This is a genomic window from Robbsia betulipollinis (genome assembly GCF_026624755.1).
GTDB classification, from domain to species: domain Bacteria; phylum Pseudomonadota; class Gammaproteobacteria; order Burkholderiales; family Burkholderiaceae; genus Robbsia; species Robbsia betulipollinis.
The window spans coordinates 1,323,125-1,380,355 of sequence record NZ_JAPMXC010000001.1 but is presented as its reverse complement, the minus strand read 5'-3'; the positions used below and the strand labels follow the sequence as shown (position 1 = coordinate 1,380,355).

52 protein-coding genes and 3 pseudogenes (2 of these 55 only partly in view) are annotated in these 57,231 nt (G+C 64.4%); 33 read left to right on the top strand and 22 right to left on the bottom strand.

Annotated elements, in window-relative coordinates; all coding sequences use genetic code 11:
- The 3 genes and pseudogenes from OVY01_RS23075 to OVY01_RS06060 all read left to right on the top strand — a co-directional run.
- Positions 1-32 (top strand): annotated as a pseudogene (locus OVY01_RS23075) (dipeptide ABC transporter ATP-binding protein) (its annotated part extends 1,501 nt beyond the left edge of the window); the annotation flags it as partial.
- Between the two features lie 146 nt (positions 33-178).
- Positions 179-1,456 (top strand): metal-dependent hydrolase family protein, encoded by a 1,278-nt coding sequence (locus OVY01_RS06065; RefSeq protein ID WP_267846430.1) that lies wholly within the window; start codon positions 179-181, stop codon positions 1,454-1,456.
- 132 nt (positions 1,457-1,588) lie between these two features.
- Positions 1,589-2,965: an MFS transporter gene (locus OVY01_RS06060; RefSeq protein ID WP_267846428.1), complete on the top strand. Its 1,377-nt coding sequence runs from the start codon at positions 1,589-1,591 to the stop codon at positions 2,963-2,965.
- A 60-nt stretch (positions 2,966-3,025) separates the two neighbouring features.
- Here the strand turns inward: OVY01_RS06060 and OVY01_RS06055 are convergent, their stop codons facing one another.
- From OVY01_RS06055 to OVY01_RS06040, 4 genes are all read right to left on the bottom strand, one after another.
- Positions 3,026-4,525: an argininosuccinate lyase gene (locus tag OVY01_RS06055; RefSeq protein ID WP_267846426.1), complete on the bottom strand. Its 1,500-nt coding sequence runs from the start codon at positions 4,523-4,525 to the stop codon at positions 3,026-3,028.
- A gap of 183 nt (positions 4,526-4,708) precedes the next feature.
- Positions 4,709-5,305: a carboxymuconolactone decarboxylase family protein gene (locus OVY01_RS06050; protein ID WP_267846424.1), complete on the bottom strand. Its 597-nt coding sequence runs from the start codon at positions 5,303-5,305 to the stop codon at positions 4,709-4,711.
- 25 nt (positions 5,306-5,330) lie between these two features.
- Positions 5,331-6,485, bottom strand: a complete 1,155-nt coding sequence (locus OVY01_RS06045) for an MFS transporter (protein WP_267846423.1) — start codon at positions 6,483-6,485, stop codon at positions 5,331-5,333.
- A gap of 465 nt (positions 6,486-6,950) precedes the next feature.
- Positions 6,951-7,328, bottom strand: coding sequence for a copper resistance CopC family protein (locus tag OVY01_RS06040; protein WP_267846422.1), 378 nt, complete (start codon positions 7,326-7,328; stop codon positions 6,951-6,953).
- Between the two features lie 289 nt (positions 7,329-7,617).
- Here OVY01_RS06040 and OVY01_RS06035 point away from each other — a divergent pair, with 289 nt between their 5' ends.
- Genes OVY01_RS06035 through OVY01_RS06015 form a run of 5 tightly spaced genes read left to right on the top strand, consistent with a single transcriptional unit; the run spans position 7,618 to position 12,045 of the window.
- Entirely contained in the window at positions 7,618-9,195 is a 1,578-nt protein-coding gene (locus tag OVY01_RS06035) for a GMC oxidoreductase (RefSeq protein WP_267846420.1), read from the top strand.
- 12 nt (positions 9,196-9,207) lie between these two features.
- Positions 9,208-9,687, top strand: coding sequence for a DoxX family protein (locus OVY01_RS06030; RefSeq protein WP_267846418.1), 480 nt, complete (start codon positions 9,208-9,210; stop codon positions 9,685-9,687).
- Entirely contained in the window at positions 9,684-10,175 is a 492-nt protein-coding gene (locus tag OVY01_RS06025) for a cupin domain-containing protein (protein ID WP_267846415.1), read from the top strand. Before OVY01_RS06030 ends, OVY01_RS06025 begins: the two co-directional genes overlap by 4 nt.
- 5 nt (positions 10,176-10,180) lie before the next feature.
- On the top strand, positions 10,181-11,086 hold the full coding sequence (locus tag OVY01_RS06020; RefSeq protein ID WP_267846413.1) for an SMP-30/gluconolactonase/LRE family protein: 906 nt from the start codon (positions 10,181-10,183) through the stop codon (positions 11,084-11,086).
- On the top strand, positions 11,083-12,045 hold the full coding sequence (locus tag OVY01_RS06015; RefSeq protein ID WP_267846412.1) for a VOC family protein: 963 nt from the start codon (positions 11,083-11,085) through the stop codon (positions 12,043-12,045). Before OVY01_RS06020 ends, OVY01_RS06015 begins: the two co-directional genes overlap by 4 nt.
- On the opposite strand, the gene OVY01_RS06010 is transcribed toward OVY01_RS06015, so the two are convergent.
- Positions 11,984-13,480, bottom strand: coding sequence for an AarF/UbiB family protein (locus OVY01_RS06010; protein ID WP_267846411.1), 1,497 nt, complete (start codon positions 13,478-13,480; stop codon positions 11,984-11,986). The genes OVY01_RS06015 and OVY01_RS06010 overlap by 62 nt on opposite strands.
- 173 nt (positions 13,481-13,653) lie before the next feature.
- Entirely contained in the window at positions 13,654-13,923 is a 270-nt protein-coding gene (locus tag OVY01_RS06005; RefSeq protein WP_267846410.1) for a hypothetical protein, read from the bottom strand.
- A gap of 342 nt (positions 13,924-14,265) precedes the next feature.
- Between OVY01_RS06005 and OVY01_RS06000 the strand changes: the two genes are divergently transcribed.
- Both OVY01_RS06000 and poxB read left to right on the top strand, forming a co-directional pair.
- Positions 14,266-14,655, top strand: coding sequence for a hypothetical protein (locus OVY01_RS06000; protein WP_267846409.1), 390 nt, complete (start codon positions 14,266-14,268; stop codon positions 14,653-14,655).
- A 57-nt stretch (positions 14,656-14,712) separates the two neighbouring features.
- On the top strand, positions 14,713-16,434 hold the full coding sequence (gene poxB, locus OVY01_RS05995) for a ubiquinone-dependent pyruvate dehydrogenase (protein WP_267846408.1): 1,722 nt from the start codon (positions 14,713-14,715) through the stop codon (positions 16,432-16,434).
- A gap of 50 nt (positions 16,435-16,484) precedes the next feature.
- Here the strand turns inward: poxB and OVY01_RS05990 are convergent, their stop codons facing one another.
- The 5 genes and pseudogenes from OVY01_RS05990 to OVY01_RS05970 form a co-directional block, all read right to left on the bottom strand.
- Positions 16,485-16,631: a hypothetical protein gene (locus tag OVY01_RS05990; RefSeq protein WP_267846407.1), complete on the bottom strand. Its 147-nt coding sequence runs from the start codon at positions 16,629-16,631 to the stop codon at positions 16,485-16,487.
- A 251-nt stretch (positions 16,632-16,882) separates the two neighbouring features.
- Positions 16,883-17,890, bottom strand: coding sequence for a quinone oxidoreductase family protein (locus OVY01_RS05985; protein ID WP_267846406.1), 1,008 nt, complete (start codon positions 17,888-17,890; stop codon positions 16,883-16,885).
- 46 nt (positions 17,891-17,936) lie between these two features.
- Entirely contained in the window at positions 17,937-19,649 is a 1,713-nt protein-coding gene (locus OVY01_RS05980) for an ABC transporter transmembrane domain-containing protein (protein WP_267846405.1), read from the bottom strand.
- Positions 19,650-19,767: 118 nt separating this feature from the next.
- Positions 19,768-19,992: pseudogene (locus tag OVY01_RS05975) on the bottom strand (serine hydrolase); the annotation flags it as partial.
- Positions 19,993-20,200: 208 nt separating this feature from the next.
- Positions 20,201-20,572: a YunG family protein gene (locus OVY01_RS05970; protein WP_267846403.1), complete on the bottom strand. Its 372-nt coding sequence runs from the start codon at positions 20,570-20,572 to the stop codon at positions 20,201-20,203.
- Between OVY01_RS05970 and OVY01_RS05965 the strand changes: the two genes are divergently transcribed.
- Positions 20,571-20,960, top strand: a complete 390-nt coding sequence (locus OVY01_RS05965; protein WP_267846402.1) for a hypothetical protein — start codon at positions 20,571-20,573, stop codon at positions 20,958-20,960. The two genes, OVY01_RS05970 and OVY01_RS05965, sit on opposite strands and share 2 nt — an antisense overlap.
- A gap of 41 nt (positions 20,961-21,001) precedes the next feature.
- Here OVY01_RS05965 and OVY01_RS05960 read toward each other — a convergent pair whose 3' ends face one another.
- The 3 genes from OVY01_RS05960 to trfA all read right to left on the bottom strand — a co-directional run bounded on the left by OVY01_RS05960 (position 21,002) and on the right by trfA (position 24,652).
- A complete protein-coding gene (locus OVY01_RS05960) occupies positions 21,002-21,883 on the bottom strand; it encodes a ParB/RepB/Spo0J family partition protein (protein WP_267846400.1) in 882 nt (293 codons plus the stop codon).
- Positions 21,876-22,706 carry a ParA family protein gene (locus OVY01_RS05955; RefSeq protein WP_267846398.1) on the bottom strand — a complete coding sequence of 277 codons (831 nt, stop codon included), beginning with the start codon at positions 22,704-22,706 and terminating at the stop codon, positions 21,876-21,878. The genes OVY01_RS05960 and OVY01_RS05955 overlap by 8 nt, the downstream gene beginning before the upstream one ends.
- 1,028 nt (positions 22,707-23,734) lie before the next feature.
- Positions 23,735-24,652 (bottom strand): plasmid replication initiator TrfA, encoded by a 918-nt coding sequence (gene trfA / locus OVY01_RS05950; protein ID WP_267846397.1) that lies wholly within the window; start codon positions 24,650-24,652, stop codon positions 23,735-23,737.
- Between the two features lie 138 nt (positions 24,653-24,790).
- Here trfA and OVY01_RS05945 point away from each other — a divergent pair, with 138 nt between their 5' ends.
- The 4 genes from OVY01_RS05945 (at position 24,791) to OVY01_RS05930 (ending at position 31,917) form a co-directional block, all read left to right on the top strand.
- The gene (locus OVY01_RS05945; RefSeq protein ID WP_267846396.1) at positions 24,791-25,960 is read left to right on the top strand and encodes an AAA family ATPase; all 1,170 of its coding nucleotides are present in this window, start codon (positions 24,791-24,793) and stop codon (positions 25,958-25,960) included.
- Between the two features lie 13 nt (positions 25,961-25,973).
- Positions 25,974-26,933: a ParB/RepB/Spo0J family partition protein gene (locus tag OVY01_RS05940; protein WP_267846395.1), complete on the top strand. Its 960-nt coding sequence runs from the start codon at positions 25,974-25,976 to the stop codon at positions 26,931-26,933.
- A 1,330-nt stretch (positions 26,934-28,263) separates the two neighbouring features.
- Positions 28,264-30,108: a site-specific integrase gene (locus OVY01_RS05935; RefSeq protein ID WP_267846393.1), complete on the top strand. Its 1,845-nt coding sequence runs from the start codon at positions 28,264-28,266 to the stop codon at positions 30,106-30,108.
- Between the two features lie 315 nt (positions 30,109-30,423).
- On the top strand, positions 30,424-31,917 hold the full coding sequence (locus tag OVY01_RS05930) for an aldehyde dehydrogenase family protein (RefSeq protein WP_267846390.1): 1,494 nt from the start codon (positions 30,424-30,426) through the stop codon (positions 31,915-31,917).
- 52 nt (positions 31,918-31,969) lie between these two features.
- On the opposite strand, the gene OVY01_RS05925 is transcribed toward OVY01_RS05930, so the two are convergent.
- The 3 genes from OVY01_RS05925 to OVY01_RS23070 form a co-directional block, all read right to left on the bottom strand.
- Entirely contained in the window at positions 31,970-33,007 is a 1,038-nt protein-coding gene (locus OVY01_RS05925) for a sensor histidine kinase (RefSeq protein ID WP_267846387.1), read from the bottom strand.
- Between the two features lie 197 nt (positions 33,008-33,204).
- On the bottom strand, positions 33,205-33,687 hold the full coding sequence (locus OVY01_RS05920; RefSeq protein WP_267846385.1) for a response regulator: 483 nt from the start codon (positions 33,685-33,687) through the stop codon (positions 33,205-33,207).
- Positions 33,688-34,179: 492 nt separating this feature from the next.
- Positions 34,180-36,141, bottom strand: a complete 1,962-nt coding sequence (locus tag OVY01_RS23070; protein ID WP_284700743.1) for a methyl-accepting chemotaxis protein — start codon at positions 36,139-36,141, stop codon at positions 34,180-34,182.
- 114 nt (positions 36,142-36,255) lie between these two features.
- Here OVY01_RS23070 and OVY01_RS23240 point away from each other — a divergent pair, with 114 nt between their 5' ends.
- Both OVY01_RS23240 and OVY01_RS05905 read left to right on the top strand, forming a co-directional pair.
- On the top strand, positions 36,256-36,312 hold the full coding sequence (locus tag OVY01_RS23240; RefSeq protein ID WP_432422222.1) for a hypothetical protein: 57 nt from the start codon (positions 36,256-36,258) through the stop codon (positions 36,310-36,312).
- A gap of 31 nt (positions 36,313-36,343) precedes the next feature.
- Complete coding sequence (locus OVY01_RS05905; protein ID WP_267846383.1) at positions 36,344-37,252, top strand: LysR substrate-binding domain-containing protein; 909 nt, start codon at positions 36,344-36,346, stop codon at positions 37,250-37,252.
- 53 nt (positions 37,253-37,305) lie between these two features.
- On the opposite strand, the gene OVY01_RS05900 is transcribed toward OVY01_RS05905, so the two are convergent.
- Positions 37,306-38,661, bottom strand: a complete 1,356-nt coding sequence (locus OVY01_RS05900) for a glycoside hydrolase family 5 protein (protein WP_267846381.1) — start codon at positions 38,659-38,661, stop codon at positions 37,306-37,308.
- Positions 38,662-39,106: 445 nt separating this feature from the next.
- Between OVY01_RS05900 and OVY01_RS05895 the strand changes: the two genes are divergently transcribed.
- A complete protein-coding gene (locus tag OVY01_RS05895) occupies positions 39,107-40,006 on the top strand; it encodes a phytanoyl-CoA dioxygenase family protein (protein WP_267846379.1) in 900 nt (299 codons plus the stop codon).
- A gap of 11 nt (positions 40,007-40,017) precedes the next feature.
- On the opposite strand, the gene OVY01_RS05890 is transcribed toward OVY01_RS05895, so the two are convergent.
- The gene (locus tag OVY01_RS05890) at positions 40,018-40,230 is read right to left on the bottom strand and encodes a hypothetical protein (RefSeq protein ID WP_267846377.1); all 213 of its coding nucleotides are present in this window, start codon (positions 40,228-40,230) and stop codon (positions 40,018-40,020) included.
- Positions 40,231-40,475: 245 nt separating this feature from the next.
- Here OVY01_RS05890 and OVY01_RS05885 point away from each other — a divergent pair, with 245 nt between their 5' ends.
- The gene (locus OVY01_RS05885; RefSeq protein ID WP_267846374.1) at positions 40,476-41,198 is read left to right on the top strand and encodes a DJ-1/PfpI family protein; all 723 of its coding nucleotides are present in this window, start codon (positions 40,476-40,478) and stop codon (positions 41,196-41,198) included.
- A 59-nt stretch (positions 41,199-41,257) separates the two neighbouring features.
- On the opposite strand, the gene OVY01_RS05880 is transcribed toward OVY01_RS05885, so the two are convergent.
- Positions 41,258-43,321, bottom strand: a complete 2,064-nt coding sequence (locus OVY01_RS05880; protein WP_267846372.1) for an ATP-binding protein — start codon at positions 43,319-43,321, stop codon at positions 41,258-41,260.
- Between the two features lie 189 nt (positions 43,322-43,510).
- Between OVY01_RS05880 and OVY01_RS05875 the strand changes: the two genes are divergently transcribed.
- Positions 43,511-44,005, top strand: a complete 495-nt coding sequence (locus tag OVY01_RS05875; RefSeq protein WP_267846370.1) for a GNAT family N-acetyltransferase — start codon at positions 43,511-43,513, stop codon at positions 44,003-44,005.
- 199 nt (positions 44,006-44,204) lie between these two features.
- Positions 44,205-44,504, top strand: a complete 300-nt coding sequence (locus tag OVY01_RS05870; RefSeq protein ID WP_267846367.1) for a hypothetical protein — start codon at positions 44,205-44,207, stop codon at positions 44,502-44,504.
- 3 nt (positions 44,505-44,507) lie between these two features.
- Here OVY01_RS05870 and OVY01_RS05865 read toward each other — a convergent pair whose 3' ends face one another.
- Positions 44,508-45,455 carry an SDR family oxidoreductase gene (locus tag OVY01_RS05865; protein WP_349293491.1) on the bottom strand — a complete coding sequence of 316 codons (948 nt, stop codon included), beginning with the start codon at positions 45,453-45,455 and terminating at the stop codon, positions 44,508-44,510.
- A gap of 2 nt (positions 45,456-45,457) precedes the next feature.
- On the opposite strand from OVY01_RS05865, the gene OVY01_RS05860 reads away from it, so the two are divergent.
- From OVY01_RS05860 to OVY01_RS05835, 5 genes and pseudogenes are all read left to right on the top strand, one after another.
- Positions 45,458-46,351: a LysR family transcriptional regulator gene (locus tag OVY01_RS05860; RefSeq protein WP_267846365.1), complete on the top strand. Its 894-nt coding sequence runs from the start codon at positions 45,458-45,460 to the stop codon at positions 46,349-46,351.
- A 76-nt stretch (positions 46,352-46,427) separates the two neighbouring features.
- A pseudogene (locus OVY01_RS05855) lies at positions 46,428-46,908 on the top strand (GNAT family N-acetyltransferase).
- Positions 46,905-48,095 carry a Tar ligand binding domain-containing protein gene (locus tag OVY01_RS23065; protein ID WP_284700742.1) on the top strand — a complete coding sequence of 397 codons (1,191 nt, stop codon included), beginning with the start codon at positions 46,905-46,907 and terminating at the stop codon, positions 48,093-48,095. The pseudogene OVY01_RS05855 and the gene OVY01_RS23065 overlap by 4 nt, the downstream one beginning before the upstream one ends.
- Positions 48,092-48,697, top strand: coding sequence for a hypothetical protein (locus OVY01_RS05840; RefSeq protein ID WP_267846362.1), 606 nt, complete (start codon positions 48,092-48,094; stop codon positions 48,695-48,697). The genes OVY01_RS23065 and OVY01_RS05840 overlap by 4 nt, the downstream gene beginning before the upstream one ends.
- A 64-nt stretch (positions 48,698-48,761) precedes the next feature.
- Entirely contained in the window at positions 48,762-50,309 is a 1,548-nt protein-coding gene (locus tag OVY01_RS05835; protein ID WP_267846360.1) for a PepSY-associated TM helix domain-containing protein, read from the top strand.
- Here the strand turns inward: OVY01_RS05835 and OVY01_RS05830 are convergent.
- The gene (locus OVY01_RS05830; RefSeq protein ID WP_267846358.1) at positions 50,306-51,118 is read right to left on the bottom strand and encodes a class II aldolase/adducin family protein; all 813 of its coding nucleotides are present in this window, start codon (positions 51,116-51,118) and stop codon (positions 50,306-50,308) included. The genes OVY01_RS05835 and OVY01_RS05830 overlap by 4 nt on opposite strands.
- A 297-nt stretch (positions 51,119-51,415) precedes the next feature.
- Here OVY01_RS05830 and OVY01_RS05825 point away from each other — a divergent pair, with 297 nt between their 5' ends.
- From OVY01_RS05825 to OVY01_RS05795, 7 genes are all read left to right on the top strand, one after another.
- Positions 51,416-52,174: a GntR family transcriptional regulator gene (locus OVY01_RS05825; protein WP_267846357.1), complete on the top strand. Its 759-nt coding sequence runs from the start codon at positions 51,416-51,418 to the stop codon at positions 52,172-52,174.
- Positions 52,171-52,983, top strand: a complete 813-nt coding sequence (locus tag OVY01_RS05820) for an ABC transporter ATP-binding protein (RefSeq protein WP_267846356.1) — start codon at positions 52,171-52,173, stop codon at positions 52,981-52,983. Before OVY01_RS05825 ends, OVY01_RS05820 begins: the two co-directional genes overlap by 4 nt.
- A gap of 3 nt (positions 52,984-52,986) precedes the next feature.
- Positions 52,987-53,817 carry an ABC transporter permease gene (locus OVY01_RS05815; protein ID WP_267846355.1) on the top strand — a complete coding sequence of 277 codons (831 nt, stop codon included), beginning with the start codon at positions 52,987-52,989 and terminating at the stop codon, positions 53,815-53,817.
- Between the two features lie 50 nt (positions 53,818-53,867).
- Positions 53,868-54,863 carry an ABC transporter substrate-binding protein gene (locus OVY01_RS05810; protein ID WP_267846353.1) on the top strand — a complete coding sequence of 332 codons (996 nt, stop codon included), beginning with the start codon at positions 53,868-53,870 and terminating at the stop codon, positions 54,861-54,863.
- 78 nt (positions 54,864-54,941) lie between these two features.
- Positions 54,942-55,943, top strand: a complete 1,002-nt coding sequence (locus OVY01_RS05805; RefSeq protein ID WP_267847676.1) for a zinc-binding dehydrogenase — start codon at positions 54,942-54,944, stop codon at positions 55,941-55,943.
- Between the two features lie 55 nt (positions 55,944-55,998).
- Complete coding sequence (locus OVY01_RS05800) at positions 55,999-56,460, top strand: PaaI family thioesterase (protein ID WP_432422187.1); 462 nt, start codon at positions 55,999-56,001, stop codon at positions 56,458-56,460.
- A 79-nt stretch (positions 56,461-56,539) separates the two neighbouring features.
- A protein-coding gene (locus tag OVY01_RS05795; protein ID WP_267846350.1) for a VOC family protein crosses the window boundary here: on the top strand, positions 56,540-57,231 show its 5' portion. 139 nt of this gene lie beyond the right edge of the window; the window shows 692 of its 831 coding nt (coding positions 1-692); the start codon lies at positions 56,540-56,542; its stop codon lies off the right edge, out of view.

Below are 57,231 nucleotides of genomic sequence, written 5' to 3'. Positions count from 1 at the left end.
TGGCGCGGCATCCGGTGGGCGGCGCGTACTGAGGCCGGCAAGGCAAGCGCGGCGTCCGGATGCCCGCGCCGCGTCAAGGCGACGCATAAGCGTCAAGGCAACGCATAATCGTTCGGCTGCCCTTGATCTCAAAAACCGCGCTGTTCAGAATGGTATCCCTCATCTCCCGGAGCTTTCCATGCGACGCATCATTTTTCAGAACGCCACGCTGTTCGACAGCGCCGACGGCACGCTCAAGCCCAACGCCAGCCTGGTGATCGAAGCGGGCCGCATCGCGGCCGTCACCTTCGGCGCGAGCGACGCGGGCAAGGTAGAGGGTGCAGGCGGCGAGACCGAAATCTTCGACCTGGCGGGCCGCGTGGTGTTGCCGGGGTTGATCGACGCGCACGTCCACACCACGGCGACCACGCCCGATTTCTTCAAATTGTCGCTGATGCCGCAGTCGCTGGTGACCGCGCAGTCTAAAGGGATCCTCGAAGGCATTCTCTCCCGCGGCTATACGACCGTGCGCGATGCCGGCGGCGCGGACTCGGGACTGGTGCAGGCGGTCAACGACGGTCACTTCGCCGGGCCGCGGATGTTCATCGCGGGACGCGCGTTGACCCAGACGGGCGGCCATGGCGACACGCGTCCGGCGTTCGGTAGCGGCATGAGCTGCGTCTGCTGCGGTTCCGTCGGCATTCTCGGACACATCGCCGATGGCGTGTCCGAGGTCCGGCGCGCGGCGCGCGACGAGATCCGCAAGGGGGCGACGCAGATCAAGGTCATGGCGGGCGGCGGCATTTCCTCGCCCAACGATCCGATCGACGGCACCCAGTATTCGATCGAGGAACTGACCGCGATCGTCGAGGAAGCCACCGCCGCGAAGACCTACGTGATGGCGCATGCCTACTCGCCGGAGGCCATCAAGCGGGCGGTGCGCTGCGGCGTGCGCTCGATCGAGCACGGCAACCTGATCGACGCCGACGCCGCCCGCGTGATGGCCGAACATGGCGCCTTCCTGGTGCCGACGCTGGCGACCTACGCGGCGATCGAGCGTCATGGCAAGGAGCTGGGATGGTCGCCGGCCATGCTCGAGAAAACGGACCGCGTGAAGAACCAGGGCATCGTCGCGCTGCGGATCGCCCAGGACGCGGGGGTCAAGATCGGCCTGGGTTCCGATCTGCTCGGCGACATGCACGCGGCGCAGTACGAGGAACTGACGCTGCGCCAGGCGGTCATGAAGCCCGCGGATATCCTGCGCAGTGCGACCTCGGTGAATGCCGAGCTGATGAACCAGACCGGCCAGATCGGCGTCATCGCCCCCGGCGCCCATGCCGATCTGATCGTCGTCGACGGCAATCCGCTGGAAGACCTCGCGATCTTCCAGAAACGCGACACGCTGCTCGCCGTCATGAAGGGCGGACGTTTTCATTCGAACCGCCTGCCGTCACCGGCACCCGCCGCCGCGCGCTGATCCGCGTCCCCGCCGCCCGTCGCCGTTCACGCCTCGCCCCTTTCCCCTCGTTCGCGAGCGATGCGGCGCGCGCGGGCGCGCACGGCGTCCGTACCCGATTTCCCGGAAACATCCTTTTTCAGCGAGCGAATCTTGTCCAACCTATCCTCCCGGATCGAAAGCTGGCCGTTTTCGACCTTTCATCGCCGGCTGTTGGTGATCGGCGGTCTCGGCTATACATTCGACGCCATGGATGCCGCGGTACTGGCCTTCATCCTGCCCGTGCTGCGTGCCGTCTGGCATCTCACCAGCGTGCAGACGGGCGTGCTGGGCAGCGGCACCTACATCGGCTATTTCTTCGGCGCGCTGCTCGCCGGCGCATGCGGCGATCTGATCGGCCGGCGCCGGGTCATGATGGTCGCGCTGGCGATCTATTCGGCCGCGTCGCTCGCCAGCGCCATGACGCACGGCTGGCCGACGTTTCTCGTGTCGCGCATCGTGGCCGGTTTCGGCACGGGCGCGGAAAGCGCCATCATCGCGCCCTATCTCGCCGAATTCGTGTCGCGCCGTTATCGCGGCACGTTCGTCGGCTCGCTCGCCGGATTCTTTTCCTTCGGCTTCGTGGCGGCCGCCTTGCTGGGCTACCTGGTCGTGCCCGCGACACCGCAAGGCTGGCGCATCGTCCTGGTGCTCACCGCGCTGCCGGTCCTGATGCTGCTGTGGTGGCGCCGCGCCCTGCCCGAGTCGCCACGCTGGCTGGAAAGCCGGGGCCGGCACGCCGAGGCGGCGGCCACGGTGCAACGTATCGAACAGCAACTGCTCGCGGCCGGTGCCGTACTGGAAACACCCGCTCCGGAAACCGGGCATGCGACGCATGCGGCCGATGCCCCGGCAGCGATGTCGCTGGCGGCCAATTTCAAGGCCTTGTGGGCCGGCAGACAGGCCAGGGTCACCGCGATGACCTGGACGATGTGGCTGGCGATCACCTTCAGCTATTACTCGTTCTTCACCTGGATTCCCGGTCTGCTGATCCAGCACGGCATGAGCATCACCAAGAGTTTCGGCTATTCGCTGGTGATCTACGTCGCGCAGATCCCGGGGTATTTCTCCGCGGCCTGGCTGAATGAAAAACTCGGACGTCAGGCGACGATCGCCACGTACATGGTGCTCGGCGGCGTGGCCGCGCTGGCGATGACGATGATGCGCTCCAACGAGGCCATCATGGCCGCGGGCATCTGCCTGTCGTTCTTCATGAATGGCACCTATGCCGGCGTCTATGCCTACACGGCGGAGGTGTTCCCGACGGCGATCCGCACGACCGGCGTCGGCACGGCCTCGGCGGTGGGACGCATCGGTGCGATCGTGTCGCCCATTCTGGTGGGCTATATCTTTCCCGCATTCGGCTTTGGCGGCGTCTTCGGCATCACCACTGCCGTCCTGGTCGCCGGCGCGCTCGTGGTGCTGGTGATGGGCATCAACACCAGGGGGCGGTCGCTGGAAAACATCGCGGTTCAAGACCTCGACGCTTGAGCGCGGCTGCGGTGGCGGATCACCCGGAGACGGCGGTCCGCCGGGCAATCCGCTCCCCGCTCAACGCCTGGCGAGCAGCGTGTCGAAGTCCCCGTCGAGCTTCGCCAGCGAGCCGTCGATCGCGGCGCGGCGTGCCGCGATCCAGTCGCTCTGTTGCGCGATGCGCTGGCGGGCGTTCTTCAACATTCGCGCCATTTCGGCAGGCTGCGGGCCGCCGCTGGTCTCGCGGTGATCGACGATGGCGACCGGATCCAGCGTCGAGCGGAATTCCGTCTCGCTCATCGGCAGATTCCCCGCGTACGGGGTGTTCGCCACCGTCTGCGCGTAGATTCGCCGCGCGTCGGCATACGGGAAATCCAGCGGCTTGATGTCGTTCTGCCGCGCGTATTCCACGACGTTCGACGCGAAGTGATGACCGACGCGGAACGGCAGCTTGTACTTGCGCATCAGTACATCGGCGAGTTCCTGCGACGCGGTCCAGTCGCTGTTCAGTTCCTCCAGCGCGCGGTCGGGATTGATGACCAGCGCGTTCAACACCGTATTCCAGCCCTTGAGCACGCTGATCGCGCTGCCGACCATCGCGTTATTGGTCTCGACATCCTTCGCGTCGCTCATGCCCGGCGGCAGGTTGTGCGCCTGCATGACGACGCCCATCGCCAGGGTGATCGCCGTCGACGCCTCGACGCGCGTGCGGATCAGCAGACCCGGATTGCGCTTCTGCGGCATCGCGCTCGACACATAGGTGTTCACGCCGCCTTCCTGCAGCAGGATCCACGGGCGCGACTCCGCATACTGCGTCATCACATCCTGGATGAAGCTGCCCGTGTGCAGCGCCACGCTGGTGACGATGGCACCCACCTCCACCGGTTCGTCCACCGACGAGAGCTGCGACGCGTCGTACGCATTGTCGACGATCGCCGAAAAACCGAGATAACGGGCCATCCGCTCCCGGTCCAGCGGCCAGCTGGTGCCGTTGAGCACCGTGGTGCCCATCGAGGAACGGTCGACCCGCGCATACGTTTCGCGGATGCGCTGGGCGTCGCGGTCGAGTGCCGCCGCATAGCCGAGCAGGTAATGACCATAGCTGTTCGGCTGGGCGGCGACGCCGTTGGTATAGTTCGGCACGACCGTCGCTGCGTATTTCTGCGCCAGCGCGACCAGCGTGCCGGATGTGCGGTTCAACTGATCGGCCAGGTTCAGCAGGTCGTCGCGCAGGATCGCCGAACGCAGGGTCGCCAGCATGTCCTGGCTCGAACGTCCCGCATGCAGCAATGTGACGTCCTCGCCGGCCGCCTTGATCAGCAACGGTTCGAAGGTGATGACGTTGCGCGGGCGCTTGGCGCCGGGCTGGTTGCCGTCGGCGATCACCTGCGCCACGCCCGCGGCGAGCCGGGGCGCCAGCGACTTGTCCAGCAGACCTTCGTCGGTATTGATCACCGCGCTCGCCTTGTTGATCTCCCCGAGCCAGAAGAATTCGTCGCGGCCGGGGGCCTGCTGGGCCAGTGCGGCAACGGCGTGCAGCGCAACGACAAGGGGAAGCGTGCGGATGAGCAGTTTCATGGCGGTGTCATGGGATGGTTGCGGCAAGCGCGATTCTAGCAAGCCGAGCGCCGGCGCGGCACGCCAGTATTCCGACAAACAACGCTGCCGGGCGCGCTTTGGCACACCGCCCGGCGGGCGCCGGGTTCCATGATCCAACCCGTGTCGCGAATCCGCGCAGCCGGCGCGCGGCCGCACAACCGGTCAATGCGGTTCGAAGATCCGTGCGAGACCCAGGGTGTGTGCGTACACCACGCCCGTCCTGATCACGGCGGCCACCGCGTACGCTTCCTCCAGCGCGGCGGGAACGACGCCGCTATCGAGCGCGAAGGCATGAAACGCGGCTTGCCATGGCCCGTTTCCCTTGGCGTAGGCGATGGCGGCGGCCAGTACGCCGCGCAATGACAGCGGCAACGTCGCGTCCTGCAGGACGTCGCGCACGAAGTCATGCCGCGACCGGGCGATCGGGCCGTCGGCGAGGCGCGCATCCGACGCCGTCACCGCGAGATCCGCGCCGACGCGAATCTCGCTGTCGCCGAGCGATTCCAGCGCGGCGGTGACATAGGATGCCGCCAGCAGTTCCGCCAGCGAGGCACCCAGGTCCCGCGCCAGCAACGCGTGGTGCGCGATGCAATACCCGCACCGCGTCACCTGCGCGACCGCTACCGCGATCAGGTGTTTGTCCCGGCTGCTCAGGGCGCCATCGGCCCAATGGGATCGGGAAAACCGGCGGAAGGCTTGCGCGGGCGGGTACTGTCTTTCCAGATTCGCCAGAACGCGGGCGTCGGCTTCGTGTGTCATGCAGGGCTCCTGTGGAAAAATAGGATCACGCGAGGTCCCCGATTTCCCGCTCCCGCGCGGGTGATGCCGCGCGCGGGAGCCTGTCGGTGCGTACCGGGTCCTGCGCGGCAAGCGCCGCGGCGAGGCTGAGGACGGCGTAGAAGGAAATGAAGCCGCAGATCAGCCAGGGCGCGCCGCCGCCCACCGCATACAGGTAGGTCGCGATGAACGGCGTCAGCCCCCCGGATATCAGCGTACCGACCTGATAGCCGAGCGACACGCCGCTATACCGCACCTCGACCGGAAACTGCTCCGCGAACCACGCCGCGCCGGGCGCGTAGATTGCCGCGTCGAAGACGCCCAACGCGACGGCGACGACCAGCGGCAGGTAGGCGAGATTGCCGCCGTCGAGAAACGCAAAGAACGGCCACACCAGAATGCCCATGCCGATGATCGCGAACAGCGCCGGGCCGCGGCGGCCGATCCGGTCGGACAGCCAGGCCCAGCATGGCGTGGCGACGATTGCAACGGCCGAGCCCACCAGCACGGCGCCCAGCGCGAAACGCGTGTCGCCGCGCCTGAGATGCAGATAGCTGATCGAATAGGTCGTCAGGATCGCGTACATCGCGGGCTGCACGAGCCGCAGTCCGATCGTGACGAACACGGCGCGCGCATGGTGCCGCAGCACCTCGGCCACCGGATGGGCGACGATTCGTTCCTGCGCCTGGACGTCGAGAAAAACCGTCGGCTCCTCGAGTTTCAGCCGCACGAAGACGCCGATGCCTACCAGCACGATACTTAGCAGAAACGGCATGCGCCAGCCCCAGGCGTCGAAGACCGACGGATCGAGCACGGACCGGACCGTGAGAAAGGTCGCGGAGGCGAGCAGCATGCCCGCGGCGGAGCCCACTTGCGTGAACGATCCCAACAAGCCCCGATGCCTCGCACCGGCGTGCTCGACGGCAAGAAGGGACGCCCCGCCCCATTCCGCGCCGGTCGCGATGCCCTGCAGCAGCCGCAGTCCCACCAGCAGCGCCGTCGCCCACAGGCCGATCGATGCATACGTCGGCAACAGTCCGGTCAGCAAGGTGGCGACGCCCATCGCCATCAGCGAATACACCAGCACCCGTTTTCTGCCGATACGGTCGCCGAAATGCCCGGCGATGATGCCGCCGAGCGGACGCGAAGAAGCCGACGCCATACGCGGCGAACGCGCCGAGCAGGCCGGAGACGGGATCCCGCGCCGGCGGAAAGAACGTATGACCGAAGATCAGTGCCGATGCGGTACTGTAGATGTAGAAGTCGTACCATTCGATCGTCGTGCCGATGAACGCGGCGAATCCGATACGACGGCTGTTGTCGCGGTGTTTTCGGGAGGGCTGAGCAGGCGCCGGCACGTTTTTCCTGGCATCGATGAGGCGGATGCCACGCCGCCGCCCCATGCCGGCCGCGTGCGCATCGCGGGCTCATACTATGCTTTTTCCCGGCCGAAACACCAAACAAGGAAACATGCTTTGCAAAGCGGGGGAACAGGATTGGTGCCGGGCAGGTGCGCCCTGGCGCATCGCCCGCCGGTTCACGCTTCGGTCGCCAACGGCGGGCGCAGGACGCAAGTGGGCGAATGCCCGCACCGCCGTTCGACGGAAACGATGGCGCGGGTCCGCGTTTACTTCACGGTAAATACGTAATTGCCCTTGGTACGCTGGCCGTCCACGGCGACCGCGACCCATGCGACCGAATATGTGCCGGGACCGAATTTCCGTGCACCGACCGTCATGGTCTTGCTGTCGGTAGGACTCAGATGGGATTTGCCGTTGGCCAGCGATTTGCCCTGGGCATCGGTCAAGGTCAGCGAGCTGCCGCGCGGCTTGAGTTCCTTGTTGAAGCCCATCTCGATTTCATTCGGCGCGGCGGCGATCGTCGAATCCGGCGAAGGAATCTGCGTGATCGGCTTGGCTTGCGCGTGCGCCAGCTGGGCGCCGGCCAGCAACAGCAAGGCGGCGGCACCGCGTGTGAAGGCGGCGGTGGATGGCAGGATCGTCATAGATATTTCCGTTGTGGCAGAGAACAGCGCAGCAGGGGTCCGGTATGCGTCCGCGCCAGAGCGCGGGCATCTGCTACCCGCCTGATGCCTGTGCATCGATTATATGACGGGCGGCACGCTTCCCGCAGGACATGGACCGGGCATTACGTTCGCCATACAGGTATGCGCCTTGCGTGGGTCGCTCTTCGCATGGTGATGCAATTCCCGCGCTTGGCTGGACGAACCGGCCGCAGCGCGCGACAGCGCCGCCGACCACTTCCCTCGTTACCTGGCACCTACCTCCTCATATATGACTCGTTACGATGTGATTGTCATCGGCAGCGGCCCCGGGGGCGCCTCGCTCGCGCACCGCCTGGCCGGCACCGGAAAGTCGATCCTGATGCTGGAAAGAGGCGACTATCTGAAACGGGAACCGGCGAACTGGGATTCGAAAACGGTCTTCGTCGACGGCGCGTATCAGACCCAGGAAACCTGGTACGGCGCCGATGGCCGCAAATTCCGCCCGGGCCTGCACTATTTCGTCGGCGGCAATTCCAAGGTGTACGGCGCCGCGCTGCTGCGTCTGCGCGAAAGAGACTTCGGCGAACTGCCGCACAAGGACGGCGTCTCGCCGGCCTGGCCGCTCGATTATCAGGACTTCGAGCCGTATTACACCGCGGCGGAGAAGCTGTTCCATGTCCATGGTCAACGCGGCGAGGATCCGACAGAACCGCCTGCCAGCGCGCCCTATCCCCACCCGGCCGTCTCGCACGAGCCGCGCATCCAGCGCCTGGACGCGTCGCTGCGCGAGGCCGGACATCACCCGTTCCACCTGCCGCTGGGCATCCTGCTCGACGAGAAGGATGGCCGCGTCACCCCGACCAGCACCTGCATCCGGTGCGATGCCTTCGACGGTTTTCCCTGTCTGTTGAACGGCAAGGCCGACGCCCAGGTGATGTGCGTCGATCCCACCCTGGCCAGGCACGACAACTTCACGCTGCTCACGAATACCTATGTGACGAAGCTGCTCACCAACGACAGCGGCACCACCGTCACCGCGGTGGAGGCGACGCGCGACGGCGAGACGATACGATTCAGCGCGGATATCGTCGTGGTTGCCTGCGGCGCGCTGTCGTCGGCCCTGCTGCTGCTGCGCTCGGGCACGGAACGGCACCCGAAGGGCCTGGCAAATGGCTCGGATCAGGTCGGTCGCAACTATATGCGGCACAATCAGTCGGTGTTGATGGCGCTGATGCGCGAGCCCCACGACACGGTGTTTCAGAAAACGCTGGCGCTCAGCGATTTTTACTTCGGTGCGGACGACTTCGCGTTTCCGCTGGGGCTGATCCAGATGTGCGCGACTTCGCATGCGGATCAGATTCGTGGCGAAGCGTTGCCCGGTTGGCTGGAATGGCTGCCCGAAATGCCGTTCGAACAGATGGCACGGCATTCGATCGATTTCTGGTTGTCGAGCGAGGATCTGCCCCGCAGCGAAAATCGCATCCGCTACGACGGCGAGCGCGTGGTGCTGGACATCCAGGAAGGCAATATGGAAGCGCATCACCTGCTCAGGCAAAAGCTGCAGGATCTGCTCACGCAGTCCGGCGCGCATCCCACCTTCATGGAACGCAATCTGTATCTGGGCAAGAATATCCCGATTGGCGGCACCGCCCATCAGGCGGGCACGGCCCGCTTCGGCACCGACCCGGCGAGTTCGGTGCTCGATCTCGATTGCAAGGCCCATGAACTCGACAACCTCTATGTCAGCGATGCAAGCTTCTTCCCGTCGATCGGCGCGGTGAACCCGACCCTGACGATCATCGCCAACGCGCTGCGTGTCGCCGACCGCATCGGCGCGCGCCTGGGCGCCTCGCTTCCCCCCTTGTGAGCCGCGATCCGTATGCATACCCTCGATCTGTTGGCCCTGCCCTTCATCGCCCGGCTCTGCCTGGTCATCATGTTTCCCTTCAGCGCGCTGGACAAGATCGTCCACTGGCGTGACGCCCTCAAGCAGGCGAAATCGTCGATCCTGCCGGGTGCGCCCTTCATGCTGGTGCTGGCGATCATCGTGGAATTCGTCACGCCGGTGTGCATCGTCACCGGCTGGTACGACCGCATCGCCGCGTTCGTGCTGGCGGGCTTTTGCGTGGTTACCGCGCTGCTTTACCACCCATTCTGGTCGTATCCCGATTTCTGGTCGCAGGACGGGGCGGGACGCAGCCACTTCTGGGATTTCCTGAAAAATTTCGGACTGACCGGCGGCTTGCTGCTGCTCGTCATCGGCGGCGCTCCGGTGCCGGCCACGACGGTCTTGCATGCCCCGCTGTCGTCCGCTCCCTACGCCGCCAGCAATCCCCCGCCCTCTGGAGCGACCCAATGACCGAAACCCTGCATGCCCCCCTGCTTCCTCCGAACGATGCGAACGACCCTGCCAATCCGCCCCGGGTTGGCTACTGGCATCTCTGGACCGATGAACAAGGCGTCAGCCACCATGCATGGTGCATGCTCGAGCACTTCACGCTGAAGGGCGTCGGCGCGGCCGCGCCGCAATGGAACGACCCGCAGCCACGCGGCCAGGCGACGACGGTTTTCACGATCCAGCCCGTTGGCTGGGTGGGCGAATGGCATGAAAATCCCGCGCCGCAATGGATCGTCCCGCTCTCGGGGCGCTGGTGGGTGGAGGCCATGGACGGCACCCGTGTGGAGATGGGCCCGGGCGAGCTGGCATTCGGCGAAGACCAGGGATGCATTGCCGACGCGGCCGGACGCAAGGGCCACCGCTCGGGAACGATCGGCGGCGAACCTGCCCGCCTGATGACCGTGCAACTTCACGTCGCGCCGGTTCACCGGCCCGGCCATCTGCGCTGATGCCGATGGACGGCTTCGACATCATCGATCCCCGCTTCCGCGCGTGCGTCTTGCCCAACGCACCGCTGGAGAAGCTGGCGGACGGTTTCCGCTGGCTGGAAGGCCCGGTGTGGTTCGGCGACGCGGATTGCCTGCTGTTCAGCGACCTGCCCAACGACCGTGTCCTGCGCTGGACCGAGTCCGGGGGAGTCAGCGTCTACCGCCAGCCATCCGGCTTCGCCAACGGCCATACCCGCGACCGCCAGGGGCGCCTGATAAGCTGTTCGCACCAGCACCGCTGCATCACCCGGACCGAGTGGGACGGCAGCGTGACCGTGCTGGGGGAACGCTACGCGGGCCAGCGCCTGAACTCGCCCAACGATGTCGTGGTCAAGCGCGACGGCACGATCTGGTTCACCGATCCTCCCTACGGCATCCAGACCGATTACGAAGGCGGCAAACAGATTGCCGAACGGCCGGCCTGCGTGTACCGGCTGAACCCGGCCACCGGCGAGCTGCGGGTCGTCAGCGAGGCGTTTGAAGGCCCCAACGGCCTGTGCTTCTCGCCGGACGAGCGCCGCCTGTATGTCTCGGAAAGCGGCGCGCAGTTCGCCGAGCAACCGGTGCAGCATATCAGCGTCATGACGATGTCCGACGATGGCGAGCACTGCGGCGCGCCCGTACTGTTCCACAAGATCGCGCCGGGTTTCGCCGACGGATTTCGCTGCGACGAGGCCGGCCGTATCTGGTCGAGCGCCGCCGACGGCGTGCACTGCATCGCGCCCGACGGCGCCCTTCTGGGCAAGATCAAGGTACCGTTCACGGTCTCGAACCTCGCGTTCGGCGGGCGCAACCGTAGCCGCCTGTTCATCTGCGCCTCGCATACGCTCTATGCCATCTACCTCAACTGCCGGGGCCTGCCCTTTCCATGACCCCGTCCCCCCCGGCGACCCCCGAAGCTCCTACGACACCGAGCGGCGTCCGGGCACGCATCGTTCGCCTGTCGCGCAACGTGCGGCACCTCGCTCGCAGCACGGCATTTTACGAAACGCGACTCGGCTTCGTGCGGTGCGGTCCGTCGCAAACGCTCGACCCCGCGCTCGCCTGTCTGTGGGGCGCGTCCGGCCAGCCGCTCGAACGGCAGCGTCTGCAGCTTGGCGCGAGCGAACTGGAACTGGTGGGCGTCGGTAGCGTGACGGCCGCGGGCCATTCCGAGGACAGTCGCGCGGACGACCTCTGGTTCCAGCACTTCGCGATTCGCTGCCCCGATCTCGGCCAGGCGTTCGCCCGCCTTTACCGGCCAGACCCCGGCGTGCCCTTGCCGCGGGCCATATCGCATCGCGGCGACGGCACGCCCGGCCCCATCCTTCTGCCGGAAAGCAGCGGCGGCGTGACCGCGTTCAAATTCCGTGATCCCGATGGGCATCCGGTGGAGTTGCTGGGTTTCCCCGCGCGGCCCGGTGACGCGAGGGATGCACAGCCTGCCGGCATCGATCATTCCGCGATCAGCGTCGCGAACGCCGCGGCGAGCGTCCGGTTCTATGAACGATGGCTCGGTTTCTCCCTCGCCAGCCGGCAATGCAACACGGGCATCGGGCAGGACCATCTCGACGGACTCGACGGGGTACGGGTCGACGTGGTGGGACTTCAGACCGCATCGGGACATGCGCCGCATCTGGAACTGCTCGGCTACCGTTTCGCGCCGCGTACCGGACATCCGCCCCCGACGGGTCTGCACGACGTCGTCAGTGACCGGCTCGTGATCCGGGTCGCCGATCTCGACGCGCTGCGGCGCGCCTGGACGGCCCTCGGCCTGCCGGTCGAGGCCGCTACTCCGGATGCGCTGCTGATCCGCGACCCGGACCGGCATTTGCTGATGCTGACCCGCTGAGCGAGCGTTGCCGTGCGGCAGCGGCGCTCAGTTGCTGGGCAAGCAGGCGGGGAACACGCGGCAGCGTGTGCGGCCAGCGCATCACTTCCTGCGTCATCTGCGCGACAAGGCCATGTGCCGTGAACTGGTCGGCCATCAGGCGCGCGAGCACCCGCCGGACGATGTCCCAGACATCGAGATCGGGAGCGAGCCGGGCAGCCATCGACTCGATGGCTGCCACGGAGCGCGACAGCAAGGCCGCGCGCGAGGCGATACGGATATGGGTATCGCTGAACGCATGCTCCAGCGTTCCCTGGCCGAGCGCCGTCAATAACGCCGCCACGCTCGTGCCGCGGCGCGCCTCGGGCGTGGCGAACCGCTCCGCGGCGCGCCGGTAAGTCGTCTCCACCATCACCTCGTGCGCGGGATGGGGCCGCGCCGGCCGGCCCTGTTCGAAGTGCTCGCGGGCGGCGGTTTTGTGATCGCCCCGCAGCAGGGCATCGGCCGCCGTCACGAGAAACCCCCGCTCGTGCGCGGCCATGAACAGCATGGGCGTCTCGGCGTCGAGCACCAGGCGGCCCAGCGTATCGGCCTCGACGCTGACCCGCGCGCCGGCGGCGTCGAGGCCCGCGTGAACCATACCCGCGCCCATCGATATCTCGAAAAAACATTCGATCAGGACTGCGATCAGCGCGGCGGGATCCAGACCCGCGGCGCGCAATGCGGCGGCATCGGTCACGGGCACATGCCGCACCGCACGTGTGGTCAACACGGTCTCGTTGCAATAGTCCCAGAGCACTTCGGGGACGAGCACGCGGGCGTCGTCGCGGAGCTTGTAGCGCAGGAAGCTCTGATCGGCCGCGCGCTGCCGCAGGTCCAGCATGGCGTGAATCGAGCCGCGCAGCGTTACCACCCAGGCCCGCAAACCGCTGGCCCGGGCCCGTCGCGAACGATATTGCGCGAAACGTGCGGCCCGCTCGGCGAGATCGAGGTCGTCGGCGAGATGCGCGCGGATGTCCATGCGCAGCAGCGTGATGCTCACCGGCGCCGCGCCCAGCCGCGCCGAATGCGTCTGCTCGGCAATACCGCAACGTACAGGTGCCGCGCTCAACGCCGCGATGTCCTGAAAACGGGGACCGGGCAGCGCCCGTTGCAGGGCCGCGCGCGTCGCCTCGGGCGCGTAGGGTTCGGACAGCGCCCCCATCTCGGCGAATGCCACCCGAACCGCCGCCTCCGCCAGCGCGGGATGCCGTTCGAGCGCGCGCGCGGCAAGCGCCACGACTCCCGAGAGATGGTGCAGCGGCGGCGCCGACGCCGTGCTCGCCATCGCCTCGCGACGCCGCGATTGCATCGCCAGGGAGCGCAGGACGCCCTGCAGCGGCCCGCCATGCGGCGCCCCCCGGCTGGCGGTGACGAACAAGGCGCCCAGACGCCAGAGGGTCGCAAGACGTCGCATGACGGTTTCCTGTGCTCGAGTGGCGAAGTGAGGCGGCTCTACCTTACCACGCCCGGCACGGCCCGATCGCGCCACGCGGCACCGGGACCTTTTCCCGGTAACGGCGGCAATCGTCCGGCCTGGAACACGCCTTGCGAGGTTGTCAAGGTCCGGACGCTGCATCATCCCCTGCGTCATACAACCGAAAGGAGCTTCACCATGTCCTGCAAGCGAATCGTTTCTACATTGTTTTTCTCTGTCTGCGCACTCGGCGTGTCCAGCGCCGTATTCGCCCAAAGCACCGGCGGCGCCGGTAGCAGCGGCAGCACCGGCAGCACGATGGGTGGCAACATGTCTTCCGGTACCGGTTCGACGGGCGGCACGGGTGCGGCCGGCACGTCCACCAATATGAACAGCGGCTCGACCGGCATGTCCACGGGGACGAACGGCATGGGCGGCGGCATGGGCGGGTCCAGCAGCGGCGGCACCGGCGGTGCCGCCGGAGGCGGGGCCGGCGGCGCTGCGGGAGGAGGAGCGGGCGGCGCGGGCGGTTCTGGCGGCAAGTAACGCCGAAACCATGTCCCACGTGATTTCGCGATGGACGCGAGCGTGCAGACGATCGTCCGCGCGTACGCGTTTGTTGCGCAAATGACCCACCCTTTCCGATCTCGCCCGATCCACGGCCGATATGGCCGCGTGAACCCCTCTCCCTGGTAAACTGACGGTCAGACATGTGCGGTTTCTCTACGCACCGTCGCCTTCCCGCCTCGCCGCAAAGGCCCCTCCTTTTACCCGGAACAGTTGTCATGTCTTCGCCAGGTACCATCCGTCTGAAATTCGTCCGAGCGGAAGCGGACGACCCCATCTTCAGCCGGGATTACCAGGTCGGCCTGCGGCACTTCTATGATCAGGTCCGTGCCGAGGGGTTGCGCATGAGCGCGGTCTCCTTCACGATGGACCGAATGGGCGGGAACACGGGATTCATGGGCGAATTCGTCATCCATCTCGGGCAGCCCATCGGGCCGCAACTGGCGGACAATGCCGCGGTCTGGATGCAGGCGCGCGAAGGGCGCCTGATACGGATCCGGGTGGGCGGCAACGAGTTCGAGGCCGACACGGAGGAGGTCCTGAGGCGCCTGCTGACCGATACGCAGGCGCTCCGGTCCCACGGCCTGCGTGACGACGAAGGCGACTGACCGATCTCCCGCGCGGGCAGACCGGTAACGCATGCAACCTTATTGCAGAATCGGATTATGCCAAAACATACGATCGCCGAATTCCTGGCGAAAAAGCTGGCCGCCGCGGGCGTGGAGCGAATTTGGGGCGTGACGGGCGACAGCCTGAACGGCCTTGCCTACAGCCTCGATCGACTCGGCGCGATTCGCTGGATGCATACCCGTCACGAGGAAGTCGCGGCATTCGCGGCGGGCGCCGAGGCCGCGTCCACCGGCCGGCTGGCCGTTTGCGCGGGCAGTTGCGGGCCGGGCAATCTGCACCTGATCAACGGCTTGTATGACTGCCACCGGAATCACCAACCGGTCCTGGTCATCGCCGCGCACATTCCCTCGACGGAAATCGGCCTGGGGTACTTCCAGGAGACGCATCCGCAGGAACTGTTCAAGGAGTGCAGCCACTACGTCGAACTCGTCACGAATGCGTCGCAGTTTCCGCGTGTGCTCGAACGGGCGATGCGCACCGCCATCCAGGAGCGCGGCGTGGCGGTGATCGTGCTGCCGGGTGACGTCGCGCTGGGCGAGGGTCCGGCCGAAACGCCGGACTGGTCCGAGACCGCGCCCGCGACCATCCTGCCCGCCGAAGCCGACCTGGACCGCCTCGCGGCCCTGCTCAACGCATCGAGCGCGGTGACGATGATGTGCGGCAGCGGCACGGCGGGTGCGCATCCCGAGATCCTCGAACTCGCCGAGCGTCTCGGCGCGCCCATGGTGCACACCCTCCGCGGCAAGCAGTATGTCGAATGGGAAAACCCGTTCGACGTCGGCATGACGGGGCTGATCGGTTTCAGTTCCGGTTATCACGCGATGGAATCGTGCGACACCCTCCTGCTGCTGGGTTCCGACTTTCCCTATCGGCCGTTCTATCCGCAACACGCGAAGGTCATTCAGATAGACTGGAAAGGCTCGCAACTCGGCCACCGTGCGCCCCTCGCCCTCGGCCTGGTCGGCACCGTCAGGGAAACCGTACGCGCGGTGCTGCCCAAGCTGCGTCCGAAACCCGATCGGCGCTTCCTCGACAATGCATTGCGTCACTATGCGTCGGCACGCAAGGAACTCGATGCGCTGGCCACGCCTTCGCATCCCGGAAAGGCCATCCACCCCCAATACCTTACCCGGCTGATCGACGAAATCGCCAGCGACGATGCGATCTTCACGGCCGATGTCGGCACGCCGACGGTGTGGGCGGCGCGCTATCTGACGATGAACGGCAAGCGGCAACTGCATGGCTCGTTCAATCACGGTTCGATGGCGAACGCGATGCCGCAGGCGCTGGGCGCGCAGGCCGCGCATCCGGGCCGGCAGGTGGTGTCGATGTCGGGTGACGGCGGGCTGTCGATGCTGCTCGGCGACCTCCTTACCGCCGTGCAGCTCGCGCTACCGATCAAGATCGTGGTCTTCAACAATAGCCTGCTTGGCTTCGTTTCCATGGAGTTGAAGGCGGCCGGTTATCTCGATACGAACGTCGACCTGAGCAAGACCGACTTCGCCGCGATCGCGAAAGGCGCAGGACTGTTCAGCGTTCGCGTCGAGGAATCGAGCGAGCTGGCGGACGGGCTGCGTGCGGCATTCGCCCATCCCGGACCCGCACTGGTGGATGTCGTGACGGCGAAACATGAAATCGCCATGCCGCCGAAGGTGGCGCTGGAACAGGCCAAGGGTTTCAGTCTCTACATGCTGCGGGCGATCCTCAACGGACGCGGCGACGAGATCGTCGATGTGGTGAAAACCAATCTGCGCTAGGCGAAGAACCCGCGACACGCCCACCACGCGCCGGTACCTCACGCCACCGGCTACACCGTCGTCGTGACGTGCCCGGCTGGCGCCGTATCGGCCAGCTCGCGCGGTGCGGCATCGCGCGGGTGGCGATGCGCGACCCACACGCGCCAGGCGACGAACAGAACATTGCACGATGCCACGATGCCGAAAGCGCTCAACATGAAGATTCTCTGAGGATGTCAGTCCCGGTCGCACGCAGCGCGTGGCCGGATTCCGGGTCGCATCCCGGCTTTGCGTCGCGGACAGACTTCCACGACGAAGCCATCGTAGCAAATCGCCCTTCCGGCCGATCCGACGAACAACCGCGGTAATCTCCCGCATATCGGTATTGAAACGCGCTACCGAGACCCCCGCACACCCGCTGCGTCACCCTCCTCCGATTCACGATGCACCGCACGTGGCACATCGCACTTCAAGGCAGCAGCAATACCTTGCCGAAATGCGCATTCGCCGTCATGTGCGCCAAGGCTGCCGCCGCGTCGCCGAGGGCGAACACGCGGTCGATCGGCAGGCGCAACGTACCGTCCGCCACAAGATGCATCAGATCGCGCCGCACGCCTTCGACGATGAGACGGATTTCCTCGCGCGAACGGGTACGGAACGTGACGCCCACATAGTCGATGCGGCGCAAGGCATGCAGATCGAAATCGAACGCCGCCCGGGCGCCGCCGAGCCGCCCGACGTTGACGATGCGCCCGCAGATCCGCGTCGCGGCCAGGCTCGCATTGACGGTCTCGCCCGAGATCATATCGATGATCAGGTCGACACCGCCGCCGGTCGCCTCCCGTACCCGCTGCGGCCACGCCGCGTCGCGCGAATCAAGCGCGAGATCGGCGCCGAAATCGGCGAGCCGCGCGCGGCGGGCGTCGTTCGTCGACGTGCCGATCACCGTCTTCGCGCCCAGCGCCTTCGCGATCTGCAGGCCCAGCAGGCCGACCCCGCTGCTTGCCCCCTGGATCAGCACGGACTGGCCCGCGATGAATCCCCCGCTCGCGGTGAGCGCCTGGTGCATCGTCTGCAAAGCGATCGGCAACGTCGCCGCCGTCATGAAATCCATCGCGTCCGGGACGGGCAGCGTGCGTCCGTGATCGCAGACCGCGAACTGCGCGTATCCGCCCGCGCCGGAGCACATCACGCGGTCCCCGAGGGCGAGCGTCGATGGCACCTCGGCGCCCAGCGCCACCACCTCGCCGGCCCATTCCATGCCCACCACCGTGCCGTCGCCGCCGACGCCGCCGTGCTGTCCGCCCGAGGCCACGGCCAGGTCGGCGCGATTCATGCCGCTGGCATGCACACGAACGAGCACTTCCTGCGCGGCGGGCCGGGGCACATGCGTTTCTTCGACACCGACGCGGCTCCCGCGCACGATCGCGGCGCGCATCGTTTCGGGCAGTCTGGAAGGAGCAATTTCAGCGGTCATGGGGAGCTCGACAGGTAAAGGTGGGATAACGATGCGGTAAAGAAGGCTAATCCTTGAACTGCAGCGCCGCCAGGCGGGCATACAGCCCACCCTCGGCGACCAGCGCCTGGTGCGAACCGATGGCTTCGATCCGGCCGCCGTTCATCACCACGATCCGGTCCGCACGCCGGACGGTGGCCAGGCGATGGGCGATGACGACGGTCGTACGACCGGTCTCGAGCCGGCGCAACGCTTCCTGCACCGCATGCTCGTTTTCGGAATCGAGGGCGCTGGTGGCCTCGTCGAGCAGCAGGATCGGAGAATTGCGCAGGATCGCCCGGGCGATGGCCAGACGCTGCCGTTGCCCGCCCGACAAGCGCACGCCCTTCTCGCCCAGAAAGGTGTCGAAACCGTCCGGAAGCGCCGCGACGAAATCGCACGAGGCAGCTGCGGCGGCTGCCCGCACGTCCGCATCGCTCGCATCCGGGCGGCCGAACCGGATATTGGTCCAGACGTCTGCGCCGAACACGACGGGGTCCTGCGGCACGACGCTGACCAGGGAGCGCAGCGCTGCGAGGTCTCCCTGGCGCAGATCGACGCCGTCCAAAGAGACCGTGCCCGCGTGCGGATCGTAAAAACGCATCAGCAACTGGAAGACCGTCGTCTTGCCCGCCCCGGACGGTCCCACCAGCGCGACGGTTTCGCCCGGGCGCACGTGCAGCGTGAAGTCGTGCAGGGCAGCACGGTCCGGTCGCGCCGGATAGAAGAACGTCACCTGATCGAATGCCAGCGCGCCGCGGGCCGGCACCGGCAGCGGAAGGGGTTGCGCCGGCGAGGCGATGGCAGGTTGTTCCGACAGCAGATCGGCGATCCGGTCGGCAGCACCTGCGGCGCGCTGGAGATCGCCCCACAGTTCGCTCAAGCCCGCCCCGGCGGTGGCGACGGTGATGGAATAGAAAACGAACGCCGACAACGCGCCCGCCGACATCCTGCCGGCCAGCACCTCGTGCCCACCCACCCACAACGCCAGCGTGATCGCGCCAAAGCCCAGCAGGATGACGATCAGCATGACGACCGCGCGGGAGCGCGCCCGGGCCTGCCCGGCCGACACGACCTCCTGGATCGCGTCAGAGAATGCATGCCGTACCTGCGGCTCCTGATTGAACGCCTGCACCGTGCGCAGGGCGCCGAAGGCTTCCTCGGCCATCGCGGCGAGATCCGCGAGACGTTCCTGCGTCATGCGGGAGAGGCGCCGTTCGCGCCGCGAGAAAACGATCAACGGCAGCACCACGACCGGAATGACCGCCAGCACCAGCAGCGACAGCAAGGGACTCGTCGCCACCAGCATCGCGAGCGCGCCGACCAGCAGCACCGTGCTGCGCAGCCATTGCGAAAGCGACGAGGCGGTCAGTGCCTGCAGTAACGTGGTGTCGGTAATGAGGCGCGACAGCACATCGCCGCTGCGCGCGGTCTCCGACCAGGCGGGCGACAGCGACAGAACGTGGTTGAATGCCGCGCGCCGGATATCGGCGCCGATCTGCTCGCCCAGCCAGCTGACCAGCGAAAACCGACAGGCGGTCGCGACCGCCAGGGCGGCCACGACACCGAACATCGCGAGCGCCGTGTGGTTGAGTTGCGCCTGACTGCCGCTCGCGAAACCATGATCGATCAAGTGCCGCATGCCCTGTCCCAACGCCAGAACCAGACCTGCGGCGCTCAAAAGCGCCACGCCCGCAGCGGCGGCCTGCCAGACGTATCGGCCGACAAACGGGATCAACACCCTAAACGATGACCGCCTGCGGACCTCACGGGAGCGCGGCTGCGCCGCCGCATTCAGAGGGAGACCTTTCCGGGGTGCGACTGACATGGTGTATTCCGAACGGGATGAGCAACGGGCGTTATGCCTGGACGCGCTCGAGCGTCATAAAAATCTGTCCGAAGAAAGCATCCGCATGCGCGGGATCGATCCAGCGGACCACGACCGCGATCTGGCGCTCCGGTTCGATCCAGGTGAACGATCCGCCTGCGCCGGTCGCGAAGCAACCGACGGCCGGTACGCTGGGGAAAACGCGGCGCTCGCCATTCAACCATATCGGATAACCGTAGAACGGCGCGATCATACAGAGCTCCCAGGGCGTTTCATGGTCTATCGAGAGCTGCGCCGCCCGCCGCAGCGCGGAGATCGTTTCGACTTGCATCATATCGATCGGTCCGTTGAACACCGTGGCGAGACGTCTTGCGACCGTGCGCGTGGACGATCCGGCACCGGTCGGATGCATTGCCCGGGACATGCCAGCGTCACTGCGCCATCAAGAAGCCTGCGCAGGAGCTTCAGGCCGATCCGGAGGTTGCGCGGCATGCTGCGAGGCGTTCCGTGAGCAAGGCATATTTCTCCTCGCTCGTGTCGGCGAGCGCCATTTCACGCGAGGCGGGCGTGTCGTCGAAGGGGACCGGTTCGGCGAACTGGCTGACGGTCAAATCCCATTTCCTGCCGTCGACGAGATTGTAGAAATGCGTGCCACCCGAGGTTTGCGTCCTGAGAATCTCGCCACCGAAATGATCCTGCACGATAAGGGACGTCACGCCGCAGTGATTGCGGGCGGGATTCGCTGCGGACCACCCTTCGGAAGGACTGGCGGTGTCACCGGACCAAACGGTCGACAGGGCGCGATAGAGATCGAGAGGCGTTGCGAAATCCGTCATGGTGGTCATATGGCTATTTGGTTGGCTTGACGAGGTGGCAGGACGGCAAAACCGCGTATCCGTGGCAAACGGTTACGATTTGTCCGTTTCGAAATCGGGCATGCTTGATAAGATGCAGGCGCAGCAACGATTGTTGACGTTTATTTTACGGAGTTTGCGCTTGACCGATTACGTTGTCGATTTTTCCCATAACTCGGTTGACTCACCCGATGCCTTTATTCCGGTTTCGCAAAAGGTCATCACGGGCGTCCCGTCCTATCTCGCTGGCCAGGCGATGCTCGCCCATGTTCAGGCACGGCTGCTTCACGAGAACCCCGCTTTCCGTCGGATTCGCGATTTGACCGTTCACGAAGAACGCCCGGGCGAAACCGCCAGTGGCAACGGCTGATCCATGGCTGACGCCCGGGGAATGTCCAAAGTTTGGACAGATCAGCGAAACAAATCGACGACAAAGTCGCTGAGTTGCCGCCGCTGATCTTCCGACAGCGCCGCTGTCGCGATCTTGACGACAAGTTGCGTATCTCCGGCGGTGATGGATCCAATTCTCTCGCCCTTCTGGTATAGAACCACGGGGCGGGGTTTGCCCGACGCTTCGGCGTGAGGCCGGGCAACAAAACGCGCGACCTTCGATTGCTCGAGTTTTCCCGCTTCAAGTTTTTCCCAAGCCTTGCGCAGGCGACCCAGACGTTCCTCGGGCGTTCCCTCACCCTCCTTCAACGCCTTCACAATATCCGTTGCGGCGCTGCGTGAAATCAGTGCGGGATTGAGGCGCAGTCGATCCTTCACTTCATCGGGCAACGCATCGAACGCAAGATAGCGATAGAGATCCGAACGCTGGATTCGCAGATGCTCGGCAAGTTTTGTCCGGTGCGGGAACTCGAGCTGGATTTGCCGGATCCCAAGACCGATTTCGAAATCGCTGAGATCCGCGCGATCCATGTTTTCCGCGAGCGCGAGCAACGCCGACTCTTCGTCGTTGGCGGAAATCACCAGCGCTTCGATGTGCGTCCTTCCCAAAACCTTGTGGGCGCGAAGACGGCGCTCGCCGGCAATGAGTTGGTAGCGGTCATCGACCTTGCGCAGCGTGATCGGCTGCAGCAAACCCACCGCTTCGATACTGAGCGCCAGCTCCTGCACCGCGCTTTCGGCGTAGTGGATGCGCGGCTGATAGGGATTGCGTTCGATGCCCTCGACTTCCACCTTGACATGTTGCCTGCCCACGTCGAAATCGTCGGCATACACCGCTTCATGATGTCGCTTCGTGTTTTCGGCGGCGCGGGCTTCCAACATTGCCTTCATGCTTTTAGCCATTTTCCACCTCCTCTTCCGCCGGCGCCGGTTTGAGGCCCAGGGTAGCGATCAGACCGTCGGCCAGTTCACGGTATTCGCGCGATACCTTCGCGGAACGATCCAGCTTGTGAAGACTCGATTGCATGACGGCTGCCTGATTGACCTTTGTACTGGTTGAAATTCGAACCGGCAATATCTTGCCGAAGGTTTCCCGGGCGGTGACTTCGAGAAGCTTGCAGACCGTCTGTCTTTCATCGTGACGAACCAGCAACGCACCCAGCAAGGCCAAGGTCGGATTGATCCGCTTGATCTTCTCGATGTGTTTGAGAAGATCCTCCGCACCGTATAGTCCGTACTGCGAACCAGATTCCACCGGAACGATGATGTGGGTCGCAGCGGCCATCGCGTTGCTTGTCAGCAGCTTCAGACTCGGCGGACAGTCGATCAGGATAACATCATAAATACCGTCCGCCGTTTCGAGTTTTGTACGAAGTTCCTCGGACGGTCGCGGCGTCTGATCCTTCAGTTCCTCCTCGACTCGGCCAAGCGCGAGAGACCCGTAGATCAGCGAGACGTTTTCAAGGTAGGTATCTTCATGCACGGCCTGCGGCAGCTTGTCGACGCCCGCCGCGAGCAATAACTGCGCGCAGGAAAGATCGACCCGGCTTGGATGCATTTTGCCGATGTGAAGGCTGGCATTGGCCTGGGGGTCCATATCCACGACCAATACCTTCAGTCCCGAGCGTCCAAAGGCGTCAGCGAGATTGACAACGGTCGTCGTCTTACCAACGCCCCCTTTGTGGTTGGCAATCGCAATGACTCGCGTGTGATCGAACGTTCCCATGATCGTGTACGGTATGGTTGTTGTAGGTGCACGATACCGGCTATAGAGGGGTCTGTAAAGGGCCTATCCGAAGGGATGATACCGCGGCGATGTAAGCAGGCAAATGCCTTGTGATGACACGTTTTTATGTATTGCGAGATTCTAGCGAAACGAGAAATGCGGTAAATACAAACTACTTCTATCCGCCCCACTCACTTTCTAGCGTTTTATTTCAGTCGATAGGCAATTCAGAGCACAGCGTGAACCGTCCCGTATTTTATCGATACGAAGCTTTCGGACTCGCTTTTGATGCAAGTACATTGTCCTGCTCGGTTTGATTTCAGAAGCTTGAATTACCGAACATTCATTCGTTTTTCACGTGGATAGGGAGTGTCCAAACTTTGGACACTCCTGAACCGCAGACAACGACTTTTCGATGCCTGATTTACGCCGATCACCCCAGATTGCTCAGTCAAATGGTCCCCGAGACACCCAATTGACAAATCACACTGCGGTTGTTGAGTGTCATGATTTTTCGTTATTGCAAATCGTGAGTGTTCGGTGTTTTGGTTCAATTTTTTTAAACACCCGCGAAGCGGACTTAAAAGTTTCTAAAGACCTTCTAAAAACCTTCTAGCACTTGTGGATAACTCATTTTTCCCCTTTTATATCAATAGCTTAAAAAACCCCTGGGTGAGCATTTGACTCGATACGGTGACCATCTGACTTGTTTTGGGGAGTAATTGACGAGATCGGGTGACCAACTGACTTGTAGGGGGGACCATTTGACTTATGCCTGTGGATAAGTGCCAATGTCAGTTGTGTCGGTTCCCCGGCGTGTCAATAGGAGATCAGCTAATCTCATGATCTCAATTTGTTGACCCATTACCGTGAATGATGCGGTCGCGGTGACCATTTGACTTGTCTTTTGAGACGAGAGACCACGAAACCGGCGTGCGTTCAGTCAAATGGTCACCGCCGTTCCGTCGATGGGTGACCATTTGACTATGAATTATCAAGTGATTCAGAAGAGGCTGGTGACCAATTGACTAGCCTTGGTCGACGCTCGGGCTGTCCAGGGTGACCATTTGACTACGGGTGACCTTGATTTTGTCGGTGGTATCGATTTGCCAGGACGCGAGGAAACCGACGTCGGTCAGGCGCTGCAGCGCGGATTTGATCGCGCGCCGGAAGGATTTCAGCTCAGCCATCCGCGAACCGCACAGTTTGTGGATGGTTTCGACCTTCATGGGATAGGGCGCCTGATTGGTCGAATAGAAAGCGTGGAGCCATTTTTCCAGCGGACCGAGTTGGGCGCGAACGTGCCAGTCGATGCGGGTATAGTCGCCAGGCTTCAATTGCGCCGCCACTTCGGTATTGATCTGCACTTTCCAGAAGGTCACCTCGTCGAAGCTTCCTTCCTGCGCGCCGGCGTACTTCAACAACAGGGGGCCGCCGTAGATGACGGGAGGACTCGTGCGTGTCCTCGCCCGTGCGACTTCGAGGGCGCAGGCGGTGAGACGCCGGATGGTTTCCCGCAATTCCACGAGGCTGCGCGAGTTCTGCGTCCAGCGCAGCTGTTTTATCAGGGTGCGCGCATCGAACTCCACCCATTCCTGCCGACCATCAACCGTTATGCCACGCGACAGATGGAGAATTTGCAGATAGACATCGTAATCACGTTGCCTGAGTTCCTCGCCGGTGTACGTAATCCGGATATGCTCGAGCGCGTAGATCGGATTGGCCTTTAAATCCTTGCGAGCGTCCTTCTGTCCGCAGGTGAAAAGCGCGGAACGCACCAGATCGTGTAGAACGGGCCGATGTTCGTCCGACCAGAGGGGGATCTGCACCCTTCCGCCCGGCTGGGCCGGCGCCGGCGGGACTTTGCGGGACGCTGCGGTTTTTTCCAGGCGCGTCGCGATATCGAGCGCGGTTTCCTTCGGCGCCACGGGCTCGGTCGCGTCCACCGGCGCGAAGAATTCGGGTGAGATCAGGCCGGAAATTTTTTTCAAGGTCATTCAGCTTTGACTGGTGCTCTTAATCGAGTATTCTAGGTGCGATCACTTTTTTACGCTACAACAAGAATATCTGATCGGATCAGCTAAATGATAGACCCTTTACGCTCGGGATATACCATCGAGGACATCGAAGACCAGGCAAATCGCGTGGCCGACGTCGTCGAACGGGTAAGGAACAGCATTTTCTCGCCCGACTATGTGAAGAAGTCGCCCACGTTTTCGGTCACGCAGCTCGCCGCGTTGTGCCGTATCGATCGCAGCGCGCTGACGCGCCGGCTTGCCAAGGGCGATCTGCCCACGGGCCAGGAGATCAACAAGTCCAAGCGCGATTTCTCGCTCGCCGAAGCGCGGATTTGGGCCAGGGCGTACGGCCGTTCGTACAAGCGCAAGCCGGGCGACAAGGCGGTGGTGGTTACCACTGGAAACAGCAAGGGGGGCGTCAGCAAGACGACCACGACGATGTGCATGGCGCAGGGCCTGTCGCTGCTTGGCTATCGTGTGCTGTGCATCGATCTGGACCCGCAAGGTTCCTTGACGAGTTTATGCGGCTATCTGCCCGACACGCAAATCCAGGAAGAGGACACGATTCTGCCGCTCTGCGCGGGAGATGAGACGTCGCTGCGATATGCAGTGAAGCCGACCTATTGGGATGGTCTCGATATCGTCGGCTGCAGCCCCGTTGCCTTTGCCGCGGAGTTTCACATTCCCAGCCGGCAGTCGAAGCGCGAAGCCGGTTTCAGGTTTTACGACGTGCTGAACCGGGGGCTCGACGATCTGCGTGATGAATACGACGTGATGCTCGTGGATACGTCGCCGACGCTGTCGTATCTGTCCCTCAACGCGTTCTTTGCCGCCGACGGCCTGATCATGCCGATTCCGCCTCGCGGAATGGACTTCGCGAGTTCCAGCCAGTTCTGGACCCTGTTTTCCGGGCTTGCCACGTCGATCGCGGAACAGGCGGGGGGCGGCAAAACCTGGAAATTCATCAACGTGCTGCTTTCGATGACGGAAGGCAAGGGGAATGTGAACGAGAGCGTGGTGCGCGAGTGGGTAAAGGTCGCTTATGGCGACAAGTTGATGACGGGCGAGATTCCGAAGACGGTGGTGTCGAGTTCGTCGGGCACCAAGTTTTCGACCGTGTACGACATCACGAAATACACGGGCAGCGCGAAGACCTATCAGACGGCTCGCGTCGCCTACGATGCGGCGGTGGACCAGGTAGAAGCGCAGATCCGGCGCGTTTGGGTGAGGGAATAGGAGAAGGGAGCGCATGAGCAAACAAAAAGACGAGGCCGCACGCCTGGCGGCCGCCGCGATCGACCCGAGCATGCTGCCGAGTTTTTCCCGGCGCGCGCCGCGGGTGGCGATGAATACCGTGACGGATTTCACCGGCGAGCTCGGCAAGGTCGAGAAAGATCTTCGCGAGGCCCGCGAGAAACTCGCGCTCCACGAAGGGTCGTTGCCCACGCGAAAGATCGATCCCAAAACCATCAGGTTGTCGAAATTCGCCAACCGCATCGATCAGTCGATGGAAGGTGCGGATTTCGAAGCCTTCAAACTTGAAATCGCCAACGCGGGCGGTAATGTCCAGCCGATCAAGATCCGCCTTACCGAGGATGGCGTGCAGGAAGTCGTGTTCGGTCACCGCCGTCATCGTGCTTGCCTCGAGCTGGATCTTCCCGTGCTGGCGACGATCCGCGAGAACATGAGCGACAAGGAGTTGTTCGAGGAAATGAGCCGGGAGAACGATCAACGAAAGGATCTTTCCGCTTATGAACTGGCGATGCATTACAAACGTGCGATCGATTTGAAGCTGTATCGAAACTGGTCGGAAGTTGCGGCGGTGCTGGGGAAAACCAAGGCCTTGCTCAGCCGTTACAGCGCCCTTGCGGATTTGCCCAAGCCGGTTGTGGATGCCTTTCCCTCGCCCAACGACATTCAACCGAAATGGGCCACGACCCTGCGCCGCGTCATCGATGTGGACTCGGAGGCCGTGGTGCAGGCCGCCAAACGGGCGCGCGGGTCGGGACTCAATGCGAAATTGGTGTTCGAGATGTTGATCAACCTGCCGGAGAGAAAGTTAACCCGGGTTAACTTCGGTGTCTGCGAGTGGACCGAAACGGACAAGGCCATACGGATCGATATCGGTAAAAACAAATTGAGCCCGGAGCAGCTCGAAGGTTTGCAAGCCTATCTGGCGCAAATCGGGAGTGGTAAAGGGGAGCGGTAACGAAGCGCGTGCGCTGCGGGGAGTTAACCCGGGTTAACTTCTCTCGAAACGCCCATCGTCTGTAAGACGTACTGTGCGCTCGGTTCTTGGTGAGGTCGGACGCAGAATCGGCAACGGGGCGCCGATAGGTCAAAGCACTGCTGTCCCCGGAGCCGACCGAACGCCAATAGCTCTGTCAAGCGCAGGTAACCGAGGCGTGAAGGAGACGCGTCGACGTATTCGTTTTGGCAGCTGTCTGCCCAGCGCGTCCTATCGATAGTCGATTCCCCTGTCGGTCAAGTTAACCCGGGTTAACTTTTCTGCCGTTTCAATTCGAAATAAGCCTGACTGCAGGCCGCTAGTCGCGCACAACGCAGGTCGGATAGCGTCACAGCCGTGATCGAAGATCACACCTTTTCCTCTTCGCGTCCCCGTTTTACTTCCGGCCGCGCTCTGCGCTCTCCATATCGATGCGGGATCGAAGTAGCGCAAAGGGATGCAGTCTGCGTCAGGCCAGAGCAAAAAAGTTAACCCGGGTTAACTCATGCGGATCTCCGGGCTGGTACAGACCCTGGCGACGGACTTGAAATGTACGTGAAACGAAGCCATGGCTTCGATGCCGACTGCCAGCCCGACCTGTGCGCCGTAGACATCATGGCGGGATAAGGCGGTGCCTCGATTAGCGATTCCGTGCATTCCAGGCGGTCAGCGAGCGATGGTTTCCATCGTTTCCCAGACTTCTGTCATCCTCAGTGGCATACCTCCCCTGGTGTTGCGGACACCGGGCCACCAAACAAGTGGCGACGCCATAGGTCCAGCAGCAGTTTCCGGCGCCCCATTCAATAGCGCCGTGGCGACGCGATGGCTTTATCACTGCGCATTGCCCAACGCGTTATTGGCCATACGGATTTCACGATTCGGCCCATAGGGACGCGATTGTGCGTAAAAGAAATCTTATCGCAACAGGGCGGGACACTGTCCTCTGCTTAGCCGGTGAAACATCCTAGCGAATGCGCATCTGCCCATCCGCGCGCTCCCATTTCGCATCCCGGAGTGGAGCCATCGATGGGGGCGGCAAGCAGCCTCGTTCAACGTGCAAAAATCACAAACCGTTTATGATTATAAAATAATCATAAACGTCGATTTTTTACCCGAGTTCTTGGTACCATCGATCACATTGACCTGGAGCCTTATGCAGCAAGGCGTTTCGAGCGCATCGACCGGCGTCCTTGCCGTGCGGCAAGGTGATCGTGGCACCGCGATAACAGCCGAGTTTCGGCCCAAGGAGATTTTTCATGCATGCAATTGATCAGGGCGCGGCATCGGATGCGACGCACGCGACGGGCGCGCCGTGAAGTCGGTCCTGACAAGCAAGCCGCGTCGACTCGGGTTTTCGCACTTCGCCTTTTATCGTGCCTATCTGGAAGGATCGGACGCGATCGATCTGACCGATCTCGCGGACCGCTACCTCAATACCGGGCGTGATCCCCGTGTCTGCCGTGCGACGCTGATCTGGTTGCAGGACGAACTCGCCGCAGCCGCACGCCGCATGCACGATCGCGAGGCCGTACGGCTGCTGCGTCTGCCGAAACGGCTGGAAGGCGACGGACCGCCGGACCGCGACGCCCTTTCGCTGGACGCGTTTCGGGAAAACGTCGATGCGGACGGCGTCTTTGGCGAGGCCGAACTGCTAACGCTTTACCAACAGGCCCATGCCGACCCGGCTCGCTCGCGGCAGGCACTGCGTGAAACGCGTTTGCGCGCGCGCCGTTTCGCCGCGTTGCGGCGACTGGAAGATGCCATCGCCGAACCGCCCGCCAGCAGTCATGCGGTGGAGGGGTGGCTCGATCCCGCGAGCGCCGCGCGTTTGCGCTCGGTGGGTGTCGTCACGCTCGCGCAACTCGTGGACATGATCAACGCTTACGGCCACCGTTGGTATCGTCAGGTACCGCGCGTGGGACCACGCGCCGCAACACGCATCGTACGATGGCTGGCCGCCCACGCGGATAGTCTCACGCCGCCCGTACAGGAACGCGCACTGGCGCCGATTCGGCAACAGGCGCGGGCGTCGCTGATGGCCGCGCGCCTGTCGCTTTCGCAACTGGCCCCCATGGACGCGCTGCGACTGCCTTCTGCGATGTCGGGGGCCGACGGACTCAACCGCGCCCCGCACGGTCGCAATCTCAGCGGTGCCGGGCATGACCTGGCGGCAATCGAGGCATGGCTGTGCGTGCGGCCTTCCGGTTCCCACACATGGCGCTCGTATCGCACGCAGGCGGAACGGATCGTGTTGTGGAGTGTCTTCGAACGCGGCAAACCGCTCTCGTCCCTGGATGGCGCCGATCTGCGTGCGTATCAGGTCTTTCTCTCGGATCTCCCCGCGCACTGGCGCGGCAAGCGCGCGGCGCCGCGCTGGTCGGCGGACTGGCGGCCGTTTGCCGGGCCGTTGGCCCCGGCAAGCCGGGCGACCGCCCTGGGCGTCTTACGCGCGCTTTTCCAGTGGCTCGTGGAGCAGGGTTATCTCAAGGAGAATCCCACGCTTGCGGCCATCGAACGGCCGCCCCCGGCTAAGAAAACGCCTCGTGTCCTGACGCGGGCGCAATGGGCCGCGGTCGTCGATCATGTCCAGAACCGTCTGGACGGAATGGCATGCGCCCGTGCGAACTTCATGCTTGCCCTTGCCTATGCGACGGGAATGCGCCTCGCGGAGATGGCGAGCGCAACGCTCGGTGAACTGAAACCCGGCTTGATCGATGACGCAGAGGATTCGGCCTGGGTGCTCGAGGTGCCCGGCAAGGCAGGCAGGACCGGCAAAATGCGCGCGGTGCGCCTTCACACCGGGGTGATCGGCGCGCTGCGGCGGTATCTCGCCGTTCGGGGCCTGCCGGCGAATCCGCTGGAATGCGCAGCGGGTACGCCGCTGATCGGGCGTCTGTCCGCGACGGGGGGCCCCGCGCTGGGCGCGGCGGCGCTCGCGGCGGCCTTCAAGAAGCTGTTCGCGGATGCGGCGCGACATTTGGCGCCGCGCGATGCCCGCGCCGCACGCCACCTGGCCGAGGCATCGGCGCACTGGCTTCGGCATGCGCATGGCACGCACGCGATCGAGGCCGGCATGCCGCGCGAGGTCGTTCAGGAAAATCTCGGGCATGCGTCAGCGGCGACACCCGCCATGTATGCGACGTCGACGCTACGGTAAAGAATTCGCGCGAGGGAGACCTATTTCGAACGGACGAAAGCGTCGTGAATCGGTGAGCGGCGACATGCCGCCGAGTGGCCGTGGCGCGGTCTGCGGAAATGTCGGTGGATAAGACCGCGACGTGATGCCGATGACGCGCGGAGAAAATCCAGAGAGGCCGCCGCGGCGGCAGCGCTGCGGGCAGGCATGGGGTAATCTGAAAAATCGGAAACGGTTCCTGTCGCCATCACGGCGAGATCGTCCCATTGTGCCGATGCATCTTCCGGCGTTGGCCACTCGGCCCGTTTTTCCTCACGTACCTATCGGAGTGCTCCCATGCAACGAACGACCACCGCACCCGTTTGCGCCACGCCCTACGAGGGTTTCGACAAACAGATGATCGACGGCGCCTGGCGCGCGGGACAATCGGAAAAGGTGCAGAAAGACCAGGACCCGTACACCGGGGAAACCTTGCTGGAAATTCGCAGCGCGAGCAGGGAGGATGTCGACGCCGCCTATCTTGCCGCCGAGCGCGCCCAGCGCGCGTGGGGCGCCAGTCTTCCCGAAGAACGCGCCGACGTCCTGCGACGTGCTGTCGCAATCATCGATGCACGCGCCGAGGAAATCGTTGCCTGGATCGTGCGCGAATCCGGCAGCACGCGGATCAAGGCCGGGATCGAACTGGCCAGCGCGCGCGGCATCATGCTTGCGTCCGCTTCCTATCCGGCGCGCGTCGAGGGGCGGATCTTCGCCTCCGGCATCAAGGATCAGGAGAGCCGGGCTTACCGGGAGCCGCTGGGCGTGGTCGGCGTGATCAGCCCGTGGAATTTTCCGTTTCATCTCAGCATGCGTTCGGTCGCCCCGGCGTTGGCATTGGGCAATGGTGTGGTCATCAAACCCGCCAGCGACACGCCGATCACCGGTGGATTGCTGCTTGGCAAGATCTTCGAGGAGGCGGGCTTGCCGCCGGGCGTTCTCAACGTGGTCGTGGGTGCGGGTAGCGAGATCGGTGACTTTTTCGTGGAACACCGCGTGCCGCGCCTGATCTCGTTCACCGGCTCGACGACGGTCGGCCGGAATATCGGACGGCTGGCCAGCGGGGGCAAATATATCAAGCGCGTGGCACTGGAGTTGGGAGGCAACGCGCCGCTGGTCGTACTGGCGGATGCCGATGTGGACCAGGCCGCTCATGCCGCTGTGGTGGGCCGGTTTCTACATCAGGGACAAATCTGCATGAGCACCAATCGCGTCATCGTCGATGCGAAGATTCACCATGCCTTCGTCGATGCGGTCACCGCGCGGGTCGAGGCGCTGCCGGTCGGCAACCCCGACGAGGCCGGCACCGTCATCGGTCCGATCGTCAACGATCACCAGCTCGCGGACCTGCTCGCGCGCATCGCGCGCGCGAAACGGGACGGAGCGCACCAGGTAGCCGGTGGCGCGCCACAGGGCAAGGTGCTGCCCCCGCATGTGTTCACGGAGGTGGATCCTGCGTGGTCGATCGCGCGCGAGGAGAGTTTCGGGCCGCTTCTGCCCATCCTGCGTGCACGCGACGAAGCGCATGCACTCGAACTGGCGAACGATACCGAATTCGGCCTGTCGAGCGCGGTGTTTACCCGTGACCTCGAACGCGGCGTGCGGTTCGCGCGCGGCATCGTCGCGGGCATGACGCATATCAATGACATTTCCGTCGACGACCAGCCGAATGCGCCGTTCGGAGGCGAGAAGAATTCGGGACTGGGCCGCTTCAACGGCGAATGGGCGATCGAGGAGTTCACGCGTCTGCACTGGATCACGCTGCAATACGCGCCTCGCGATTACCCCTTCTGAGAAAGGTTGGCGTAAAAAAACGGACATCGGAATGCACGTCCGCGGGCGCGCATCAGGTCTGCGGGACGCCCGTATCGACGGCGTTCGGCGTGCCGTCGTCTCCCCGGGGCAGGGTCACGGTGAAAACGCATCCGACGCCCGGCACGTCCCTGACGCCGATCGTCCCGCCGCTGCTTTCGATGGCATCCCGCGCGATCGACAGGCCAAGACCGAGTCCGGACCTGTCCGCTCCCATCTGCTCGAACGGTCGGAACATCCTTTCGGCGGTGCCAGGCGCCAGACCGCCGCATTGGTCCTTGATATCGAATACCGCCACCGCGCCGACCGCATGGACCTCCAGGCGCACCTCCGATCCCGGTCGGGTGAACTTGAAGGCGTTCTGAAGCAGATTGACGAAGGCGCCATACAATGCGGTCTGATCGCCGCTTACCTGGAGTTTCGCGTCCACGCGCGATACATGCAGCCGGCATCCGCGTTCGCGAGCGGCGAGGAAGGCGACGGTGCAGACACTGGCGAGAAAATCGGACACGAAAAACACGGCGTGATCGGGTGCGCCGCTCGCGCCCAGACGCACCGTTTCCACCGTGCGGTCGATCAGCGCAGAAAGACCGCGCAAGCTTCTGTCCAGCAGCGAACCGGTCGCGCTCGAGGGCGTCAGGTTCGCGGCGCGCATCGCCTGAGAAGCCAATAGCGCGCTGTCGATATAGTTTCTGAGTTCATGAACGAAGGCGCCGAATCGCCGCCCATCCGTATTTGCCTTGCTGCGCGACACCGCCGCCTGGGAAATATGGCTGAATTCCTGCACCGCGTCCGCGATCGCGTTGTCGAGACAGCGGTTCATGATCCGGAATTCGTTGGCGGTGAAGGTGAGACCCTGTTCCGCCGCCATCGCGCTGACATTCTGACAGATGCTGCCGAAATCGTGTACGAGCTTGTCGATTGGAAATCCATCGGCGAAGCTCGTCCTCGCATGGTCGAGTGACCCCTGGCGCATTTCGTACGCGACCGTCTCGCCACCGATTTTTCCAGACACGTCCAATGCTTTCTGAAAATCGCCTTCCTGCTCGCAGAGCAGGGTTTTGACGATCATGTCGTAAGTCGAAGCCAGGCCTTCGTCCTGTGTGGGGACGCGAAGCGCGCGCCAACGTTCTTCCGACTGGGCCTGACACCGTGCCAGAATCTCCGCGCGGTATTGGGTAAGAAACGCATACATCATGGGAATACCTCACGCACACATTTGTGATCGCTTCCGGTTTTGTCGACCCCTTTTCGCGAAAGGTTGATTGCCTACCGACAAGTCAATACGTCGATTGCCTTGTATATATGCGCAATGTCGCCGCGTTTTTGGCAGTAGGCGTCAAAGCCCGCCGTGATCGCCACGCGGGCCAGGATGTCGGCGGGCAGGGCGGTCAACGCCACGAGCAATACGTCGTCCAGCAGTTTCAAGCGCGATAACGCCCGTGCTGTCCGTATCCCGTCATGACGCGGCATGTTGATATCCAGAAATACCAGTTCCGGATGCCAGCTGCGGATTTCGCGCAGTGCTTCCAGACCGCTGAACGTATAACGCGTTTCGAATCCATCCAGTTCAAGCAAGGTTGCCAGGGCCTCGGCCGCCATTTCGTTATCGTCGACGACCAGCACGCGGGGCAGGCGAGCGGCCGCGGGAATCGCGCGACTGCTCCAGCGGACGAAAATTTTTGAAGACATTGCTTTCATATGACCACACCGGTTGCTGCCACGGTCGGCAAACCAGGCACGTGACGTCATGCACTGTTGTATGTCCATACACGCACTACTCAGGCCCGCCGTCGAAAATTCCTGCCGAGCCCCGAGCGGCGACGCGAATGCCCATCCACGGCGCAGCCGCGGCGACGGCGATCTGGTTCGTCCCGCGTGGCCGATCGCCATTGCGGGCACGAAGCCGTTTACGTGTGAACACGGTTTATTCGATCGTTCGATTGATACGTGATATGCGGTACGTATCAAAGCGTGACGGGATCGATGCGCCGTGACGGCCCGTCACGTCCGGTTGGCACGTCTGCGGGGGAGTGTCGAGTGCGAGGCCCGACCCGATCGTGCAAAGGACGCGGCGTTTTTTACATCCCGAATACAGGATTGCGAATTAAAAGAGACCGAAGAAGATGGCAGCGCAGCGCTCGCATGCCATCCGATGGCATGTTCGATGAGCGGCTAGGCAGAGGCGGCGGCCACTTTGACAGGACCGACTGCCCGATGTCCGGCGGATTGGAGGAGACCCAGTCAGGATTTGACCAACGCCTGTAAAACCGTCAGTTGTTCGACGGCTTCGTGCATCGCGTCCATGCCGCTGACCGCCTGTTGCAGGCGGCCGATATTGTCGACCATGTTGCGCCGCTCGGTGAGGTTCTGCTCGCTCATTGCCGCGATCTGTCCTCGTGCCGAAAGACTCTTCTCGGCCATCGACGCGGTGGTAACCACCGTTTTTTCGGCAGTTTCCTTTATCCGCGCGATGGTTTCCACCGTTTCGTTGATCTTGTCGCGCGTGGCATTGGCTTGTTCTTTCGACGATCGGGCAAGACGACGCACCTCGTCGGCCACCACGGCGAACCCTCGTCCCGCTTCGCCCGCCCGGGCTGCCTCGACCGCCGCGTTGAGCGCCAGCAGGTTCGTCTGATCGGCGATGGTGCTGATGCCACTGGTAATCTCGGTGATGCCCAGGGAAATCTTCTCCAGTTTGACGATTTCGATTCCCAACGCATCTTGCGCCCGAAGGGTCATCGTCGCCGCATCGCCGATGCTGCCCATATTGGCTCCCGCCACATCCAGCGCCTCGCTCTGCCGGCTGGTCGATTTTTCAAGCAGTGGAACGGTTTCGATGACGGGGCTGATTTGCTGCTGATAGGCGATGACCTTGCCGATGACCTCCGTTTGCAATGTGTGCAGCGCTTCCCAGCGGCGCAGCGAGCGCTGCGAATAGTGTCCTGCATAGGCTGCGTACGCGATCGGGAAATCGATCATCGCCTTCACGTCGCGGTCGAAGAAAGCGAGCGCGGAGAGCGTCTGATTGATCGGCACGCCGAATATTTCGCCGAAACTGGAAAAGCCCGCCGCGGGCACGCCTTCGAACAGATCCGCGGCCGGCAGGCTCTCGGGATTGTTGAGGCGGCGCAGCAGACAGTCATTGAGCAGGAGCCCCGTCGGCTTGCCTTTGCCGGCAACGAACGCCTCCCAGTCCCGTTTGGTGGCGGAAACGAAATCCGTGGCCTCAAGCAGGTAAAGACGATCGCCGAACTCCAGGTCACAAAAAAAGGACAGACGGCTTTCGTCGATTTTGGCCACCGAGCGGATGAAGTATTCCCCGCCCACTTTTACCGCGAACGTCTTGCCGTGCAATTTCTGTTCTATCTGCTGCGGTGCGCATTTCAGATAGTCCGCGAGTGCCAGGGAAAAGGGCTGTTGGTGACCCTGCGCGTCGAAGACCGAGGTCACGGTACGCGTGAGCGGATCGGCCTCGGCCACCAGCCAGTGTTTCTGCGTGGGCCGAAAATTCTGGCTTTTGAATGGCGCGAATGATTTGCCTTTTGCCATGCGACAAAACACGATGACCGCTTTGTTTTGCAATACCTGATCGCCGACCGCCATATACGTGTTGCGGTAGTCGGTGCGGCCCCCGGCGGCTCCTCCGATCGCCAGGCAGGGAAAGCGGCCGCTGCCGTACCACGCCTGCATCAGGAAGCCCTCGGAACCCGACAAGCCGTCGCAATAGATCATGGCGAAGGTCTGCTCGGCGGAAAGCGGCATGCGCACCTGCAAACGGTCCAACTGCTCCCGAATCGCCGCGATGCGTTGTGCCACGGTCGCGCCGGGAGTCGCTCGCACATCGATCGTATGCACTTCATGACTCGCGACCACCTGTTCGGGAAGCCATAGCCAGCTGCCCTGGGGACCGTTTGTCGCGCAGTAGGTCGATCGACCCTGCTGCGCGCAGAGCGCGCCCGTGGAGGACAACGCCATCACCGTGCGGTCCGTGTGTCGCAGCCTTTGCCATGCGGTGTTGACACTGGCGAACTCCGCCGCCGGCGGGACGAACACCATCAGCAGGCCTTTTGCGGAACCCGTGCCCAGTTGCGAAAAAGAAGCCGGTAGCGAGCCGCATTCGAATGTACCGCTTGCCGGTCGCGCGGCCGATGGGTTGATATTTCGCGGGATCCACGAGTTCCACAAACGACCGAAATTTGACATGATGTTCTTGGGTGATGAAGTATCGGGCGTGAAGACAGCGGCTTGCCGCGTCTATGGATATAGCGGCACGGCGCTGCGAGACTTTAGCCGCAGCGGCATAGCGCTACACAACGGATCTCGCGCGTCGGCCATCGCACGCCGTCGATGGGCGGGGTATTCATCCTAAAATAGTGGATTCGACGTGACATGAGATCGATCGAACATGACGCTTGAGCAACTCCGGATATTCGTCGCGGTAGCGCGGCGCAGTCATCTGACGCGTGCGGCCGAGGCGCTGTCGTTGACGCCATCTGCATTGAGTTCGGCGTTGCGTTGCCTGGAAGAGCGCTACGATATCCGTCTGTTCGACCGTATCGGCCGGGGCATCGTGCTGACCGAGCCCGGGCGGGCGTTTCTGGTATTCGCCGAGGCGACGCTGCACAGCGCGGGCGTCGCCGAGCAGGCATTGCACGAACTCGCGGGCACCGAACGGGGTCGGATCCGGGTGCGTGTCAGTCAGACGATCGCCAGCTACTGGCTGCCTGGACGGCTGATGCGTTTTCGGCAGCGCTATCCCGGGCTGGAGATCGAGCTGGAGGTGGGCAACACGCTCACGGCGTCGCAGGCCGTCAGTGAGGGCGTCGCGGATGTCGGTCTGGTCGAAGGGGAGGTCGACGCGCGGTCGCTGGAAGTCATGCCGGTCGGTTCCGACCGGTTGATCGTGGTAGTGGCGCCGCATCATCCGTGGGCGGCGGGGGCTGCGCTCGCGGTACCGGATTTCCCCGCATCGGGGTGGGTGAGCCGTGAGCCGGGGTCCGGTACGCGCGCGGTGTTCGAGGAGGCGCTGCGGCATCACGGCCTCGCACCCGAAGCGCTGGGCATCGTGCTGAGCCTGCCCTCCAACGAAGCGGTGCTGAACGCGGTGGAAGCGTCGGAATGCGCGGCGGCCTTGTCGGAACTCGCCGCGGCGCCGGCGCTGCAAACCGGGCGGCTCGTGCGTGCCAGCGTGGCGTTGCCGGTGCGCGCTTTCAACCTGCTGATGCATCGCGAGCGCCACCGCACGCGGGCGACGCAGGCGCTGGCGGATTTCCTGCTGGCGGCGATGCCCGCGGTTCCTGGCATCGAACTGTAGACGACGGTGCGCGGCCGCCGAGGTTCCCCCACGCGCAAGCGGCGCATTCCGGGTCAAGGCATGCGCAAGCCGATCGCCGGGTTGACGGCGAATGTCGCTTCGGTCGTCCAGTTCCGCCAGTCCCGGCGGATGTCGGCGGCCGTATCGGTCGCCGGATCGGGTCGCGCCGGCCAGCGTCGCGGGTCCTGGTAGCCCCAGTGATTGGGCGCCACGCCATTCACTGCCTTGTAGCTCCACATGCTCCAGTTCAAGCCTGCCTCGCTGTAGGCGTCCGTCAGGTGCCGCCAGGTGGCCGCCCCGGTGTCGAAGCCGTTGAATTCACCGATATAACCCGGCACGTGCCAATCGGCATGCGCATGGAAATCGGCGACCGCATGCGCTGCGCTTGCGGCAACCGCCTGGGCAAGCGCAGCGCGGTCCTCCCCCGGCTGGGGCCACCGGTAGACATGCATTTCATAGACGACGTTGGTCCAGCCCTGCGTGCGCGGGTCGGGCAGCATGCTCCAGTCCCATTTGCCGAACGCGCCTTCCAGGAAGATCATATGGTCCGGGTCCACCGCCCGGATGGCTGTGTACAGACGATCGTAGGCGTGCCAGACCGCGGGCCTGGCCGGCATTCCCTGCGGTGGGGCGGGTTCGTTGATCACATCGTAGCCGGCGATGGTGGCGTTGCCGCGATAGTGGCTGGCGATCCGGGACCACATCCAGTCCGTCTGGGCCTGCGCCGCCGGGTCCGTCCAATAGGCGTTGCGGCCGGCCTGCCCTGTATTGGACGCCGGGCTCTGGCTGCCGACCACGCCGTGCATGTCGAGGATTGCATAAAGACCGTGTGCGCGGCAGTCCCGCACGATATCGTCCAGCACATCGAATGCATCGGCACGCCAGCCCGACGGCGTCGGGTTGTCGAGATCGAAGAATTGCCCCCACCATAGCGGGATACGCACGAGGTTGTAACCCGCCGCGGAAATCGCACGGATGTCGCTCGTGGTGATCCAGCTTCGCGCATAGTCGCGCATCAATGCGCGCGCCTGTTCCGCCCCGAAGCGGCGATCGAGCGTCGTCATGACGCCGTACGCGTCGCGCAGTTTCTGGGTGCGGTCCATCGGCGACATGAAACTCTCCATGACGAACCATCCACCGAGGTTGAAGCCGGTGAGCTGCACGGTGTGGCCGGAAGCGTCGACGATCGCATGGTCCCGTGCGCTCAGCAGGCCATTGGCGGCATGTGCGCCGGAAGCCATGCCCAGCAAAGATGCGAGGGCGGACACGAGGATGATCCCTGGGCGTAAGGTGGTGCGTGCGGTGCGTTGGCGTTTCTGCTGGGCGATAGGATGCGCCTCGGCATCGATCTTCGGAATGCCCGCGCCGGGGTACTGCCCAACTGGCGCGACGTCATGATGGTGCGGCATGGGGATGGGCCTCTGTAATCTACGTCGTCGATCGTCGAATGGGTAGCGCCGGCCTTCACCGGCGTAGCGCGGCGCGCGTCATCGCCGGCGCGCGTCGTTTTGCGTCGTGCTGCGCGTAATGTGAGGTTACAAAATAAAAGATGCCTGTAAATAGGGCGTTTTCCGATCGGGATCTGGCGGGAAAAACACGATCCAAGTCATTTTTCGGATGATTCAGGCCGGCTTCTTCCGAACCGTGCGCCATTGACGCGATTTTTACATGCCACGCCTCGCAAGGGCCCGGACGCACACGCCGACACGCGCCGTTACGCCCGGTTCGTCGCACATACATCTGTTAGATTTAACGAACGTATGTAATACATTGCTCGCAAGCGTGTCGTGCCTGAAAAGTGACGGTATTTCAGGAATCGACGTCACTCTTGATAGAGCGTGAAACCGGACAGTCATGGACCCGACCCCCCTGAAAGACACCCAACTCTGCGCCGAGCAGCTGGAATTTTACGCGGCCAACGGCTTTCTTGCGTTGAGCGACGTGGCGCAGCCGGACGAAATCGAGCAACTCCGTCATTTTTCGGACAGGCTCCTCCGGGAGCGACGCGGCCTGGAAGAAGGCGCGTTGTTCGATTTCATGGGCGGCAAGCCGCTGGCGAACGACGCCCTGACGCAAATGCTTCATCCGAGCAACCATGACGCACGCTTTCGCAGAATGGCCTATCGCCGGCGCCTGCACCGCATCGCCAAGCAGGTATTGGGGCCACGCGCGCGTTTCAGCGGTGACCATATCTTTTACAAGCCTGCGCTCACGGGCCCTCATACCCCGTGGCACCAGGATGAAGCGTTCCGCGATCCCACGCTCGAATACAACGAACTGGCTTTCTGGTTGCCGCTGCAGGCTGTCGACGAAACGAATGGGTGTCTGAAATTCATTCCGGGCTCGCATTTGAAGGAGGTGCAGGCGCATTGTCGGCGGGGCGACGATCCGCGGGCCCATGCGCTGGAATGCTGCGCCGATTTCGGTGAGGGCAATGCGGTGTATTGCCCGTTGCCGATGGGGGGCTGCACGCTGCATCACGGCCGGACGCTGCATGGCGCGGGGCCGAACGACACTCCCGACGCGCGCTACGCCTACGTGGTGCATTTCGATACGCCGCGCACGCTCGCCCGTGAACCCCGCAGATTCCCGTGGCAAGCGGTCAAATCTCAGCGCGAGGATCAGATGCAGGCGTGGCGCCAGGGGCCGGGGCGGTTGATTCATTACTGTCGACGCCTGCGACAGATGAATTATGCAGACCCCTATCGTCTCATCCAGGGGTTGAAGCGCTATGTGGAAAAGCGCCGGCGCTGATCGCGGCGACGCTAGGAGCGGTGATACCAGATCCGTATTCCATCCTCCTTGGTCGACGTCATGCCCGAGGTTCCGTTCGTGTGTCGCAATGTTTCCACGTTGAGTACCGTCACCGCCTCCTCCTCCATCCATTGATTGGCCGCATCCACCGCGGTCTGCAGCGGGCCGTTCGCCAGGCCAAGCATCTTCGATGCCCTCTTGAAGTCTATGAACGCGATTTTCATGGTCGTTGGGTGTGGGTCGTTTGGCCGCGGGCGCGGATCTGCTCGAAAGAAACTGTAAACCAAACCTGCCGACCGCGCGAGCCGCGAACCGATCCTGTCCCGATATCATTCGCCATGCGAACCGGTGTCGTCGGGAAGCCGCGAAGCGTTTTGATTTGGCGCGCAGCGAGGGCAGTTTGGCGGATTTGCGGGGGCCGGGGTCGCTAGAATCCCTCGTTCGTTCCCGCCATCCAAGGAGGTGCCTCATGATTTCCCACGACATACCGCTGCAAATCGGCTCCCTGTTGTTCGACGGTGTCGATCAGATCGACCTGACGGGGCCCTTCGAGGTGCTGTCGCGCATACCCAATGCGACCTACCGCATCTACGGAAAGACGACGCAAGGCGTGCGCGATGTGAAGGGTCTGCGCCTGGCGCCGGATGCGGCTCTGGCCGATGCGCCCGCGCTCGATGTCCTGCACATTCCCGGCGGTTACGGCCAGCAGGCCCTGATGGAGGACGAGGAAGTGCTGGAATGGATCCGCCGTCAGGCCGCGGGCGCGCACAGTGTGTTTTCGGTCTGCACCGGCGCGCTGCTGTGCGGCGCGGCCGGCCTGTTGCAGGGCCGGCGGGCGACGACGCACTGGGCATCGTTCCATCTGCTGCCGTTTTTCGGGGCGATCCCGGTCGATGAACGCGTGGTCACGGATGGCAACTGGGTGTTCGCCGCCGGCGTCACGTCCGGTATCGACGGCGCATTGCATCTGGCCGCTGCGCTGCGCGGCCCGGAGGCCGCGCAAGCGATCCAGTTGCACATGGTCTACGCGCCGGAGCCGCCGTTCGATAGCGGCACGCCGCAGACGGCTCCGCCCGCCGTGCTCATGCAGACGCGGCAGGCGCTGGCGGCCATCACCACCGCGCGCGAACTGACTGCGCGCCGTGTCGCGTCGCAGCTCGGGATCGTGGTGGATGCGCCCGCCGCCCCTTGACGGCGGACCGGGCCGGGACGAGACGTCGTCGACCAATGGCCGGGCGGATCGTGCGGGACCTAGCGGCCGATGGCCGTCTCGACCGCGGCGAGCAGCGTCTCGGCTGGAATCGGCTTGCGCAGCACCACCGCGCCGGAGATCTTGTCCAGCGCCAGCGTGTCCGAATAGCCGCTGACGAAGATGATCGGCAGTTTCGGCAGCTTGACCCGCGCCAGGCGTGCGACCTCGGCGCCGTTGAGCCCCGGCATGATGAAATCGATGACCGCGATCGCCGGCGTCATCGTTTCGAGCAGCTGCAGGCCGATCGTGCCGTTTTCCGCCTCGGTGACCTCGTACCCCTCGCACTTGAACATCTCGGCCACCGCCATCCGAACGTGCTCGTCGTCGTCGATGAGCAGTACCGAGCGGGAGATCGGCATCGGACAGGCGAATATCGCTCGCTCGGCAGCGCCGCACGCCACCGGTTGCGCGGGCGGCTCGGTACGGGGCAACAGTATCTCGACGGTCGTGCCCTTCCCGATTTCGCTGTCGATACGCAGTTCACCGCCGCACTGCTTGACGACGCCGTAGACCTGCGCGAGACCCAGCCCGCTGCCTTTGCCCTGCGGTTTGGTCGTGAAGAACGGTTCGGTCGCGCGGCTGGCGATGTCCGCGGACATTCCTTGACCGGTGTCGCGCACCCGCAGCGCCACGTAGCTGCGGATCTCGCCGTTGACGGTCTCGGTGACATGGTCGGCTGTCGTGACGGCGAAGATGCCGCCCTCGGGCATGGCATCGCGCGCGTTCAGCGCCAGATTGACCACTGCGAGGTTCAATTGATCCGCATCCGCCAGTACCCAGGCATGGTTCGCATCGGGCCGGATATCCACGAAGATGGACGAACCCAGTGCGTTGTCCAGCAGTTCCCGCATGCCGGCCAGGGAGGCGTCCAGTTCCATTGGCTGCACATCCAGGCGCTGGGTTCGCGAAAACGCCAGCAACTGGCCCGATAGTTTGGTGCCGCGCCGTGCCGCGGCCAGGGCGCTGCCCAGATAGACCTGCACGGGATGGTCGCCGGGGAGCTGGCTTTTCGAGAGATGGAGATTCATGCTGACGCCCATCAGCAGATTGTTGAAATCGTGGGCGATACCGCCGGTCAACTGGCCGATGGCTTCGAGCCGCTGCACGCCATAGGCGATGGCCTCGGTTCGGGCGCGTTCCTCGGATTCGCGGCGCAACTCGATGGCCTGCGCCGCGAGTTGGCGGTTGAGATGCTCGGCGACACGGGCCGTCAGGATGTCCTTCGAACGGCGCTCCTCTTCGAGATCCTCCAGGATCTTGCCGCCGTGCAGGATCGAGACGGTCAACGGAGCGACGGAGACGATCACCAGAATCGCCATCGCCACGTCCGGCCCGAGGCGCCACGTATGGGTCAGATGCAGCAGCAGGGCACCGACGACCGGCGGCAGCAGCGTGAACGCGAGCAGTGCGCGCGTGGTGCGACCGCCGGGGCCGGCGGACGTGATCGCCCGCGCCCAGCCGCGCTCGGTTTGCGAGAGCAGCGTGGCGATGCCCAGCAGGAAGAGGGCACCGGCGGTATGCAATGCGATGGTGTTGAACGGGAACAGCGAATACAGATCGCGCACGCCGTACGCATAGCCCAGCAGCGCAGTGCCCGAGACCAGCAGTACCGCGCCGGCGCAGTAATCGCATACGATGGGCCGCGCGTGGAGCCGGTGCAACAGGCCCAGTGCAAGCAAGGCCAGGGACAGTGCCGTGGCGATGGAGGTGCGGCCGCTCTTCACGGTCGGCAGGCCGAAGAGCTGGTGGGCCAGCCGCGGGCTGAGGACGTCTGCGCCCAGTAGCGCATGCTCTGCCAGCGCGACGATGGCGATGATAAGGGACGACCACAAGGCAAACAGCAGCACGCCGCGTCCCACGCGGGTCTGGCCCGCCAGTGCGAACGCGATGCCGCCCAGAGACAGCGCCGTCAGCAGCGACATGCCCTGCAACGAGGGAAACAGACGTATGAATCGCAAAGTACCGAACAGGTAGCCGGACAGCACCGTCGCCACGACGGCGAGTACCAGAGCGGCGAGAACAGGCGAGACCCATTTCCACACGCGGACGCTGCGAATGTCCAATGTTGCCTCGACAATTGGGTTCGGGGACTCATCGTACCAAAAACACTTCTGGGCAGGGACATTGCGCGGGATTACCCGGCTGCGTTGTTTCTTTAGCACCACCATCGCCGCTGTCTCGGACAGCGAAACATCTCGTAAGTAACACGGTAAAATTGCTTCAAACGAACGTACGTAAGAAGGAGTGAAAACATGACCTTTACGCTGCACGCGATTCCTCCCGACGCACTGCGTGCCCTCGCGGTTTCGGCCAGGCCGTGCGGGCTGGCTTGGCACATAGCGGCGGACGCGCTGCCGCCTCCGTTCGTGGCGTTGCGGGCGCTGGCGATGCTGCGGCCCGGCGATGCCGGATCCGCCGCGAGCACGTTCTATATCGTCCGCGACAGCGACCAGCTCGTTGTCGGGAGCTGCGGTTTCAAGCACGCGCCGGTCGCCGGACGGGTCGAGATCGGCTATGGGATATCGGTGGCGTGCCGCAATCAGGGCGCGGCGACGGCAGCGGTGGGGGAACTGCTGCGCCTCGCGTTCGACCGGGACGGCGTCGTGGAAGTGCTCGCGCAGATTCATCCGGGCAACGACGCATCCGCCCGGGTCGTGCATAAACTCGCTTTCGAGCGGGGTGGGATCGTCGACCACGGCGATGAACCGCTGGTGCAATGGCTGGCGCGCAGGAGGTCGTCCGCCTGAGTGGCTGCCCGGTTCGCCATCCGCACCGCCGACCATGCGGTTGCCGTGTTGGCCGGTTCCCCGCGCACGTCACGAAAGGGTCATCCACGTCCCGTATGCTTTTTTTGACATTGCGCATTGAATGCCGGTACCTTCGCGGCGCATACTGCGAACGAGAAGGCCGGCATGAGCCGCGTCCCGCCGTGTCCAGGAGAGAGCTATGACACCCGACGACATCATCGGCATATTCGAAGGTACCGTGCGGCTGCATCAGGTGGATGCGCAGCCGGCGGTCATGACCACCTACATCGACTGGCTCAGTAAAAATTGGCGGGGACTTTCGTCGGATGATCTCGCGGCTCTGCTATGTATCGGCGCAGCGGCGTACAAGCTTCAGAAATTGACGCAGGAGGCGATCTGCCCGCCCTATGTCGAGACGATGCCCGTGCCGGCACGCCTCGGCCCCGTGCCACCCCACGTGGTGAATGTGGAGGAGCGTGCGTGGAAGGCCCTGGCCTGAGGGTCAGGCGCCAGGCCGCGGCGCCGTCGCATCCGCAGCGAAGGCGCGGTCCTTCTGCGCTTCAAGGGCATCGAGGCGGTTGATCAGGCCGGTGTGGATCGATGCGTATGCCGTGCTGCCAAGCGCCAGGCGAAGCGGTGGCCGCACTGCGTCTCCCGCCGCGATGATGGCCTCCACCGTGTTGTACGCGTCGCCTTTGATGGTGAATGTGCCGCTGTCGAGTGCGCGGCGCATCGCGCCTGCGGGCGTGTCGTCGTACTCGGCCATCGATTCCGCTCGAACCAGGCCGGACACGAAACTTGTCCGGGTGGGGCCGGGCTCGACGAGCAGGAAATCGATGCCGAATGGCGCCACCTCCTGCGCGACCGATTCCACGAATCCCTCGATTCCCCATTTGCTCGCGTGATAAACACTGAAGTTGGGGTAGGCAATCTGGCCGCCTTCCGAGGAAAGCTGCACGATACGCCCGCCTTGTTGGTGTCGCAGGTGCGGCAGCACGGCGCGGATCAACTGAATGGCACCCGTTAGGTTCGTGGCGATCTGCCGATCGATCTGTGCATCCGTGACTTCCTCGGCTGCGCCGAACAGACCGTAGCCGGCGTTGCCAACGACGATGTCGATGCGTGGCATGGCGGCGAACGCGGCGTCGACCGTTGCGCGCACGGCTGGCGTATCGGTGATGTCGAGGACGAATACGCGCAGCGTGTCGGGATAGCGGCTCGCCAGATCGTCAAGCACCGCCGGCACGCGAACCGTCGCGGCGACGTGATCTCCCCGGGCCAGAAGCCGTTCCGTAAGCAGCCGCCCGAGGCCCGTCGAGGTCCCCGTGATCAGCCAGTTTTTCGATATATTCGTCATGAGGATCTCCCCAGTGGTCAGGCGGCCAGTGTAGAAGCAGATGTTCGTGCGATAAACGGCTATAGTGTGGATGGTCTCATGAAGAATTTTCACGAATGGTTAAACCGACGCTTGTCGACCTCACCGCTTTTTCGACCATTGCCACGCATCGCAGCTTTCGCGTTGCGGCGGATGTGCTGGGTGTATCACCCTCATCGCTGAGTCATGCGATGCGCGGCCTGGAGCGTGGTCTTGGCGTGCGCTTGCTCCACCGCACCACACGCAGCGTGTCGCCGACCGAGGCCGGGGAGCAACTGCTGGCGCGCATCAGGCCGGTGCTCGGCGACCTCGACGCGGCGTTGGACGCCGTGGCCGATGCGCGGGGGCAACCCAGCGGCACGCTCAGGATCAACGGTAGCGAAAGCGCGATCCGCCTGCTTCTGCATACGGTGGTGCCCCGTTACCTCGCACGTTATCCCGAAATGTCGCTCGACCTGGTCGCCGAGGGGCGGCTCGTGGACATCGTCGAGCAGGGGTTCGACGCCGGCGTCCGGCTCGGTGAATCCTTGTCGCCGGACATGGTGGCGATTCCGCTTGGACCGGATCTGCGTTTCCTGGCAGTGGCGGCCCCTGGCTATCTCGCAGGTCGCAAACCTATCGTGACCCCGGACGATCTCCGCGCCCATCATTGCATCCGGCAACGTCTGCCAAGCGGTAAACGGTATCGCTGGGAGTTCGGCAAGCATGGTCAGGAAGTGACGATCGACGTGCCCGGCGTCCTCACGCTCGACAATAGCGCGCTGCTGGTCGAAGCGGCGGCAGCGGGAATGGGCATCGCCTATGTACCGGAAGGGGTGGCGCGCGCCTGGCTCGACGAAGGCCGACTCGTGAGCGTTCTGGATACATGGTGCCCAATGATTCCCGGTCTCTTTTTGTATTATCCCGGCCATCGCCACGTACCCGCCGGACTGCGTGCTTTCATCGACGAGATCAGGAACACCGTTACGTAGGGTCGACAGCCGAACGCCGGTGCCTTGCGCAACGGAAGTCCCGTCGCCATCGCAAAAATTTACGTTGAAGGCAACCATGCATCCCGTCATTCATGTGCACCGCGTCATGCGCGCCGATGTCGTCGTGTTGATCGCCGCGAATCCGGCGAGTCGCGCGTACCACGCTCCCTGGTGAGCACGTTCACGGATCAGGCGGGCTTCGATACCTGGTTCGCGCGCGGGACTCACCGGCGCGAACGTCGGTCTCGTCGCACGGGGCGCGGCATCGAACCGGATCGCTGGCGTCGTCAATCTCAGCGAGACAGCGAGATCGTCATGGGCGTTTTCCCCAGCGCTTACCTCGGCTACTACGGAATGGCGGAGTTCGACCGCACCGGGCGGATGCGCGAGGCCGTACGCGCGGCCGCGCCCATGCGTTCGACGAACTCGGCCTGCACCGGCTGGAGGCGAACATCCAGCCGGGAAATGTCGCGTCGGTCGCGCCGGTGCGTGGGCTGGGATTCGGATACGAAGGCGTGTCGCCGCGTTACCTGCGCATCGATGGGGCGCGATCATGATGTTGATCGGTATCGGCGGGCTCGGCCTCTACGGCATGGCCAAGGCGGTGGGCGGGTTGCAAGATGTCTATGCGCACGAACTCGCCGGCGCGACGAAGCTGGGCATCGCGCAGGCGGCGACGCTGCAGGTGCGCACGACACTCGATCGTGCCGCACTGATGCTGTCGACCACGGCGCCTGAGTCCGCGCTGAGCGCGGCCGCGGATCTCCACGCCGTCTCCGATGCGGCGTGGGCAAGCTACATGACGCTGCCACGGGGTGCGACGGAGGCCGACCTGGCTCGCGCCACCGCCGAGCGGCGCGGCGATCTCTATGCAAAAATCGACGTGTTCGCGAACGCCATTCGCACCCATGCGGATACCGCCACGCTGAATGCCGCCAATAGCGAGATCGGCACCGCTTTTCGCCCGTTCCGGGAAGCGAGCGAAAAGCTGACGAGCTATCAGAGCACGGAGGCGAAGCAACTCTACGATGCGGCGCTTGCGAACTATGCGTGGGTGCGCAACCTGGTGATGGTTGCGCTCGTCGTCGCCCTGCTGGCCGCCGCCTTGACGATTCGCAGCCTGCTGCGCGCGATCACCGGTCCGCTCGAGACGGCCTTGTCGCATTTCTCGGAAATGGAACAGGGCGATCTGCGGCGACCAGTCGTGGTGCGTTCGACCGATGAAATGGGGCAACTGCTGCGCGCCTTGTCGGCGGTCAAGCTCAGTCTGGCCGGTACCGTCTCGACGATTCGCCACGCCGCGGAAAGCATCGCCAGCGGCAATCTGGATCTGTCCTCGCGGACCGGAGAACAGGCCGCCGCGCTGGCGCAAACGGCCGCGAGCATGGCGCAACTGACCCAGACCGTCAAACAGAACGCGGAAAACGCCGAGATGGCCAATGAATTGACTGTCGTGGCGCGCAACAGCTCCCTGGCGGGCGGGACCGTGGTAGGAGAGGTGCACAGTACGATGAAGAAGATCGACGAAAGCTCGGGGAAGATGGCCGTCCAGGGGCGCGCTGGCGGCGCCCGCATCGTGCCGGTGCCCATAGTGTGTCGATCGCGGCCTGTCGGCTTGGCAGATGCTATGCGCCGGGACTGCTCCGCTACGAGGCGCGCTGTAGAATGTCGCCCATGGTTTCTTCCCGCCGCCTGTCGTCAGGCCATTGCTCCCGAACAAAGCACGCGTTTCTCCGCTGGATGACGAAGAGCTGGGCTGCCTTGCTGGTCCTCGCCGTCCTGTTGCGCGCGTTCGTCCCGGCCGGTTTCATGCTCGACGCGAACGCGCCGGCGGGTGCGTTCGGAATGGTCTTTTGCAGCGGGCATGGCGCGGTGACCATGGCAGGGTTGATGCGTCGCGCAGGTCGCGCGGATGTGCGTTCCTCGGCGGGAGCCTCGCGAGAATCGGCGGCGGCGTTCATGGCGCCGATGCAAGGCATGCGGGGCATGGGCGATGTGCCGCGTTTGCGCGGCATGAAAGACGTCGACAGGCAATTGAGCGCCGCTCCCCCGGCGCGGCCGCCGGCCCGCTGGACGGGATCGGGCCCTCGCCGAGCGGACCCCGTACCGGCCGCGCGGGCGGGCGTTTCCGTGACGGGGAACGACGACGAAGAGCGGCCATCGGCCGACGCGCCCTGCGCGTTCACGGCAGCGCTGTGCGCGACGTTGATCGCGACGGTGGTGTGGATGTTTCTTTTCTCGCCGACGCTGGCCGCCAAGGTGTATGGCCCCGATCGTCGCCGTGTCCTCATCCGCCGTCCGTTCAGCGGTCCGCCAGCGGCACGTGGGCCCCCCGGCTTCGCCTGACTCCGTTCCCCCGACGTCTTTTCGAGATGTTACGTCGGCGTGTTCATTTTCAGCGAAATCCTTTATGCCCATTCCGTCGATTTCCGGGACGGCGAGCGACGCTCGTCCGTTGCGCCCGGCCGCTGCTTCGCATGCGGCCGAGGCGTGCCCCGACGCTTCGCCCCCCGACGCTTTACACCCACTCCTCGCGCTGCTCACGCGCCTGCATTGCTACGTCGGCGTATTCGTCGGCCCCTTCATGCTGGTCGCCGCCTTGAGCGGCGTGTTCTACGCCTTGACCCCGCAGCTCGAGCGCCTGATCTATGCCAGGGCGCTTTACACCGATAGTCGCGGCCCTGCGCTGTCCCTGGACCGTCAAATCGCTGCGGCGCAGGCCGAGGCGGGCGCCGCGGCGCACCTTGTAGCGGTGCGGCCCGCCACCGCCGGGAGCAATACGCGCGTCATGTTCTCGCGGCCGGATCTGCGCCCATCGGAAAGCCGCGCGGTCTTCGTCGACGCCGCGACGGGCGCGATAAGGGGCGACCTGATCGTGTATGGCACCGCCGGCGTCCTGCCGCTGCGCGGTTGGATCGATCAGTTCCATCGAGGATTGCTGTTGGGCGACGTGGGCCGACTGTACAGCGAACTCGCCGCCTCCTGGCTGTGGATCGCCGCGGTGGGCGGGCTCGTGCTGTGGTGGGCCCGGCGGCGCCGACCCGGCCGGCCGAGCGGCCTGCGACGCCGGCACGCCACGCTGGGTCTGTGCCTGTGCGCCGGCTTGTTGTTTTTCTCGGCGACGGGCCTGACCTGGTCGCAGTGGGCAGGCGCGAACATCGGCGTGCTGCGCGCGGCGCTGCGCTGGTCGACGCCGACGGTATCGACCCTGTTGCCGGCGCCCGTGCCGATGCCTGCGCGCGCGCCGTCCCCGCCCGCCGCCGTGCCGCTGCCCGACATGCCCGACATGCCCGACATGCCCGACATGCCCGACATCCATTCCGGCACCGCCGTGGCGAAACCGGCACTCGATGCATCCCTGTTCGAGCCGGTGCTGGCGGCCGCGCGTCGGGCGGGCGTCGGGTCGGACCAGGTCGAGATCCGCCCGCCCGTGTCGGCCGACCGTGCCTGGACCGTCACCGAAATCGACCGACGCTGGCCCACGCATGTCGATGCCGTCGCGGTCGACCCGCGCACGCTCGCGGTGCTCGACACCAGCCGCTTCGCCGATTACCCGCTGGCGGCCAAGCTTACGCGCTGGGGTATCGACGCGCACATGGGGACGCTGTTCGGCCTGGCGAATCAACTGCTGCTGGCCGCTTTCGGCGTGGGGCTTGCAGTGATGGTGATCTGGGGCTATCGGATGGCGTGGCGCCGCCGCCGCGTTCGCGGCGTCAGGGGGGCGTTCGCGGCAGTCCTTCCAGACGGCATGCCGGATCCGGTGCCGCACCGGCGTGCGCCGGGTCCTCTCGGCACGTTCCGGCGCCTGTCGTGGCGCGTCCGGATGGCGGTGGCGACGACGGCCGTGGTCGTGGGCTATGCCTTGCCGACGTTGGGCGTCAGCGTGCTGTGCTTCATTGCGTGCGACGTCGTCATGCACGCGCGCGGGCGCGCCGCCGTCCCTCGCTTGCGCGGCTAATCGAGCAGATCGGGTTCGGCCTCCACCAGACCCTCGTACAGGCTCTCGAAGGAGAACAGCGCGCCGCCCGGCCGGCCCACCTGTGCGTGCGTCAAGGTAGCGACGTCGTGCGGAATCGGCTGCGGATCGCCGGCCGCTTCCGCGAGCAGTTGCGCATGGCAGGCATTATCCAGCGCGATGTACCACCATGCCGCGGCCTCGACGCTCGGCCCCGCGGTGAGGATCCCGTGGTTCTTCAGGATCACCGCCTTGTTGGCGCCAAGGGCCTCGGCGATGCGCGCGCCCTCACCGGTGTCGAGGACCACGCCGCGGAAGTCGTCGAACAGCGCATGGTCTTCGTAGAAGGAGCAGGCGTCCTGGGTCAGGGGATCGAGCTTGCGTCCCAGCGTCGACCACGCCTTGCCATACAGCGAATGCGTGTGCGCCGCGGCAACGAGCTGCGGATGGGCTTCGTGAATGGCCGCGTGAATCGCGAAGGCGGCCTGATTGAGCGGTCCCTTGCCCGCGACGATCTCGCCCCGGCCATTGACCAGCAGCAGGTCCGACACGCGGATACGCGAGAAATGCCGTCCCAGCGGGTTCACCCAGAAATGATCGGTCCATTCGGGGTCGCGGGCGGTGATGTGCCCGGCGAGGCCCTGGTCGAACCCGTAACGCGCGAACAGACGGAACGCGCCGGCGAGCCGGGTCTGGCGGTGGCGCCGCTCGGCGGCGTGGCTCGTTCGGGGAGGCGTTTCGTCGAACCAGAAGCGGCGCACCGGGGGCGTCGGGGAAGGCGGCGCCGCTGCGGGAAACGTGACGATACTCATGTGGCGATCCTTATATCGCGATCCTCGGAAATGGTCGCCCTGCCGTACGTATCACACTGCTCGCGCATGCCAGGGTCGGTTTCAACGCAGCCTATCATCGCCCGGCCGTGGGGCGAACCATGCGAATCGCATAATCATATTCGCGGTGAAGGAACGCCATGCGTCCAGCGGCCTTTGCCCGTTTCAGGCATATCGATAGCTGTCGTTTTCATTTATGACAAACAATTTTCTGCACTAGCATGAGTGCTCGTTGAACATCCCACTCCGTTTTCGTGAGCCCACCACGATGCTGTTCAGATGACCTCACTCGCCGATCGCACCGATACGTCGTCCCGCCCATCGCCGGCACCGCCGCCCGCGGATGGTCCGCGCGCTGAAGAAGCCTATGTGGCGATTCGCGCCGATGTGCTGTCCTGCCGCCTCGCGCCGGAAGCGATGGTGACGGAACCGGAACTGATGCGGCGCTATGGTTTGGGCAAGAACAGTTGCCGCCATGCATTGATCCGCCTGGTGCAGGAAGGGTTTCTCGCCGCGATTCCGCGGCAGGGATACCGGATCGCGGGCATCACGCTCAAGGACGTGGAGGAAGTCTTCGCGTTGCGCGTGGCCCTGGAGCCACTGGCGGCGAATCTGGCGGTGGGCAAGGTGGATATCGCATTGCTGCGGCAGTACGAGGCGGCCTGCCGGGTGCCGCATCCGGTGCTCGACCTCGACTCGCAGATCGGCGTGTTTCTCGATGCGAACAAGGCATTTCATCTGACGATCGCCGCGGCCTCCGGCAATCACCGCTTGTACCGGATCCTGTGCGGGCTGTTCGACGAGATGTCGCGGCTGGTCGCGATGGGTTTTGGCGTGCAGAAGCAGAAGCCGGAAATCAAGCACGATCATCACGCGCTGATCGATGCCTTCGAGGCGGGGGACGGCAAGCGCGCGGAACTCATCGCACGGCGGCATATCGAGACGTTCCAGGCGATGACGCTCGAGAAAGTCTACGAGAGTCTGTCGCAGGCGCGCGCGCCGCTTGCCGCGTTCAAGCGCGCAGGGTACAGGTCATGAGCGTGACGCCATCCACGCGGGTCGATCCGGATCCGCCATCACGCGGGGGCATTGCGCGCACGGTTGCCGCCGCGCCCGCGCCGGCGTTATCGCTGCGGCATATCGACAAGCATTTCGGCGAACGTCAGGTACTCGCGGACATCGGTTTCGACGTGGCCGCGGGCGAAGTGGTGGCCGTGGTGGGTGCATCGGGGTGCGGCAAGAGCACCCTGCTCAATATCGTCTCCGGGCTATTGCGCGCCGATGGCGGCAGCATCGCCTATCACGGAATTGCGGCGCAGGCGTTCACCGGCTGGCAGTCGCTGGCCTATATGTTCCAGGAGGATCGTCTGCTGCCGTGGCGGACCCTGGCGCAGAACGTCGGTTTCGGCCTGGAAGCGCAGAACGTGCCGGTGCTGGAACGACGGGAACGCGTACGCGAAGCGGTCGCACTGGTCGGACTGGAGGCATCGGCGGGCCTCTACCCGCATGAACTGTCGGGAGGCATGCGCAGCCGCGCGGCGCTGGCGCGCAGTCTGGTCACGCGGCCGACCTTGCTGTTGATGGACGAACCGTTTTCCAAGCTCGATCCCACGACGCGTGCGCAGATGCACGACGAAGTGCTGCGCATCAAAGCGCTGATGGGCATGACCATCGTTTTCGTGACCCACGATATCGAGGAGGCGGTCGTCCTCGCGGACCGCGTCGTGCTGTTGCGCCCGCATCCGGGCCGTATCGGCGAGATCGCCCCCGTCGTACTGCCCCGCCCCCGCGTCGCCACCGATCAGCCAGTCGCCGAAGCCGTGCGGCAACTTCGATTGAAGGTCTAGCACATGCCCGTTTTTCGTTCCGCTCCGCGCGCCGCGTCACGTTCCGTGTCCGGTACGTCGCCGCCTTCGCGCCTCGCATCGCTTGGCGTGCTGCTCGCGCAGCGCGTGCTGCTCCTCGCGGGCGTGCTGGGCGTCTGGTCGTTCGCCGCGCGCGGCGTCCCGGCCTTCATCCTGCCCGGCCCGGAGAAAGTCGGCGCGGCGCTGTGGATGCTGCTGCATACCGCGAGCTTTTCGCGCGACGTCGCAGCGACGCTCGGACGCGTGGTATCGGGTTTCGCGCTCGCGCTGGTCGTCGGCACCGTGCTGGGGCTCGGGCTGGGCAGCAGCCGCCTGCTGCGCCAGTTCTTCGCGCCCGTGCTGGCGGTGATCAATACCGTGTCGTCGGCGATCTGGGCCATTTTCGCCATCATCTGGTTCGGCATCTCCGACGGCACGACTGTCTTCGTCGTCTTCATGACGGCGATGCCGCTCGTGCTCACGAACGTCTGGCAGGGCGTGGTCAACGTGCCCGCGGACTATCTCGAACTGGCCCGCAGTTTTCGGCTGTCGCGGCTGGCCACACTGCGCAAGATCGTTTTTCCGTCGATCCTGCCCTATCTCTTTTCCGGCGCGCGGCTGGCGTTCGGTTTCGGCTGGCGGGTCTCGCTCGTCGCCGAAACCATCGGCTCGTCCAGCGGCATCGGCTATCGCCTGCGGCAGGCGGCCGATCTGGTGCAGACGGACCAGGTGTTCGCCTGGACGCTGGCGCTGGTAGCCATCATGTTGCTGCTCGAAGGCGGCATTCTCAAGCCGGCGGAACGTCGCTTGTTCCGGTGGAAACAGGCGTCGCCGTAGCGGCGACACGGGCCTGCAAAACGACGGAATACCCTTCAAGGAGAGAACGAATGACATTGCGACAGATGGCGCGGCGAATGGTGGGCGGCGGGGTCCTGGCGACGTTGCTGGGCATGAGCGCGGGCGCGCTCGCCGAGCCGATCAAGGTCGGCTATTGGACCAGCGGCGTGAGTCTGGGGTTTGGCGCCGTACTGGAAGCCGGCGAGTTTTTCAAGAAAGAAGGCATCGACGTCACCTTCGTACGTTTCTCGGACGTGAACGCGCCATCGCGGGCGATCGCCGCGCATGCCATCGACGTCGCCTTCGCCGCGCCGGCTGCCGGCGTCTTCAGCACGGCCGCCGCCGGGGTGCCGATCAGCATCATCGCCGCGACGCAGCCTGCCGATGTGCAGTTCGTCGTGCGCGGCGATTCGCCGATTACGTCGTTGGCGCAACTCAGGGGCAAGAAGATCGGCATGTCGCCGGCCGGCAGTTCGGTCGCCGCGATCGCGCAGGCGGTGCTTGCCGGCAACGAACACATTCCCGCCGACGGGTTTTCGCTGGTTCCCGGCAACGAGTCCCGGCTGGCGCAGTTCCTCGTGCAGAAGCAGGTGGACGGCGCCGCATTGCGCTCGGTGACGATCGCCCAGTTGGGCGACCTGAAGCTCAGGCCGCTCGCCAGTTTCGCGGATCAATGGCGGCAGCTCACCGGTGCCCCGGCGGTTCCGTATATCGGCGTCGCCGTGGCGCGCAACGAATTGCTCGCCAAGCAACCGGCGGCAGTGGCCCATCTGATCGCCGGCATGCGCGCGGCGCTGGCCTGGGGACATGCGCATCCCGATCAGGTCGCGGCGATCCTGCAAAAGGACGCGAACCTGCCCGCCGCCGACGCGCAGGCCTACGCGCGGCAATGGGACGACATGAACCGCGTGGCGCTGGAGCCGGCGGATATCGACACCCTGAAACGCGAACACCGGATTTTCGTGGACGCGAAGATCCTGACGGGCACGCTGCCGGCAGCCATTTTCGCCACCGGGCCCTATCAGGCCGCGGTCCGGCTGAAATAGTCCGACAGGGTCCGACGCGACGAACCGCGGACGAACGCCCGATACCCCACTTCAAGGAGATGCACGTTGTCAGATTCGATGAAAGCATTGGTACTGCAGGCCCATGGCGATCTGGATCAGCTGAACGTCGTTCGCAAAGCCCGGCCGCTCGCCGGTCCCGGGCATGTCGTCATTCGCGTTCGCGCATCGTCGTTCAACTATCACGACGTCTTCACCGTGCGCGGCATGCCGGGCATCAAGGTGCCGCTGCCCGTGGTCATCGGCCTGGACATGGCGGGCGAAATCGTCGAGGTGGGCGAGGGCGTGACCGGGTGGCAAATCGGCGCGCGCGTGCTCGTCAATCCGCTCAATCGGGAAAAAGGACTGATGGGCGAAATGCTCGACGGCGGCATGGCCGAGTACTGCCGCGTGTCCGTCCCGCAACTGATCGCGATGCCCGACAACGTCAGCTTCGAGCAGGCGGCCGCGCTGCCTGTCGCCTACGGCACCGCGCACCGCATGCTCATCACGCACCACACCGTCAAGCGCGGCGACCGGGTCGTGATTCTGGGCGCGAGCGGTGGCGTGGGCAGCGCGTGCATCGTACTGGCGAAGCTGCTGGGCGCGGAAGTCGTCGCCTGCGCGGGCAGCGACGAGAAAGCCGCGCGGCTGCAGGCGCTGGGCGCGGACCATGTCGTCAATTACCGCGACACCGATTTCTCCAAATGGGCGATCGCGAAGTATGGCAAGCCGCAGCGGCGCACGCACGAGGGTGGCGTCGACGTCGTGGTGAACTTCACCGGGGGCGATACCTGGGTGCCGTCGCTGAAATGCCTGAAACGCGGCGGCACGCTGCTGGTGTGCGGCGCGACCGCGGGGCACGACCCGAAGGAAGACCTGCGCTACGTCTGGAGCTTCGAACTGAACATCAAGGGGTCGAACAGCTTTTACGACGACGATCTCGCCGCATTGATGAAGCTGATCGCCGAGGGCCGCATCGATCCGCTGATCGACCGTGTCCTGCCCCTGGAGGACGCCGCCGAAGGCTTGCGCCTGATCCGCGACCGCGAGGTCCTGGGAAAGGTCATCGTCACGCCCTGAGGGCCGCCGCGAACGCCCGTCACCCTCCGTCACCACCATCAGCAGGAGCATGCAATTGAGTGCCAACATCATCGACCGGGAGGCCGTCGAAGCAAAGCTGCGCCGCGGCCCGTATCACGAGTGGCTGGGTATCGAAGTCGTCGCCGTCGGCGAAGGCACGATCGAGCTGACCGCGCGCTGGCGCGAGGAATGGATCGTCAATCCCGAAAAGCGCTATACCCATGGCGGCATCCTCGCCACGCTGATCGATCTCACCGCCGACTGGGCCCTGGTATCGAAAACCGGCCGCGGCGTCCCGACCATCGACCTGCGCGTCGACTATCATCGCCCCGCCATGCCCGGCGACCTGCGCGTCAAGGGGCGCGTGATCAAGTTCGGTTCCCAGGTATCGGTCGCCGAGGCCGAGGTGCTCGACGCGGACGGCAAGCTGCTCGCGAGCGGCCGTGGGGCCTACTCCACGGCGACCCCGGCTGCCCCGGCCGCCCCGCGTCCCACCACGCCGCAAAACGGGTCCTGAGCGGCGGTTTCGGGTACGGCGGCGCGCCATCCGCGCGCTGCCGGGCGGCCCGCATCGTTTCCAGGAAAGGAGTACGCCATTGCTCGATCATCTCGTCATCAACACGCGTTTCCAGATGGACGTCGCCGCCGCGCTTTTCGAGCGGCTCGGTTTCCAGCTGACGCCGCGCGGCCATCACTCGCTCGGCTCGATCAACCATCTGGTGATGTTTCCCGATCACTATCTCGAATTGATCGGACTCCCGACCTCCGGCGCGGCCCTGCGCCAGGAAGTGCTGGACAGCGTCGTCGGCATCGACGGTCTCGTTTTCGCGATCGACGACGCTCCCGCGACGGCGGCGCGGCTGGCGCGCGAGGGCATCGACGCACAGCCGGTGCAGCGTTTTTCCCGCCCGGCCGAGATCGACGGTGAAAACCGGACCGCATCGTTCGAAACCGTGCGGCTCGTCGCGGGACAATACCCGGCGGGACGCATCTATTACTGCCATCATCTGACCCCTGAGTGGGTGTGGCGCGACGCGTGGCTCGCGCATCCCAATGGCGTGACGTCGATCGCCTCGCTCGAGGTGATCAGCGACGACCCGGCCGCGGCCGAGCGCGACTACGCCAGGCTCACGGCACGTGCGGATGTTTCGGCCGCGCCGCGGGCAGCGTCCTTTCATCTGCGCTTCGCGCATCGCGAGGCGGCGGCGCGGCGCTTCGGACCGCTGTCCGTCTTCCTGCCGCCGCGCCCGGAGAGTTTCGCGTCGATGGCGTTTCGCCTGGCCGACGG

Coding starts and splice junctions, on each gene's coding strand:
- poxB (WP_267846408.1), top strand. CDS start 14,713: ATGCCAAAACATACGATCGCCGAATTCCTGGCGAAAAAGCTGGCCGCC.
- OVY01_RS06020 (WP_267846413.1), top strand. CDS start 10,181: ATGGACGGCTTCGACATCATCGATCCCCGCTTCCGCGCGTGCGTCTTG.
- OVY01_RS06065 (WP_267846430.1), top strand. CDS start 179: ATGCGACGCATCATTTTTCAGAACGCCACGCTGTTCGACAGCGCCGAC.
- OVY01_RS05805 (WP_267847676.1), top strand. CDS start 54,942: ATGAAAGCATTGGTACTGCAGGCCCATGGCGATCTGGATCAGCTGAAC.
- OVY01_RS05820 (WP_267846356.1), top strand. CDS start 52,171: ATGAGCGTGACGCCATCCACGCGGGTCGATCCGGATCCGCCATCACGC.
- OVY01_RS05965 (WP_267846402.1), top strand. CDS start 20,571: ATGGTGGTCATATGGCTATTTGGTTGGCTTGACGAGGTGGCAGGACGG.
- OVY01_RS05885 (WP_267846374.1), top strand. CDS start 40,476: ATGATTTCCCACGACATACCGCTGCAAATCGGCTCCCTGTTGTTCGAC.
- OVY01_RS23070 (WP_284700743.1), bottom strand. CDS start 36,141: ATGTCAAATTTCGGTCGTTTGTGGAACTCGTGGATCCCGCGAAATATC.
- OVY01_RS05870 (WP_267846367.1), top strand. CDS start 44,205: ATGACACCCGACGACATCATCGGCATATTCGAAGGTACCGTGCGGCTG.
- OVY01_RS05970 (WP_267846403.1), bottom strand. CDS start 20,572: ATGACGGATTTCGCAACGCCTCTCGATCTCTATCGCGCCCTGTCGACC.
- OVY01_RS05900 (WP_267846381.1), bottom strand. CDS start 38,661: ATGCCGCACCATCATGACGTCGCGCCAGTTGGGCAGTACCCCGGCGCG.
- OVY01_RS05825 (WP_267846357.1), top strand. CDS start 51,416: ATGACCTCACTCGCCGATCGCACCGATACGTCGTCCCGCCCATCGCCG.
- OVY01_RS05875 (WP_267846370.1), top strand. CDS start 43,511: ATGACCTTTACGCTGCACGCGATTCCTCCCGACGCACTGCGTGCCCTC.
- OVY01_RS06000 (WP_267846409.1), top strand. CDS start 14,266: ATGTCTTCGCCAGGTACCATCCGTCTGAAATTCGTCCGAGCGGAAGCG.
- OVY01_RS06010 (WP_267846411.1), bottom strand. CDS start 13,480: ATGCGACGTCTTGCGACCCTCTGGCGTCTGGGCGCCTTGTTCGTCACC.
- OVY01_RS05830 (WP_267846358.1), bottom strand. CDS start 51,118: ATGAGTATCGTCACGTTTCCCGCAGCGGCGCCGCCTTCCCCGACGCCC.
- OVY01_RS06040 (WP_267846422.1), bottom strand. CDS start 7,328: ATGACGATCCTGCCATCCACCGCCGCCTTCACACGCGGTGCCGCCGCC.
- OVY01_RS05860 (WP_267846365.1), top strand. CDS start 45,458: ATGGTTAAACCGACGCTTGTCGACCTCACCGCTTTTTCGACCATTGCC.
- OVY01_RS05905 (WP_267846383.1), top strand. CDS start 36,344: ATGACGCTTGAGCAACTCCGGATATTCGTCGCGGTAGCGCGGCGCAGT.
- OVY01_RS05955 (WP_267846398.1), bottom strand. CDS start 22,706: ATGGGAACGTTCGATCACACGCGAGTCATTGCGATTGCCAACCACAAA.
- OVY01_RS06035 (WP_267846420.1), top strand. CDS start 7,618: ATGACTCGTTACGATGTGATTGTCATCGGCAGCGGCCCCGGGGGCGCC.
- OVY01_RS05815 (WP_267846355.1), top strand. CDS start 52,987: ATGCCCGTTTTTCGTTCCGCTCCGCGCGCCGCGTCACGTTCCGTGTCC.
- OVY01_RS05940 (WP_267846395.1), top strand. CDS start 25,974: ATGAGCAAACAAAAAGACGAGGCCGCACGCCTGGCGGCCGCCGCGATC.
- OVY01_RS06045 (WP_267846423.1), bottom strand. CDS start 6,485: ATGGCGTCGGCTTCTTCGCGTCCGCTCGGCGGCATCATCGCCGGGCAT.
- OVY01_RS05890 (WP_267846377.1), bottom strand. CDS start 40,230: ATGAAAATCGCGTTCATAGACTTCAAGAGGGCATCGAAGATGCTTGGC.
- OVY01_RS05920 (WP_267846385.1), bottom strand. CDS start 33,687: ATGACGTCACGTGCCTGGTTTGCCGACCGTGGCAGCAACCGGTGTGGT.
- OVY01_RS23065 (WP_284700742.1), top strand. CDS start 46,905: ATGATGTTGATCGGTATCGGCGGGCTCGGCCTCTACGGCATGGCCAAG.
- OVY01_RS06050 (WP_267846424.1), bottom strand. CDS start 5,305: ATGACACACGAAGCCGACGCCCGCGTTCTGGCGAATCTGGAAAGACAG.
- OVY01_RS05895 (WP_267846379.1), top strand. CDS start 39,107: ATGGACCCGACCCCCCTGAAAGACACCCAACTCTGCGCCGAGCAGCTG.
- OVY01_RS05840 (WP_267846362.1), top strand. CDS start 48,092: ATGACGAAGAGCTGGGCTGCCTTGCTGGTCCTCGCCGTCCTGTTGCGC.
- OVY01_RS05985 (WP_267846406.1), bottom strand. CDS start 17,890: ATGACCGCTGAAATTGCTCCTTCCAGACTGCCCGAAACGATGCGCGCC.
- OVY01_RS06015 (WP_267846412.1), top strand. CDS start 11,083: ATGACCCCGTCCCCCCCGGCGACCCCCGAAGCTCCTACGACACCGAGC.
- OVY01_RS06005 (WP_267846410.1), bottom strand. CDS start 13,923: ATGCCGCCGCCCATGCCGTTCGTCCCCGTGGACATGCCGGTCGAGCCG.
- OVY01_RS05930 (WP_267846390.1), top strand. CDS start 30,424: ATGCAACGAACGACCACCGCACCCGTTTGCGCCACGCCCTACGAGGGT.
- OVY01_RS05960 (WP_267846400.1), bottom strand. CDS start 21,883: ATGGCTAAAAGCATGAAGGCAATGTTGGAAGCCCGCGCCGCCGAAAAC.
- OVY01_RS05990 (WP_267846407.1), bottom strand. CDS start 16,631: ATGTTGAGCGCTTTCGGCATCGTGGCATCGTGCAATGTTCTGTTCGTC.
- OVY01_RS06025 (WP_267846415.1), top strand. CDS start 9,684: ATGACCGAAACCCTGCATGCCCCCCTGCTTCCTCCGAACGATGCGAAC.
- OVY01_RS05945 (WP_267846396.1), top strand. CDS start 24,791: ATGATAGACCCTTTACGCTCGGGATATACCATCGAGGACATCGAAGAC.
- OVY01_RS06055 (WP_267846426.1), bottom strand. CDS start 4,525: ATGAAACTGCTCATCCGCACGCTTCCCCTTGTCGTTGCGCTGCACGCC.
- OVY01_RS06030 (WP_267846418.1), top strand. CDS start 9,208: ATGCATACCCTCGATCTGTTGGCCCTGCCCTTCATCGCCCGGCTCTGC.
- OVY01_RS05925 (WP_267846387.1), bottom strand. CDS start 33,007: ATGATCGTCAAAACCCTGCTCTGCGAGCAGGAAGGCGATTTTCAGAAA.
- OVY01_RS05810 (WP_267846353.1), top strand. CDS start 53,868: ATGACATTGCGACAGATGGCGCGGCGAATGGTGGGCGGCGGGGTCCTG.
- OVY01_RS05835 (WP_267846360.1), top strand. CDS start 48,762: ATGCCCATTCCGTCGATTTCCGGGACGGCGAGCGACGCTCGTCCGTTG.